This is a genomic window from Alkalibacillus salilacus (assembly GCF_030812915.1).
Taxonomy (GTDB): Bacteria; Bacillota; Bacilli; order Bacillales; family Alkalibacillaceae; genus Alkalibacillus; species Alkalibacillus salilacus.
This window is the reverse complement of sequence record NZ_JAUSTQ010000012.1, coordinates 1-57,671: the sequence shown is the minus strand read 5'-3', so window position 1 is coordinate 57,671 and position 57,671 is coordinate 1. Positions and strand designations below refer to the sequence as shown.

Below are 57,671 nucleotides of genomic sequence, written 5' to 3'. Positions count from 1 at the left end.
TACATGCGCACCTTTCCTTACGAGCAAATGTATAAAGGCTGTATCTTCTGTCACAAATGGTAATAGATTTAGTACGATCTGCATAACGCTACCACTTAAATCACTAGATTCAGTCCCTGGTTGATGGGAAAAATAAAAAATTAACGCCATCCACAAAATGACGAGTAACCACGATGTCCACTGGCGCATGGCTGAGCTCCTTTAATAATGTTTATATCTAATATAACATGATGTCTTACTTATTTAACGTGTGAATTTTGATTAAGATTATTTCAGCAAGGCGCCGTTATCTTATGAATTTCGGCGCGCGCCGTTATATATCAGCGAATGCCGATATATTTGAGATGGCGCCGTTATATTCCAAAAGTCGCCGTTATTTTTTCAAGCGCGTCGATAAAATCTGTGAGGCGCTGATATCTAGTTTTTATCGGCGACTTACCTGATCAAAATTAAAGTTTAACCATCATGGTCGCTGATATCGGAATTTTATCGGCGACCGAATCCAATTCAGTTTTACTGAACAACAATCTTTTCTATTATAAAATTTAAAATAATTATTATGAAGAGCACTACTCTCACATCATTAAATCAGCCCATAAAAAAGCCAACTCTATCATAAGTATAGAGCTGGCTAGTCAAAATTACATCATCATATTTACACCTGGGCCGAGTGGGATACCTGTTAATGCGAAAATAATTAACAGGACAATCCAGATACCTAGGAAGATCAAGCTGTATGGCAACATGAGGGATATGAGCGTCCCCATACCGGCTTTCTTATCATACTGTTGCATAAATGCTAACACGATCAAGATATACGGGTTCAGCGGTGTAATAATGTTCGTCGATGAATCAGCAATACGATAGGCTGCTTGAATAAAGGCTGGGTCGTAATCAAGTAACATAAACATCGGCACGAAAATCGGTGCCATCAGCGCCCACTGTGCAGAGCCACTGAATACGATTAAGTTTAACACAGCTGTTAAAAGCACAAAGCCAATAATAACCGGAAGTCCTGTCATATCAATGCTCGTCAAAAATTCTGCACTGTTAACTGCTAACCAAGTCCCTAAGTTACTCCAGTTAAAGTAGTTAATGAACTGAGCAGCTGCGAAAATTAACACAATATAGCTCGACATGTCCTTCATTGCTTCAGCCATATATTTCGGAATATCGCCTGATGTCGTGATCTTCTTCACTGTCACACCGTAAGTTACACCAAGTGTGATGAAGAATAATAAGAGAATCGGAACAATATTATCTAAAAATGGCGACGGAATCATGCTTCCATCTTCACCTCTAAGGGGTGAATTTGGCCAGAATAATGTTAAGGCAACTAATCCTAAGTAAATAAGACCTGCAATGACAGTATTGCGTAGACCACGAGATTCTTCAGCAGTCACTTCTTCAAATGAGTCCTCGAAATCACCGGTGTATTCTCCTAATTTCGGTTCGATAATCCGCTCAGTAATTTGCGCACCAACAAATGCCAAAATCACAACTGACGCAATCATGAAGTAATAGTTATCAACGGGGGTTACGTTAACTGAATCATTGACGGCTTTAGCCGCTTCAGTCGTAATTCCAGATAAAAGCGCGTCCGTTCCTGCGATAATCACGTTTGCCGTAAAACCAGCACCTGTACCTGCGAAACCGGCCGCTAAACCTGCAAGCGGGTGACGTCCAACCGTATAGAAGACCATCGCTGCCAATGGTGGAACGAGGACGAACGCCGCATCTGACGCTAGGTTACCGATAATACCTGTGAAAATAACCGCATAAGTCACTAAGGCTGGCGGTGCGTTTAAAATCGATTTTTTGATCGCTGTTTCTAATAAACCAACTCGTTGTGCTAGACCGATACCAAGCATCATCGCTAACACTAGACCGAGCGGTGCGAATCCGGTAAAGTTATCGAGCATCGACCCTAAAATATATTGCAGGCCTTCACCCGATATTAAACTTTTAATCTCTAAAACTTCCCCACTACCTGGGTGCTCAACTGTCGCTCCAACAAGGCTAAATACTAGTGATAATAGCATCACGAAGACGGCTAAATATATAAATATAAAGAACGGGTCTGGTAGTTTATTCCCCCACTTTTCAACCTTGTTCAGGAACCCTTTTTGCTCGTTTTCCATTCTTCACACTCCCTTACCTCTAAGATGGGTTTAATATTTGATAGACTTTCTTCGGGCGCCCGCGTTGTCCGGACTCTTCACCGACAATCTTAGCTAACCCGACCTCTTCTAAATCAACTAAAATTCGCCGCGCATTTCGTTCAGATCGCTGTAACCAATGGGCTAATTCTTGTGCTGTTAGTTCGTCTTTTTCATAATGATGAATTAAGGCATAAATGCGTGATAACTGTGTTGGATTAATTGATAATTCATTTAAACGCTCTAACCAATCCTCATCGGCAATGCGCTGTTGCGTTAACATCGGAAAATTTTGCTGACTAACCGATAATACTTCCTTTTCTTCGTTCACTAAGACAATCCGGTCGTACTCTGGCTCACCTGCGTAACCAAAAGCGACTTGCAAATGCTCATCTGCTTCTAAAACCGTATGACCATAGCCAATGCCAACTCGAATGTCTAATCCACTTTGAGCAGCCATTTGATCAATACGCTCTCTAATCGAATGTTCTTGCAAAAATATGTCCACATCCCCCCTTGTGGAATAAATAAAGTATTTACCGCCACCAATTTTCACCATTGACCCGTTCACTTGTTCAGACATTTTCAAAATCGCTCGGTGTAAATCAAGCTCTTGGTGCTGAGTTTGATAAGGGACGAAACCTTCAGCGACGGCCGATGGATAGATCACATCCACTCCTAAGATGACGAATTGCTTTTTCTGATAAGAGTGGGTATATGCCCGCTGTTTCAAATAATCAAGTGCTAATTGAATCGAAATTTCTGATGGAACAACTCGGTAGACAGGCACGCCACGTGCTTTTAATTTTCTGTAAACCGCATGAATACACGTAACAGCGACAGCCGTGTCTCCCTGGTCATATTTTTGCTGATGAAATTCGACTATCTTTTCGTGAGGCTCGTAGTATTGACCTTGACTCACTTGATGAAATTGAATCACTTGCAATTGCTCCGAATTTAAATGTTCTTCACCAATCGTATCGAGACTGATTTGGTCAACCATGTAACCAAAATCTATGAAAATATTAAGCAAAACCGACAATAAACTCGATCCGTGTAACGTCGCATATGCCCCTTCTTCACTCGTGATCACGCCTGTATCTATGGCATATGAGTAAGGGTAAGGGCCAGAAAACAACCATTGATCAACCTTATATCGATGCTGTTCTATGATTGATTTAACATCTTCAGTGTTTTCATATGAATAAGGATAAGCACGGATGCCTTCTAACTTATCAATAACTTCTAATGATCGTTCTACTGAATCTTCAGGTCCAAGAACACCAATAACCACTTCTTTCATATGCACCTACTCACTTTGACTCATATTCTTATAGTATGTTGCAAGCATCTGCACACCTTTTTCCAAATCGTCTAACGTGGCATATTCATCTGGATGATGACTCAAACCATCTCGACAAGGTATGAAAAGCAAACCGGATGGCCATTTCGTACTCATATTCATGACATCATGTCCTGCGCCACTATCCATGACAAGCGGTTGCAAATCTAGATCCTCTCCTAATTGAACGAGCAACTCCCTTAAGTCTTTATCCAATAAAATCGATGTGTTATTAACGAGTTCTTGAATCTCAAACTGAGTTGTCGATGTTTCTTCAAGTTTTGCCACATAACCTCGAATAGCATCAGCGACTCGTTTTTTCAAATCGTCGTCCACACTTCTAATATCGATTCCGATTTCAACTGTGTCCGGAATCACGTTCATCACATTAGGACTCAAATCAACCGTACTAACAGTGGCGACTACTGGGGTTTTCTGCTCTTCGTTTAATTGCTTCGTAAACGATTGAACATACGGCACAAGTGGTGCGATCGCAACAAAAGCATCGTTTCGTTTATCCATTGGCGTTGTTCCCGTATGTCCGGCCTTTCCTTGCGCTTTAACTTTGAGACGAATCGGTGTCGCGATTCCATTAACGACGCCAACATCATAGCCGTTATCTTCAATTTGAGTCCCCTGCTCAATATGCAGTTCAACGAATGACTTGAAATCATTTGGACCGCGTTCAGCTTTGGCAAATTCAGACCAATTGTAGCCACAAGCTTGAACCGCCTCCTTAACGGTAACGTTTTCAAGATCACGGACGTCACCAATCGACTCATCTAATAAGCCTGTCATCGCTTTACTGCCAACTGTTGAAACGCCGAATCGCGCTGATTCTTCTGACCGAAACACAATCACTTCTAAGGAATGCTCAGGGGTAAAACCATCATCTTTCAATTGTTTAATCGCACCGAGCGCTGTTAACACACCAGCTACCCCATCATAGCCACCGCCATTGACGACGGTATCTAAATGTGAACCAGATGCGACTGTGGGCAAGTCTGGTTTTGACCCTTCCCAACTAGCAATCACATTACCCGCTTCGTCTTCACGAATCGACAATCCTAATTCTTCCGCTTTTCTTTTAAAAACAGCAATCGAATCATCTTCTTCGGCCGTATAGCTCAATCGTGTAAAACCTTGAGCTGAAGCCATATCGTCAACTAAATTTAAATCGTCTAAAGTCTCCTTCAACCACTGCTTCATCTACATCGTCTCCTGATTGTTTAAATACTGAATCGTGTTTGCAAACGTTGATACAGCAGTCTTTAACGAATATTCATCAAAATCAAATCCTGGGTGATGATGACCATATGGAATCGAACTTGGGAAAATCATGAACGTCGCTTTACCGCCATTTTCCTGCACGCGATTCATCATGAATGTCACATCTTCAGACGCGCCTAATTCGATTGTGTCGAGAAAATTTGTGATAAATGGGTTATCTTTATTGGCTTCAGGTAAAATCGTCAACCATTCTTGATCGCACACGCCATTTAACGCTTCACCCATGAAATCAATCGTTGTTTCCACGTCATACATGTCGCCGCTGGCCTGTAAAATCCGTTTCGCTTGCTCCATCATATATTGATTAAGCTCCGTCGTTTCACCGCGAATTTCCATTTCCATACGTGCTTCTTCTGCAATCACATTTCGTCCGCTTCCTGCGTCCAAACGACCCACATTCACACGCGTTGCCCCGTCTTTATGACGTGGAATCGCATTTAAATTTACACTAGCTGATGCCGCTGCAAGTAACGCATTTTTACCTGCATTCGGCTCGACACCTGCATGCGCTGATTTGCCTTGATAGTGAACATCGAATTTAGCACTCGCTAAAAATCGAGTCGACGTCATCGCCACATGGCCGGCCGCTTGATCACCAATTCCTAAATGACCACTTAAAAAGTAATCAACATCATCAAGCCAACCTTTAGCAACCATTGATTTCGCACCGCGCCCACCTTCTTCAGCAGGCTGGAACAATAACGTATAGCGTCCATTTAATTCATTTTGATAATCATGTAAAAATCGTGCGACACCTAATCCGATTGTTGTGTGTCCATCATGACCACAGGCATGCATGCGACCTTCCTGCTTTGACCGAAAACCTTCACGCACTGGTAGATGATGTTGATCATCACTCTCAAGGATTGGTAAGGCATCAATATCAAAACGCATCGCTGTGTGAGGACCTGTGCGTCCTGTGTCTAAAACAGCGACCACACCTGTTAGACCACCTTTTACTTGTTTAAGAAAACTTTCCGGAACACCATATTCACGCGCACGCTCTTCCGCTTCATCTATTTCCACTTGAGACGGCACTCCATAACGCTCACCTGGTACAAGGGCATCTGTCCCAACATATGTCGTAAAACCTAGCGCTTCAAGTTCTTCCATCACTCGATAACTCGTGACATATTCCGTAAACCCAAGTTCGGGCGTTTGGTGAAATAAGCGCCTTTTTTCCTGCAAATAGGTCGAAAGCGATTCCGTAAATTGATTTACATCCATCTGTTACGCCTCCTTTAAGTCATTTAACACGTCAATCGCTACTTGTGTCATCATGTTCACACCATAGCTTAAACCATCTTCATTTAGACGGAAATTCGGATCGTGCAACGGCTTCTGACCTTCCCCTATTGATGTTCCTAACCAGTAATAAACGCCAGGATATTTTAATAGAAAGCGACCGAAATCTTCGCCACCTAAACTCGGCGTCACATGCGGTGCAGCTTCTTCTCCGTACTCGTTAATCACCGTTTCATGCACGCGTTCTGCCCATTTTGGCGTATTAATCGTTGCCGGATAGCCATCTAAATATTCGATGTCGGCTGAAGCACCCATCGATTCAGCAACGCCATTCACCACATCATGAAATCGTTGCTTCACTTTATCCTTCATATCATTCGACTGCGTACGAATCGTGCCTTCAAGCGTGACTTCATCAGCAATCACATTATAACGATAGCCACCTTCAATCTTGCCAAACGTAATCACAGCTGGATCAAACGGGTTCGCATTACGACTAACAATTGTTTGCACCGAATTTATCACTTGATTCGCCGCCACAATCGCATCAACCGTGTCGTGCGGCATTGACGCATGTCCGCCAGATCCACTAATCGTGATTTTAAACCGATCAGAATTCCCCATCATCGGTCCAGCCACAACACCGAACTGCCCGACTGGAAGACCTGGCCAAACATGTTGAGCGACCAAGACATCCGGTTCGATTTCATCAAATACACCATCATCCATCATCTGCTGCGAACCACCCGTCGGGGAATTCTCTTCAGCGGGTTGGAAAATTAATAATACAGTGCCCTCGATTTCATCTTTTCGAGCCTGCAAATTGCGTGCCGTCCCTAAAAGCATCGCCGTATGCGCATCATGCCCACACGCATGCATTTTGCCGTCTACTTCCGATTTAAAATCCTCATCCGCTTTTTCTTGAATCGGAAGCGCATCAATATCCGCGCGCAAACCCACTGTCTTACCAGGCTTCGAGCCTTCAATTATGCCGAGCACACCTGTTTCCGCATAGCCCGTTTTATAAGGAATCCCATATTCATCTAATTTCTGTTGAATCTTCTTTGAGGTGTTATACTCCTCACCACTCAACTCCGGCTCACGATGCAAGTCTCGCCGAAACTCAACCACTTCCGTCATGATGTCTTCAAACCGTGCCATATATTGATTCACACCTTCTTAGCTAATTTCGGAATCATTACGGACATTTTCCGTTAATCGTATTATAGATTAATAAGTTTTCTCTGTCTACAATTTGACAGAAAATTTGTTGAATTTTGTTTGTTTATGAATTTATATTGTTGATCTTTCTCTAATTGAGTCGCCGTTATTTGCTTGGTTTCGGCGGGCGCCGTTATATATCAGCGAGTGCCGATAAAATTGCAATCGCGCCGATATATTTTAGAAGTCGCCGTTATTTTTTCAATCTCGTCGATAAATTTTGTGAGGCGCTGATACTGAATTTTTATCGGCGACTCGCTCTCATCAAAGAGGATAACCGCTCACACTACCATAACTACATCCAAAAAATCATATTATTAATCAAACGTAATAATTCCAATCTAAATATTGAGAAAATTCCAAAACTATGATAAGTTATAGATTAATATTTTTCCTGCAACTGAACAAAAAATAAAGTTTTTCCTGCAAAACCTATAAAGGAGACTCATTAAAGTTATGATTGGACGTCTGAACACGCAATCATTATCGAAGAAACTGCAATATGTAGTGGACTATTACCAACGCCAACCGCAAGCTTTCGCGATGCATTCGGCTGAAAAATTAGGCAAACTAATCGACGTTAGCGAATCAACCATCATCAGATTCGCTCAAGAATTGGGGTTCAAAGGATTTAAGGACTTTCAGCAGGCTGTCCAAGAGGAAATTTTCGAAAATGAAAAAAGTTTATCCTCCTTCACTTATGGTAAGCCGACCGCGGAACAATCCAACAATCTCGTTCATGACACGATGTGGCGTGACCAAGAACATATTAATCTGATACGCAATCAATTACCAGCATCACTCGTCGAATCTTTTGTCAGTCAATTAGAACATGCCAATCAAATTTATGTTGCAGGAACGCGAACTTCGGCTAGTTTGGCTCATTGGTTTACTTTTGGCTTAAATTTGGTAACGGGGAAAGCACATTTGTATGATCAACAACATAGCGATTTTATCTCGATCGTGACTGATATGAAGCCCAACACTGTACTCGTTGTGTTTTCATTCCATCGTTATGCGAAGTCAACGCTTCACTTAGCTCAAGAAGCGAAGAAGCAGGGCATGCACGTCCTCGCAGTTACAGATAGTGAAGTGGCACCGATTAATCAACATGCGGATGTGTTAATTCCGATTCAACTCCCTGTCCGCTCAACATTAGACGCAGCGCCGGTGACGTTTTCGTTCCTAAATGGCGTATTAACTGATTTATCTCTTAAACAAGGCGAAACATTTCAAGAACGTACACAAAAATTCGAAAGTGTGCAGTTGAACGATTTCTTTTATAAATAGGAGGCATGCAAAATGACACAAACACTTAAAGAGATATGGACACATTTACACCACAACGCGGAAATTAGTTGGGAGGAATACAACACAACGCAATATATCGTCGAACAGCTCAAATCTTACAATCCCCAAAAAATCCAAACCTTCGATGATATGCCAGGTGCAGTCATTGAAATTGGTAGTGGAAAGCCTGTCGTCGGCATCCGCGCTGATATTGACGCGCTTTGGCAAGAGGTGAACGGTCAAGAACAAGCGAATCACTCATGTGGCCACGACGCACATATGACGACCGTCATCGGCGTTTTCCAAAAACTAGCGGAAACCGATTTGAACGGCACGGTCCGCTTCATTTTCCAACCTGCCGAAGAAAAAGGAAACGGTGCCCTCGCCATGGTCGATAAAGGGGTCGCGGATGATCTCGATTATTTATTCGGCATGCATTTACGGCCTGTTCAGGAGCTAAATAGTGGTGAATTTGCGCCAGCGATTAAGCATGGCTCAGCCAAATTTATTAAAGGAACGATCAAGTCAGCAGATACGCACGGTGCCCGCCCGCATCTTGGTGTTAACGCGATCGAAGTGGCTTCAGATATCATTCATCATATGCGCCATACGCATGTCGACCCGATGATTCCGCATTCGATGAAAATGACTGAGCTTCATGCGGGCGGCAAAAACACGAATATTATTCCAGGGAAAGCTCATTTTGCGATCGACCTGCGCGCACAAACGAATGAGATGATGGATCAACTTTCGCAACAAGTCGAGCGCATTGCTGAACATCTCGCTTCCTATCATGATATCAAAATCGATCTTGAAACGGGCGCCCATATGGCTGCTGCAGTCTACAATGAAGAAGCGACCGCCCTACTTGCAGAGGGTATCCAAACTATTGACCCTGATAGCAAACGCAATCCAATCACGACCACAGGCGGCGATGATTTTCACTTTTACACGCTCAAACGCCCAAACGTGAAAGCGACGATGCTTGCGATTGGTTGTGACCTCGCACCTGGCTTGCACCATCCCGATATGACGTTCAACTTTGACGCGATTCCGAAAGCAGTCGACATTTTAACAGCGACTATTAAACAGACTTTAGCTCAAGGAGATGATGCGTGATGAGCACGTACGAAATTAGAAGGTTGACTACCATCGATGACATGCCGCTCATGCAACAAGTCGAAGAAGCCGTTTGGCAAATGAGCCCGATTCCCGTTCATCAGCTTTATACGACAGTCAATCATGGCGGCTTGATTTTGGGTGCATTTGACGGTGACACGATTATCGCCTTCAGCTACGGATTTCCTGGATTTGACGGTAAAAAACTATACCTCTGCTCGCATATGCTCGGTATTTTACCTGACTATCAACAAGCAGGACTTGGCGAAGAAATGAAGTACGAACAAGCGCGCCACGCCTCAGACATGGGTTATGACATGATGACATGGACGTTCGACCCGCTTCAAAGCATGAACGCCTACTTAAACTTAACGAAGCTCGGTGCGCGCGGGGCGCATTACAAAGTTAATCATTACGGCGCGATGAATGATCGTCTTAACCAAGGCCTTGAAACAGACCGCATCGTGATTGAGTGGTACTTTAATCAAGACAAACCACTCCCACAGCCTGACATTAGCAATTTACCAGCGCTCGTTGACGTCCAAGACAATCAACCTGAAACCCGACTTGACCGTTTCGACGACAAGCATGACGCGTTCACCATTCCGATCCCGCGTGATTTTCACCAAATCAAAACCGATGATCTCGAACTCGCTAAACAATGGCGACAAGAAACGCGCCAAGCATTTGAAACGCTATTCAAAAACGGATACGAAGCCCGTGCAGCCATTCCAGACACAGCAAATCAACTCACTTATTATTATTTCACAAAGGAGTGATCCGCCCATGATCCCAATTAAAAAGATCCGCTTACGCAAATTAAACATGGCTCTCATCAACCCATTCACAACCAGTTTTGGGACTTTTAACGATAAACAATTTTATATCATCGAAGCAGAAGATGAACAAGGCCACGTCGGTTATGGGGAGTCTGTTGCCTTTACGAGTCCATGGTATAACGAAGAAACCGTGGAAACGAACCGGCACATTATCAAAGACTTCCTCATTCCAGCCTTACAAAATACAACGATTAAGCATCCAGCTGATGTCGGTGAACTTTTCAAACCGTTCAGACGAAACTTGATGGCAAAAGCGGCTGTAGAAGGTGCCATTTGGGATTTATTCGCCAAGCAACAAAATATCCCACTCTCGGCGGCACTCGGCGGCCAAATGCGTACGATTGACGTCGGCGTCAGTATTGGCATTAAACCATCCATCGAAGACCTCGTTAACACCGTCCGCAAAAGCGTCGAACAAGGCTATAAGCGCATTAAAATTAAAATCAAACCCGGTTGGGATATCACGCCTTTATCCCGTGTGCGCGAAGAATTTCCTGACATCGACATGATGGCGGATGCCAATTCAGCCTATACACTCGATCAAATCGACACGTTAAAACAATTGGACGACTTAAATTTAACCATGATCGAACAACCACTCGCGCACGACGATATTATCGATCACGCGACTCTGCAAAAAGCGATTAACACTCCCGTTTGTTTGGACGAAAGCATTCATTCGCTCGAAGACACACGAAAAGCGATCGAACTCGGTAGTTGCCGAATTATCAATATTAAAATCGGCCGCGTCGGCGGTTTAACTGAAGCTAAACGGATCCATGATTACTGCATGGAGCAAGGCATCGACGTGTGGTGCGGCGGTATGCTAGAAGCTGGCGTTGGACGCGCGCATAACATCGCCCTCACCACCTTGCCGAATTTCACATTGCCAGGTGACACAGCCGCCTCCAGTTTATATTGGCATCAAGACATTATTTCACCCGAAGTCACTGTTCAAAATGGCGTCATCCACGTGCCAACCAAACCTGGCATCGGCTTCGATATTGACGTCTTAGCACTTGAGAAATTCACCGTCGAACAAGAAGAATTTTCATTACAAACTTAGGAGGGTTACCGTGCAAAAGTTATTAGAAGGTAAGTTCGGTCGCTATATTTTACCTGGTATCATCTTGCAATCAGTCTTAATCGGCGGCGGCTTTGCGACCGGACGAGAAATCGTGGAATTCGGTGCCGCATTTGGTTCCATGGGGTGGATGGCAGGCATCGCCATTTTCCTTGGATTTACGATCGCGTCGATATTAACGTTCGAATTCGCCAGGAAGTTCAAAACGTACAATTACCGTCATTTTCTAAAAGAATTGATCGGCCCGCTATGGTTCTTATTTGATATCGTTTATATTTTCTTAGCCATTTTAATCATTTCGATTATGGCCTCAGCTACAGGTGAAATTTTACAAAGCACGCTTAACTTGAACTACTGGGTCGGCGTCGGACTCATCATTATCATCGTCGGTGCCCTAAACTTTTACGGGAAAGGGCTTATCGAACGATTTAAAACATTCGGTACCCTCTCTTTGATGCTAGGCTATTTATTGTTTGCGATTCTCGTCATTTCAACAACTTGGGATGAAGCAGTTGCGACCCTTCAAGCAGGCGACACAAGTTTTGCAGGAAATGACATCGCTCTCGGCACAGTCATCTGGACAGGTCTTTTATATGTCGGCTATAATCTTGCCGTTTATCCGGCGACCTTATTTTCAATTGAACGCCAAACATCACGCAAAGAATCAGTCGTCGCTGGCCTTGTTGCAGGTGTCCTCATGACTGTGCCATGGTTCTTGACTTATTTCAGTTTACTCGGTCATTATCCTGATTCAGCTGTGTTTGACGCATCAGTACCTTGGCTCGTCATGCTAGACGGATTCCCAGTGATCGTCATTATTTTATTCGGCGTTGTCGTTGGTTGGACATTAGTCGAAACATCATCAGGCATGATTCACGCCTTCGTCGACCGAGTCGACACGCAATTACAAGAAGTCTCGAATAAAGCTTTAAGCCAAGCTCAAAAAGGGATTATTGCAGTCGGAGCTCTTGTTTTAGCGCTCGTCTTAGCACAAGTCGGCATCATCGACTTAATCGCAACAGGCTACACTGCCATGGCCTACGCAATGATTGCGGTATTCATGCTGCCACTCTTAACAATAGGCGTCTACAAAATCTTCATCAAGAAATAATAAAAAGCCATCGCGTCTTAGCGCGATGGCTATTCATGTACCTATATTTCTGCAACTGAAGAAGGTTATTTCACAAAGTCCTCTGATTGTTAGACAATTACCTAAGATTGTTTAACAATCTTAGAGGAGTATTTAACAATCTAATGAGGTTATCTAACTATTAATAAGAATTGTCTAACAATCGAGTCAGATTATTAAACAATCTTGATTAAAGGCGTTCTAAGACACGATCCTTCAACTGCTTCAATCGCTCATCTGCAGCTTCACGCGTTTCACCTTTCACCGCAAAATAAAACTTCATCTTAGGTTCCGTGCCTGATGGACGCAGGCAGCACCAAGTATCATCATCGAGCCAAAACTTCACCACGTTCGACGCAGGCAAGTTCAAATCAACCGATTCGCCGGACTCTAAATAAGTCCGTTTGCCAGTTAAATAATCCTCAACTGCAATCGCACCTTCAACCGGATTAAAACGGAAATCTTCCATAATCGCATTAATTTGCTCAGGTCCGTCTGTTCCTTCCAATTTCAGCGAATGCAAGTCTTCAAAATAATAACCATGACGCTCAAAAAATTGCTCCAACGCGTCGAATAAGGTCATGCCCTGTTCACGGTAATAAGCAGCCATTTCACACGCCAATAACGTCGACTGAATCGCGTCTTTATCACGTGCGAAATCCTCAACTAAATAACCGTAGCTTTCTTCATAGCCAAAGACAAACTCATGCGCACCAGACTGATTATATTCTTCAATCTTCTCAGCGATAAACTTAAATCCTGTTAACGTATGCTCCGTCGTCACATTATAGTGATCCGCAACGGCCTTACCTAACTGAGACGTTACAATCGTGTTGATCATCACGCTATTTCTAGGCACGTCATCCATATTCGCCAATTTATAATCAAGCATGAGTGCTCCGAGCTGATTTCCCGTTAACACATGATACTCACCATCCGCTTTCTTCGCAGCCACGCCTAATCGGTCAGCATCGGGGTCTGTCGCGACCAACACATCCGCGTCAACATCCTGACCTTTCGCAATCGCATACTCAAACGCTTGATGCTCTTCAGGATTCGGTGATTTAACCGTTGAAAACTCAGGATCTTCCTCGACCTGTTCCGACACAGCAAAAACATGATCAAATCCGGCCTGAGCTAGACTTCTCGTCGCCAAATTATGCGCTGTACCATGTAATGACGTGAATACGATCGATAGATCCCGCTTCACGTCATCACGATAAGTAATAGATTTTAGCTCACGTAAATAAGCCTCGTCCACTGCTTCATCAATCCAATTTATCAACCCTTCTGCTTCGATCTCTGATTGATCTTTCACTGCGATCGCTAGTTCATCGGCCACAGTATTCACTTGTTCAATCATTTGATCTGCCTGAGCTGGCGGCAACTGCGCGCCTTGTTCGTTATACACTTTATATCCGTTATATTCAGGTGGATTGTGACTCGCCGTGATCATGACACCCGCGCCTGCTTCCAGATGCCGAACCGCAAACGATAGCGTCGGCGTCGGACGCACACCCGTAAAGACATACGTTTTAATGCCGTGCACGCCAAGAACCTTCGCCGTTTCAACCGCAAACTCTCGTGACTGATAGCGCGAATCATACGCGACCGCCACGCCACGATCAGCCATGCCTTGTTCTTCTAAATAAAGCGCCAGTCCTTTCGCCGCCTTGCGCACCGTATAGACATTCATCCGATTCGTCCCAGGCCCAAGCACACCACGCATGCCACCCGTTCCGAATTCAAGCGTGCCACTAAAGGCCGCTTCTATCTCGTTTTCATTCATATTATGTAACGCTTCTTTTAATTGAGGTTCTAAATCTTGATCGTTTTTCCATCGCTGATATTGATCTTGCCAATTCACTCGAATCGCTCCTTTATTACAACTCCTAAAAATAATTATAACGGATTTAGTCGTTAAATGGTAATTTGATTCATGCCAAATTTATTAAGAATAATATGATTTCTATTTATAGCCTACCTGCTATACAGAGAATTTCCAAACATTATCCAAAAACTTATCACCGAACAATTTCATTATGGATCCATACAACTTCGAGATTTCCATTTAGACCACATAAAATGACCTGGGTCGCTCCACTTCACCTAATTGGCTAAACCAAGCCACTCGACACTCTAACCGCGCGAGTCCAATTTCCACATTCGACTCAGCGCCACCAATTTTTTTCGGAAATTGGTGCACATAATCTAATGGAGCATACTGATCAGGTTGAAAAACTACCATCGTTTCACCTAACGTAAACACATCATGCTGTGTCATGTTAACAAAACCTCCCGATCATAAACATTCATTGATAGATTCGAATTAATTTATTAATTACACTAAAACATATAGCAATACCGAAATCGTAACCACGCTTAGCACCGTAGTGACTAGTGTGACGCTTGAGACTAAATCTGGCCTTGCTTTGAACTCAAGTGCAAACATAGTCGTTGTGGCTGCTGCTGGCATAGCTGCTTGTAAGATTATAACTTTTCCTAATAAATCTGAAACAGGGAGCAACATCACTAAGCCCCAAGCCATGATCGGCATGACTAGAAGTTTTATGACGGTACCTGTCATGACCTTACCTATTTCAAACTTATCAAATGTAATATTCGCCAATTGCATCCCTAAAACAATCATCATAAGCGGTAAAGCAACAGCGGACATGAATTCGACCATATCGAGCACACTAGTATGTAAATTAATATCCAGTAAATTTAAACCAATCCCGAGCAATATAGCATAAGTTGCTGGCATTTTAAACACGGCAGAAATCGCGTAACGAATCTCATAACCACCTCGAGAGGCATAATAAACGCCAAACACATTCATAATAATCGTTTGAATCGACATAAAAATAATCGCGTAATTAAACGCTTCTTCATTAAGCGCAAACATAATAATCGGCGTGCCATAATTTCCTGCATTCATGAAGGCTGTCGATAAAATCATGCCACTTTCTTCAGCCTGATCCCATTTCAACACCCATTTTAATAGCTTAATAAGGGTGATTGTGGCAAATAACAACGCAAAACAACTAACGACAACGATTCCAAAATCGCTACTGAATTCTTCATAATAAAATGCATCGAAGACGAGAAACGGGATGAAAACATAAATTGTAACTGCGGATACTGGTTTGACATCAAGGTGGCGCCATTTCTGTAATACATAACCAATGATGAACACGCTAATAATTGGTAGCACAACTTCTAAAAATACTCCCATAAACTCACCTTCCTCATACCCTCTTGTTGTTTAACTTAGTTGATTTACTTATCTTTAATCAAATAGCTTACGCTTCCCGCAAACATTTAGCGGGAAGCGACTTACACCTTTTTACCCAGCTTTAAGAAATGATTCAATCGCTTCAAGTGCTGTTTCTGCATCAGGTCCTTCGCAGATTACCTTCACTTGGTCTTCGCCTTGGAGCTGTAAATTAATTAGCCCTAAGATACTTTTCAAATTGGCTTCCACCATACTGCCGAGGACATTTTTTTGGAGAAAAATTTCGGCGTTATATTTCTGGATTAGCTGACTGAGTTCCATAATCGTTTGAGCATCGTTTAATTGAATCCGAATCGTTTTTTCGACTTGATTAGCCATGAGTTAGCCTCCTCTATCATTTAAATTACCATTCAGCAAACGTGCCACCTTCGTGACGCCAAATCGGATTACGCCAGCGATGACCTTGTTCTGCTTTTTCCTTCACGTATTCTTCATTAATCGAAATACCCAAACCAGGTTGTTTAGGTAAAGCGATGTGACCGTTTTGATAACCAAAGACTGAACGATCGTGAATATAATCTAATATATCACTCCCTTTATTATAAATGATACCCAGCGATTGCTCCTAGATAAACACGCTATGACTCGTTGCATCGACTTGCAGGCAAGCAGCTAATGCAATTGGACCGAGTGGACAATGTGGGGCAACTGCTACATCATAAGCCTCTGCCATACTCGCAATATTCTTCACTTCGTTAATACCACACGCGTGGGATAAATAATGTTGAATAATATCAACATAGCCGTCTTCAAATAACGATTTAAAATCCCAACGACTGTACATTCTCTCACCTGTCGCGATAGGTGTAGCTGTATGAGTTGCGATATCACGTAACGCTTCGTTATGTTCTGGTAAAACTGGCTCCTCAATAAACATTAATCGATATCGTTCTAGCTATTTTGCTAACACTTTTGCCATTGGTTTGTGGTCACGGCCTTGAAAGTCAATGCCGATGCCAATATCTGGACCCACTGCTTCACGAACCACAGCTACACATTCTGCAACTTGATCAATCTTGGCATAGGTATCGATGTACTGCAACTCTTCAGTTTCGTTCATTTTGACAGCACGAAATTCTTTATCGACGACATCTTTCGCCGCTTGACCAACGTCTGACGGTTGGTCGCCGCTGGTCCAAGAGTACACTTTAATCGAATCGTAACAAGCACCACCCATGAGTTCATAAACTGGGGCATCATAGTATTTCCCTTTAATATCCCATAATGCTTGGTCAATACCAGCAATCGCACTCATACGGATTGGTCCACCGTGATAAAAACCACCACGGTACATCACGTTCCAATGATCTTCAATATGAAGCGGATTTTTGCCGATTAAGTAATCTTCCAACTCATGAACAGCCGCTTTAACCGTTTCTGCACGACCTTCAACAACAGGCTCACCCCAGCCAATCAACCCGTCATCTGTTTTGATTTTTAAAAATAACCACCTTGGTGGCACGACATAGGTGATTAATGACGTGATTTTCATGACTGCTCACCTCTCCCTTGCTCCTATTATGCGCCCGAAAATTATCGAATCTCTTGAATGAAAATCATTTGGTTATCCCCCACTTGCTGATAAGAAGTAGGGGATTTATATTTGAATATCGCTTTATTTAGCAAGTCTTTAAGCAAATGCCCTTGCAATTTTTAAATTCATCACATATACTTATATACATAACTATATAACCATAACTCAATCCACACAAAACTAAAGGTGGTGACAGCCAAATGACGGGATCCTTTCGAGATGATCGTCCGATTTTTCAACAGATACGCGAAATCATCGAAGACCAAATATTAAACGATCAATTACCTGAAGGCGAGCAAGCTCCTTCAACGAATCAATTAGTTAATTTTTATAAAGTCAATCATTTAACCGTCTCAAAAGGGATTAATCAGCTAGTCGAAGAAGGCATTTTATACAAAAAGCGAGGTGTTGGAATGTTTGTTGCAGAGGGTGCCAAAGCCAAATTAATCGAACAGCGCAAGGCATCATTCGTCGAGCGCTACGTCCGCGATTTATTGGCAGAAGCTGAGAAATTAAACATGTCAGAAGAAGAACTGACGCAAATCATTCAAGACACAAAAAGGAGGGGACAATAATGTCTAACCACGTACAATTCAATGATGTGTCACTCACGATTAAGGGTGATTCGATTTTAAAAAATATAGATCTCAATTTGGAAGATAGCAAAATATATGGACTTTTAGGCCGAAATGGCGCTGGGAAAACGTCATTATTATCGTTATTAGCTGCTTTCCGCCCTGTTACAAGTGGCCAAATCGAATTAAATGAGGAAACTATTTTTGAAAATCCAAATGCCATGCAACAAATTTGTTTTTCTTATGATAAGGACTACAGTGACGAAACAGAGAAAGTTGAGAGCCTATTAAAAGACCTGCCTTTTTTCCGACCGAATTTTGATTATGATTACGCGATGGAACTAGTTAATCGGTTTAACTTACCACTGAAAAAACCGCTTCAAAAACTATCAACAGGGATGCAATCCGCTTTTAACGTCACGGTTGGTTTAGCAAGCCGTTGTCCAATCACTATTTTTGATGAGTCTTATTTAGGGATGGACGCCCCGACGCGCGATTTATTTTACCGCGAAATTTTAAACGAACAAACAGAGCATCCAAGAATTTTCATTTTATCCACGCATCTCGTCTCAGAAATGGATCATTTATTCGATGAAGTCGTGATGATTCAAAACGGCGAAATGTTACTGGCAGATGACTATGAATCGTTAATGTCCAGAGCTGTACAGATTACTGGAGCAACGGATGAGGTTGATGATCTTACGGCGAATGATCAGGTTCTAAATGAAGAAAAGCTCGGCCGAACAAAATCAGCTCTAATCTTAACGGAACAAGCCGAATCATTAGGACAAAAGGCACGCGAAATTGGCCTTGAAACGCAACAACCAGCATTACAAGATCTATTTATACATTTAACGAAAGAGGTGGACAGTCATGCAAACAACCGATAGAAAATGGACGGTCGCAGGCGGTCAATATGTCGAACAAATGAAATGGGCGCTGTGGTTTATCATCATTGGTGGCGTGCTCGTGCGCGGGACTTTACTTGTAGTCGCAGATCGAGTGGATGATCAACTAAATGAAGTTGCTGAAATGACATTATTGGAATTCATGTCGGAAGCATCAACGGTATTTATGCTCGTGATCGGGCTGATGTCCGTTTACGTCTTCCTCACCTATTTCGGTCAAAACGGTATTACCAGATGGGAGTACTTTTTCGGAACATTGATCTCGAGTATTGGCCTAGCCTTGACGTTGCCTATCGCTTTCATTCTATTAAATCTAGTGGAAATGCTCGTCATTCCGTGGGTGCCTCTAACCATTGATGTCGCTACTTTATCACTTGGAAGCGCCGCCATGCTAAGCTTAGAATACATCTTAACACTCATGATCCACTTTATGCTCGGCTGGTTTATCACGATTGGCTTTTATCGTTACAATTGGATGATTGGCCTCATCTTTATCGGAGTCGTCATTTACGCAGGCATGATGACAGAAGCTTTATGGGATGACGAAAAATATATCCTGTTCGGTTTAGCCACTGAAAGCAGCGAACTCTCCCTCCCAATCGTAACAGCTATTGCAGTCGGATTAATTCTGATCCTAGCTTTAGTTAACCGACGTCTGACGAAAGATATTGTGATTAAAATGTAAAAAGAAGGAAGCACTTGTTATGAGTGCTTCCTTTTCTGTATGTAGGGGCATATTAAGTTGATCGATAAATGGGCGAGGATTGAGATTGATCAGTACGATTAGATTATGAGCGTGCATCTCGACTGAGTTCGCCGATATTTCCATTATATCAGCGGCTTGCTTCACTTTGTTGCCGTTATTTATGCGATATCAGCAACCTGCTCATTTTATCGGCGACTCAACAAATATATCAGCGCCATTTTAAATTTATCGGCGCCATTTCAATTTTATCAGCGACTTGCTATAATTTATCAGCGACCCTCAATTACGGAGGTGCGTCTCGACTGAGTTCGCCGATATTTCCATTATATCAGCGGACTGCTTCACTTTTTTGCCGTTATTTATGCGATATCAGCGACCTGTTCATTTTATCGGCGACTCAACAAATATATCAGCGCCATTTTAAATTTATCGGCGCCATTTCAATTTTATCAGCGACTCGCTATAATTTATCAGCGACCTTCAATTACTGTGCTTGATCAATATACGCTTCCTCTTCCTCCGGTGTGAGCACATCTCTCGCATAACCGACTGTGCCATCTTGAAGCTCCCACACTGTATTATGATGATCATCAGCTTGAGAAAAGTCACCTTCAGCCCAGGCATTCAAAATAGATTGGTACGTGTCTGCATGATCGAGATTCTCGCTCGAGACCTCCACACCACTTTGCAACCATTCAATCCGCTCATCCGTAATCAGGTAGAATCCCCACTTCTCACTCGCTTCAACTTTCTGGTGCGACATCTTATGAATATAAACTTGAACATCGTGATCCGTTAATTGCGCCTGATCAATTTCGTCACCAAAGGGATTCAGTTCAGACGGATTCTCGCTGTTCTCAAATTTTTCTTCCGATAATTCACCGACTTGCTTCTCATTATTAACTTGGCCTTCTGAATCGCCTCCGCCAAAATACTGATCAATAAAACGGTCCGTCCCGAGAAAAATTCCAACACCTATTCCTAATACAATCCCAATACCAATCAGCCATTTATATAATGGTTTCAATGTCACCCTCCTCAAACGCGTCAGTTACTGATCCACTTCAACCACTTTCTGACTGTTCATCGATTCATAACAAGCATCAATTACTGCCATCGTATGCTTCGATCGCTCATACGTATTACGCGGTGTTTCACCTTTAATCACAGCCTCTACAAAATGCTCAACCTCTTCTTTATATTGATCAGTCATGATTCGCTCGTCACGCGTCACACCACCTTTTTCAACGATGACATGCCCTTCATGACCAAACGCATCGGGACGATAAGCGCTCGGTACTTTGATCGAACCATGTGTACCAACCACTTCATATTCGTGGCGCATTTCCGTCTCAAAACCACAATCAAACATAGCTGGCACACCATTTGCCATGTTCACCAAACCTCGAGCTGACATATCCACATCAAATGTTGAGCTCACATCACCTTGCACAAATACATTCGCAATTTTGTCATCTAAAATATTTTGAAACGTATGTAAACAATAACTGCCGACATCATATAGACTGCCGCCACCTTTTGAAGCATCCACGCGAATATTACCTTCTGGATTACGCAGCGGGAACGAAAAGCTCGCACGCATTAATGTTACATAGCCAATTTCTCCGCTTTGAATCAATTCTTTCACGCGGTCGTGCTGCTTATGAAACTGATACATAAAAGCTTCCATAAACGTCACACCATGCTTTTGGCAGACCCCTTCCATTTCAATCATCTCTTGCGCTTTTAATCCAGCTGGCTTTTCACACAAAATATGCTTCCCAGATTCAGCTGCTTTAAAAACCCATTCCTTATGTAAATGATTTGGAAGTGGAATATAAACTGCCTCAACTTCTGAGTCAGCGAGTACATCTTCATAACGTGTGTACGCTGTTGGGATATCGAGCTCTGCCGCGACTTCTTCTGCTTGACCTGACCCACTCGCAATCGCGACAACCTCAGCATTTTCTGCCCGCTTCATTGCTGGAATCAAAGCCTTTTGCGCAATATTGGCTGTACTGATAATACCGAATTTCATCATTTATCATCACCTCATTGGTAAAATTCGTTTCTTAAAATGATTATCCTTCTTTTATGGTAACATTTTCCTAAGAGAAGTGGTAAACGAAAGGAATTTTATATTTAAAATATAGTAAAAGCTGGCTTCAGCCAGCTTTTTTCATGATAGTATTTGATAATTTAGATCATTTCGTACGTGCGACATCGAAATAAATAAAGCTGCTTCAATTATGCCTATGCGCTTCGATCAATGTCGCCGATATTTTCAATATATCAGCGCCTACACTCACCTAAGTGAACGTTATTTTTCCGATATCAGCGTCATACAAATTATTTCGGCGACTCAGCAATTTTATCAGCGCCATCTGAAATATATCGGCGCGATCTCAATTTTATCGGCGCTCGCTGATATATTACGGCGGGCGACGTTATATCAATTATATCGGCGACCCACTCCAATATCGGCGACCCGTGCCACCACGGCGCCATACGTAACCAATTCCTACAACAAGCTCTCGGGCTGGCCTTCTTTATAACCGCGCTTAAATATTTCTTGCACATTGCTTGTCGTCACGTATGCTTCTTCGTCGATTTGTTCGATAATCCGACGCAGTTGAACGATTTCTCGTTTGTTGATCACGACATATAGAATATCACGGTCATCGCGGACGAAGCCGCCTTTTCCGTTCAGAATCGTCACGCCGCGTCCTAGTCGGCCCATTAAATCATCAAGCAACTCATCTGAATTTTTCGAGATAATCATGACGGCGGTGCGTTCATCTGCGCCTTCGACAATTTTATCGATAATCTTCGCTCCGACATACACCGCAATCAGTGTGTACATCGCTTTTTCCATTCCGATCACAAAAGACGATAACGTTACAACGGTAATATCAATAACGAGCATGGCTTTACCTACGCTCCAACCGAGTAGCTGATTAAGCAATCGCGCCAAAGTCGTCGCACCACCTGAAGTTCCACCTGCACGGAAAATAATACCTAAACCAACGCCGACAAGCAAACCCGAAAATAGCGCTGCTAATAACGTATCCCCTAACACGCGACCAAATGGATACGTCACTTCAAGCGCGACGGACATAAATACGATCGTGAGCAACGTATAAATCGTCGTTTTCAACGAGAAAAATTTATAACCAATCGCGACCAAACTCATGTTCAGAATGAAGTTCATCACACCAGGCGACCAATCGAATAGATAGTAAAGAACAACGGTGATGCCGATGACGCCACCTTCTGACAATGTGTTTGGAATCGCGAAATAGTTAATACCTAATGAAAAAATAACCGACCCAATCAATAATATGCCGATATCTAAACTAATTCTTTTCAAAGCACCGCCCCTTTCCCACGCTGATCATTAAAATAAACCTCTTTTAATTGCAACATGATGTGAAAGGATTTGCAATGCTAAGTGCTGTCGAATAAGGTCACGAATGCTTATCCAACACATCAGCTCCATCATCACGCCCAACGATCACCAAATCCGTCATATCCAAAAATAAACCTGTTTCAACAACACCGACTAATGATTTCAACTGATTGTGCAACCACTCAGGACGATCAATTTTCCCAAAATGACAATCCAATATATAAAGCCCATTATCCGTCACAAAAGGCTTACCACCCGAATCTCGTAACACCGCTTCACAGCCAAACGCTTCAATCCTAGCCTGCGTCTGTTCCCAACCAAACGGCACGACTTCCACTGGCAACGGGAAAGCTCCTAATTGTTCCACTTGTTTTGACTCGTCAGCTACCACGATAAACTGATCAGCAGCGACATCCACAATCTTTTCCCGCAATAAAGAACCGCCACCACCTTTCAACAGCTGAAAATTAGGATCCACTTCATCTGCCCCATCAATGGCTAAATCTAACCTAGAAACCTGCGAAAAATCCGTTACCTCAATCCCATGCCCTCGCGCCAGTTTCTCCGTTTTGACTGACGATGATACACCTTTAATGTTCAGTCCTTCTTGAACTCGGTCTCCCAACTTCTCAAGTAGAATATTAATCGTTGATCCAGAGCCTAATCCCAAGACCATCCCATCTTCAACATACTCCACTGCTTTACGAGCTGCCTCCATTTTCGCGTTCATCACGATCGCCTCCTTCAGATAATACTATTTTATCATAGAAAAACACTTAGGCATCACGCGCCTAAGTGCTTTCACTTCCACTCTCAAGATAAACTCTTTTCGACAACCGACACAACATCTCGACTAATCCGTCGATACTTATGATAAAGCTCATGATCATTATTTTCTATCATACCTATAAACTGTTCTAATTCATAACTCATATTCGGACGTTTTTCCTCTTCGGCCAGTTGCAGTCGATCCTGCCCTTTATGAGGCAACCATTCAATGTCACTAATGGGAGCGACATTATCGATTCGAATCGTTCCGTTTTCACCATGGATTTCACTTGCATTATAGGACGTAGCAACTTTAGAACACATAATCACGCAGTTAAATTTGTCGTATTGAAGTGTCAAAATACCAGTCGCATCGACACCTGTTTCCAATTGATTAGGTTCATATCTAGATGTGATTGGCTCTCCAAAAAGTGCGATGGCTAAGCTAAGGGGATAAACGCCTAAGTCTAGTAAAGCGCCGCCCGCCATTTCTTTCTTAAATACATTATGAACATAACCCTGTAAATAATCTTCATACTTAGACGAGTAACGCATCCGATGAAAATAGGCACTTTGTATATAATCAACACGTTCAAGCGAAGTCACCAATCGCTCAAAATTCGGCGTATGCAGATTTCGCATGGCTTCAAATAAGAACAACCCTTTTTCATCAGCTTTAGCATAAGCCGCTTCAAATTGTTCAACCGATGTTAACAATGGCTTCTCACAAATGACATGCACACCATAATCTAAAGCCTTCATGATATGGTCAAAATGCAACACATTAGGCGATGCAATATAGACAACATCAAGGGAAGTCAAAAGCATCTCATCCAAATCCGAAAACACCTGACTAACCCCATGTTGCTCGGCAAATGCACGACCACGTTCCTCATCACGCGAAAACACCGATGTCACCGTCGCCTGGTCAACATATAGTGAAGCCTCAATGAACTTACGGGTGATATCACTCGTACCAATAGTCCCGATTTTCATCATGAGACCAACTTTTCCTTAAACCTTTTCGCCACTTCAGCTGGATTGTCAGCTTTCGTAATCGCGCTACCGACAATAATAATATCTGGGTGATGGCTAACAACGTCGTCAATTGTCTGCTCATTAATTCCACCAGCGACAGCTACTTCAAATGAATAGCCTTCGAGTAAATCAAACAAGTTCGAGCTAAATCCGTTCTCCGTCTGTTTATCTTTACCAATATGCAGACTAACTAAATCAACATCCAAATCTGCCAACTTCTGAATCGTCGAGCGTTCATTAACCTCAAGTAAATCAATCATCATACGTCCATCATACTCACGGGCTACTTCTAAGCAATCTTGAATCGTTAGATGGGAGGAGAAAGCCATCACTGTCGTCACATCTGAGCCTGAACTGAAAGCTTGTTTCGCTTCATGGCCGCCAGCATCACATATTTTCATATCTGATAAAATCGTATGATCAGGATACTGTTTACGCATCTCTCTCACAATCGGCATACCGTATTCCTTAATCACACCAGTTCCAATCTCAATAATATCAATCGAATCCTGTGTTTGACCGACTACGTTAAAACATTCATCCCACGTCAATCGATCTAAAGCTAGTTGTAACTTCATCCAATTCCTCCTATCGCTCAATTCGCTCGATTTCACCTAGTTTCATTTGGACATCTTCCAATTCAGGTAACCCTTCATTGTCGCCCTTCACACTCACGACCATCGACCCGATCGTATTGGCAAAATCAAGCGACTTCTCTAGCGACCATCCGTGTAAATAACTATAAAGGAAACCAGCGTCAAAACCATCACCAGCTCCGACCGTATCCACGACTTTACTCGGTTTTACTGGATCAGCTTCAACGTATTCACCGTTCGCATAACCAACGGATCCGTCAGCGCCTTTTTTCAACACGATATAGTCAATTCCATATGGTTCGCATAACTCAAGTACTTTCTTCGGATCACGTTCACCCAACACAATTTCCATTTCTTCATCACCAGCTAACAACAAATCAACATCAGGTAAAATGGATTTGATTATGTCGCTTGCTTGTTGCTTCGTCCAAAGTTTCAAGCGAATGTTTGGATCGAAAGCGACTTTTACATCATGTTTTTTAGCTAATCGAATAGCTTCCCGCGTAATCTCTAAGTTTTGATCATGAATCGCTGGAAAAATGCCCGTAATATGAAGAATTTTCGCTTGTTTAATATACTCTTCGTTTAAGTCACTCTGAGTCATACTAAGTGTCGGCGACTGATTGCGATAATAAAACGTGCGAACACTACCATCTTCGGATATCTCTTTAAAATTTAAAGACGTAGGATAGCCGTCAACGAGTTCCGTTTCACTCACATCAATACCTTCACCACGCGCAAAATTTAAGATATACTTGCCAAATTCATCATGCCCTAATCGACTGATATAACCCGTGTCTAACCCTAAACGAGCACAGCCAATCATGACATTTAATTCAGCGCCACCTATATTTCGTTCAAACGAATTCACAAATTTCATCGGACCTGTTCTTTCAGGGTTAAAAGCGATCATAGCTTCGCCTAGTGTAATGACATCTTTCATGCTGTTACCTCCTCATCTAAAATAAGCTCGGGTTAATTAATTTAGGGATATGCATCGCTACATCAGGAAAGAACGCAATAAAGACTAGTACCGCAATGATAATAGCCATGAACGGTAACACTGCTCTAAACGAACGTTCAACCGGTAATTCACCAATCTTAGCTGCTAATAATAAACACAAGCCATAAGGAGGTGTAATCAGACCAATCGCTAATGTCATAACCACAATCAGACCTAATTGCACTGGATCAACACCAAATTCTGCAGCAGTTGGCATAATCACAGGCACAAACAAGATCATGGCTGGAATGGCATCCATAAATGTACCAATAAATAAGAAGAACGCAATCGTAATTAGGATAAACACCCATTTTGCATCTACATAATTAGTAAAGAACTCTTGTGCTTGAACACCTAATTGATAATAACTCATTAACTCGCCCAAACCACTAGCTGCCGCTAAAGCAAATAGGGATAAAGAACTTAAAGCTAATGTATCAAATAAAATTTTCGGCAATTCCTTAATCTTCAGCGTTCTATAATAGAACATGCTGATCAACAACGTATAAACCGACGCAATGGCTGCCGATTCCGTCGCTGTAAATACACCAGTTACGATACCACCAACGATAATAATTGGCGTTAATAAAGCTGGAATAGAATCAGCTAGTAATTTAAAAAATGTCTTTGCTGAAACCCGCTCATAGCTTCGGAAGTCTTTCTTTTTCGCAATAATATAAACGAAAATCATCATCGCGACTGCGACAAGAATACCTGGGATGATCCCAGCTAAGAATAAAGCACCGACCGAAGCGTTCGTAATTCCAGCGAAGATGACCATTGGAATACTCGGTGGAATAATGACACCAACTGTTGATGAAGCGGCTGTTACCCCAACTGATGTTTCAGTGTCATAACCATTTTCCTTCATGCTTGGAATAAGAATTTTACCAACACCTGCTGTATCTGCTTGGGATGCACCAGATACACCAGCGAACATCATGGAAACTAAGACGTTGGCCTGAGCCAATCCACCTTTGATCGAGCCGACGATCGCTAAGGCAAACTGAACAAGTCGCTCAGAAATTTTACCCGAGTTCATCAAATTAGCTGCTAGAATAAACAACGGAACAGCTAATAACACAAAGGAATCCAAGCCATTTACCATTTTCATCGGTACTGTAACCTCAGGGATGTATTCAATATTCGTAATACCCAGGAGTGCAACAATGCCGATCACAAAAGCAATCGGGATTCCGATTAACAATAAGAGAATAAAGGTAGCTACTAAGAAAATACCCATTATGACTGCACTCCTTTCCCTAAGAATTCTTTCACATGCCTAATCAAATGGTTAGTAGAATATAGAATCATTGTCGCTGCCATAATTGGAACAGCAATCCAGATATATCCCATTTTCATATCCGGAAGTGATGTCCACGTATAATCCCAAAACTGGTTCACAACATCGATCCCGTATGATAACAATGCTATATTAAATACAATCAATACCGCATCATTAAATAAATTTAATCCTAATTTCATCTTGCCTTTTAATTTCTTCTGAATCACGTCGAAATTAAAATGTTCTCGTCTATTCACCATAATGGCTGCCCCCATTAAAACAGACCATATAAATGAATAGGTGGCGACTTCTTCCGTCCAAATAATCGAAATACCCAAATGTCTCGTAGCAATTTGGAATAATATGACGACGAAAAAGACAGTTAAAAAGAAGAGGCCTAATGCGATCTGGATGCGTTCGACAAATTTAACTGCTTTATCCATGGTTTTCCTCCTAAAAAATTAAGGGACACCTTAATGTGTGCCCCTTATAAGTTTAGTTTCTATTTTGCTTCACGAACTTTCTCTAATAAGTCTGTCACACCATATTCTTCTGCATATTCATCTTGAAGAGGCTTAGCAAGATCGATGAATGGTTGACGATCGATTTGATTGATTTCTGCTCCATCTTCTTGAGCGATTTCTTTATATTCATCTTCTTGGCTATATAATGATTCCCACTCAGCTTCAACTGAAGCCTCAGCTGCTTGATTGATAATTTCTTGTTGTTCCTCTGTATACTCATCAAACTTATTGCCGTTAGTTAATAAGAAACGTGTTGTATAATCGTGACCTGTTTCTGTAATATATTGACCATTATCTGTATTATGATGGTCTTGCTGAACGAAATAAGGATAAGCGTTTTCAGCAGAGTCTACTGTATCTTGTTGTAAGGCTTGATATAATTCACCCCATGCTACAGATGTTGGTACTGCACCTGTCTGCTCCCAGAAATCAGAGATTACACCTGATGTCTGTGTACGAAGTGTTTTACCTTCTAAATCATCCATAGAATTGATTGGTTCCTTACCATAATAATGGCGTACACCTGCTGTCCAATATCCTAGTAATTTGAAATCATTATTAGATTCTTCGTTAATGATTTGACCCATTTCATCGCCAACTTCACCTTGAACGACGCTCTCCCAATGATCATAACTATCAAATAAATAAGGGAATGCGAAAAGATTGACTTCATCAATACCTGTTGATGTCATGAAACCAGGTGATACTAAGACTACATCTGCCGCACCTGTCTTAAGTTTCTCAACAAGCTCTGATTCAGATGTACCAATTGTTCCCGCGTGAACTTCAACTTCAATATTGCCATCTGATTCAGATTCAGCAACTTCTTTAAACTTTAATAAACCATCTTGATAAGGATTTTCCTCATTAGTCTGGTTGTGTGCCGCTACAATCTTGATAGAATCAGATGATCCTTCCCCTTCAGAACCAGAATCACCAGAGCCTTCATCGCTTCCGCCACATGCTGCTAGAATTCCTAAAACTAGAATCGCCACTGCTAAAAGTAAAACCTTCCTCATGATTAATAACTCCTTTTTAATAAATTTATTATAACTAACCGTTAATTTGGTTAGTAAATAACCTTGCTTGTTCAGTCAGTTTCTCGTAATCTTGCTCACTATTTAACTTCCTTGGATCCACTAAAGCGCTACCAATTCCAACAGCTATACTTCCCTTAGCCAAATAATCATTCATATTATCTTGGGAAATACCACCTGTTACCATTAATGGAATCTGTGGCAATGGACCTTGTACATTTTTAATAAAGCTTGGCCCCACCGAACTTGCAGGAAATACTTTTACAATATCAGCCCCATGTTCATAGGCTTGTAGAATTTCAGTCGGTGTAAAAGCACCTGGAATCGCTAATTTTCCGTAGCGTTTCGTCATTTTGATCGTATCTACATTCAACGTTGGTGATACCACAAAATCGGCCCCCGCCTGAATAACGGATTGAGCTGTTTCAGGATCAAGCACTGTTCCAGCTCCGATGAGTATTCGATCATCAAATTCGGCATCAACCTTTTCGATCATTTGAGTAACCCCTTTTGTCTCAGCGGTTAATTCAATCGATCGAATGCCACCTGCTTCTAATGCACCAACGATTGAGACTATACTTTCCGGCGTCGCATGTCTGATCACAGCGACAATTGGATTTTCTTTAATATCATTAATGGTCACCAATGTCATCACCTACTCCAAGTTCGCATGTTTTTTCGACAAGTCTTCGTGATTCTGATCTACGTAATGCTCCATGAAATAAACAATCAAACCATCTAATAAAAGATGAGCAGATTGATCAAATTGACTACCTAATGGCTGAATCGTTGTTCGTTCCCCCATCGTTGCCTTCGTGACTGCTGGAATTTCAACCACTGTATCACTTAGCTCGGCAATGCTCGATTCACCATTTGTTGTTAGAAGCGCAATGGTAGCGCTTACTTCTTTAGCCTTAGTAGCATAGTGAACTAACGTTTTCGTGTTGCCTGAACCAGAGATGATCAATAACGTATCATCTTCAGTAATGCTTGGCGTGATCGTTTCACCAACGACATAAGCTTCATAACCTATATGCATCAAGCGCATCGCAAACATTTTCCCAGCTAAACCTGAACGGCCATTTCCAGCGATGAAAATTCTTCTTGCATGATGGAGATTTTTGGCTAATGCTTCAGTTTGATGATCAGTTACGCCTTCTAAGACGGTATCTAATTCTTGAATAATTGATTTAAAATGTTCCTTCATATTCTTTACCTCCTTGCTCAGTGCAAGATAAGCGTTTAATTAAAGTCGGTTCAAATCGATGAATTTGTGGAGAAGATTCAGCGCGATTCATAATTTGATCTAATAAGAGCTTAGCTGCTTTTTCACCCATCTCCTCAGTTGGCTGAGCAATTGTCGTAATTTCAGGATTATAGAAAGACGCGAATGACACATCATCAATTCCAATAACACCTAAATCCTCTGGAATACTGATTTGATTGTTTTTGGCATATTTTAATACTTCTATTAATGCTAAATCATTACCCGCTAACAAAGCATCTGGACGGTCCCTTGAGGTCATCATGTTTTCTAGTTCTCTAGGAAAATCCTCAATATTTACACCTTTAATATAAGATTCATAGATTTCTAATTGATTCTCAGCTAGCGCTTCAGAAAAACCATCAATTCTTTCAATTCTTGGCGTCACATTATTCACGGTTGAATTTGTGACAATGCCTAAACGCTCGTACCCCAAGCGTGTGAATTCTTCAACAGCCAGTGATGATGCCTTAGCATTATCTAACATAATCGCACTGACATTGACATCTGGCACATAACGGTCAATAAAGACCATCGGATAATTCTCGAGGTTCAAACTTTGATAAAGCTCTTTGTTCGTGCTTGTCGGAAAAACAATAATCCCGTCCACTTGTTTCGCCCGCAACATTTCAATGTACTTTTTTTCTTTCTCAGGATCATCCTCCGCATTACAGACAATGATATGGAAATTAGATTCATTGCAATACTTTTCAACGGACCGAACAATTTCAGTGGAAAACTCGTGTGAAATATTCGCGACAATCACACCAATCGTCGTCGATGTCTTTTGTTTTAACGACCTCGCGACAATGTTTGGTTGATACCCTAATTCCTCAACCGCTTCCGCTACACGAAGCTTCGTTTGTTCCCCCATATACTCAAAACGATTGTTCAAGTATTGAGAAACCGTGCTTTTAGAAACACCTGCTTTATCAGCAACGTCTGAAATCGTTACAACTTTATTGGAATTCATTAAGCTTCAACCTTTTCGATGATTACTAAACCGATTTACTAAAACGATTTAGTTGTATCTTAAAATATATGAAAGCGTTTTACAAGAGATTTTTGAAAATTTTTATACTAAATTTTTGACTATTTAAATATCAAACAACACACAACAGCGAAATGTTCAATTCTGAGTGACTGCAAGATGGATTATTTAAGATAGGCGCCGATATTTTCATCATATCAGCGACTCCCGAGATTTATCGCCGCCATCTGAAATATAACGGCGCTCGCTGATATATATCGGCGACCTTGAACATTTTATCGGCGACTTAGGTTTAGGCTCAAAAACAAAACGCCTGCCCTATTAATAAAAGAGCAGACGTTCATCATTATCTTGATCTGATCACTAGAGTTCTCGCGATCATATCATGCAGCGCTTGTTTTTTCGAAGTCAAGCCAGCCATGATAAAGCCAATATATAGAATAAAAGCTGATAAATTGACCGCTAATCCACGACCAAAACCGCGCGCAAATGAAATTCGATTTCCATTCATGTCGGTGACTTTAATTCCAATCATTTTCTTACCTGGAGTCGCTTGCCACTTAGACGCGTGGAAAATGCCTGTATATAATGCATTAAACACAAAGCCTATCAAAAATGCTCCCATTTCAAAAGCAGCAGCACTTCCCTCAGTTTGAAAAGCATAAGGGTCACTTGCGATAAAGATAGTAGCCATAAAAGTTCCTATAAAAGTTAACGGAATCGCTAAAATAATACCATCTAATAAATACGCGACAGCTCTTAACCAAAAACCTGCATAATACTGACTTCCTGACCCCACCTGTTGTAAGCGCACGCCACACTGAACACACATTTCCTGTTTTTCAGAAGTCTCTGATCCACAACTTTGACAATAATGATGACTATTTAACGGACGCACACCACAATTCGGGCAAATCTCTGTCTTTTCCGATACGTGATGTCCACATTCTCGACAATGCATAAACCTATCTCCTTATTAGAAAAATTCCCATTCATCAATACTCCTACCATCAGCTACTTTCTTCGACACTAAATACGCATCAATAACTGCAAACGGCGTCGTAATAATAGCTGATGCTCCAAACGTCATAAAACCTAATACCATGCTAATAGCTAAAATAGCAAAACCTTTTTTAAGTTGACCAATCACCATTTGGCCTAGGCCAGAGACAAAAAAAGACACCAAAGCCATTAACCATGGTGGCTTACTATCGTCACCAGTTGAAACAGATGTAGACACTTTTTTATGTACTCGAACCCCACAGCTGATACACATTTCCTGATTAGCATTGATCGATTCACTACAATTAAAGCAATAATTCACTTCACGAAACGGGCGCACACCACAATTCGGACATAATTCTGCTTTATCCGAAATCGAGGCAGCGCAATTCGGGCAATACATGTTGACACCTCCTTTTTTACTAGTTTATACAAAAAATTGTTATGTTGGAAGGCTATTGTATAAGAATTTGTTGAATATTGTAGAAATCTATTTCAGCTCTCCTAATTATTTCAAGAATTCTGTATCTACTAGATAATTACTCAAAACGTAGTCTTCAATTTCGCCTGCTAGAGTAACTAATTGATAAACAGTTTTATTTGTACATTTGCAATGACTATCCATAGAATTTATAGTTTGGATAATCTATTAAAACAATAAGTTGAAAAGCTTGATGATTCCAGTAACAGAAGAATAAATGGTGGCGCAATTGTTTATATCGCATTATTTAACTCTGAAGTTCCTATGTATATTGGTTCTGCTTATGCATCTGTGCAAAAGCTTATGTTGATGGTGCTTGAAACACGATCAGTTATCCTATTTTTTCCAAGTTTATTTGATTCCATATTTAAAACAATACTTTCTCTTAACTTATATCTATTAAACTATATTTCAATATAAAAAGCTTATGGTTTACTTCAATAAACCATAAGCCTTTCCTTTCTATGATCAACTTATCTTGTTAAATGCCTCTTGAGGGCGAACTCCCCAAAGACTTTATATATTTATAGTTATTAGACGACTATCTTTCTTTCTATTTCTTCCATACTTTCTTCACTTGTTGCAATTCATTTCGAACCGTTTGTAATTCTGGTTGTTCTGTTAGCTTACTCACAACATATATAACAACTGACGATAGGACAACCGCTGGAACAGCTTCTGTCATGATAAATGAAAATTCAGGCATGAAATTATCCCATAAAACAACAGTCATGAAACCTGTTAACATTCCTGCTACAGCACCTGCGTTAGTTAGCTTATCCCAATATAATGAGAAGACGAGTACGGGTGCGAACGTCGCTGCAAGTCCAGCAGAAGCATATACCGTAATCCAGAAGATTGATTCAGAACTAGTAACAGCTACAACTGTTGATAGAATACCTACAATTGCAATGAACAAGCGTGTTACAATCAAGATTTGTCGATCCGAAGCATGCATATTAATGTACTTACGGTAAACGTCTTCACCAAATGTTGAACCCGAAGACAGAAGTTGCGAGTCAGATGTGGACATTAACAAACCTAAGAATACCGCAATCATGAATCCACCGAAAATTGGATGTGTTAGATCTACTAGTGCAAATGGAAAAATATATTCCGGATTATCAATGTTTGGATAGATCACTCTTCCAGCATAGCCAACAAGAAACGCACCCCAGTAAGTGATGGTTAGAGCTGTTAGCGTAATGGCGAATGACTTCCGAACTTCTGAAGAACTACTAATTGCAAAGAAACGAATCGTATCATGAGGACGACCAATTATAGCTACACCAAGTGTCAAATAACCAAAAATTAATCCTAGTAGTGCCGAGCCACTTGCTCCTAGGCCTCCCGTAACTAATGCTGGATCTTGGTTGCGTACTTCTTCTACAACAGCTGACCAACCCCCAGCATAATTAATCATGAAAACACCCAAAATAGCTGTACCAATAACTACTATAATCCCTTGGAAATAGTCTGTGATGGACACACCAGCAAAGCCACCGAATAAACAATAAGCGGTAACAACTATTCCAGCAATGATGACAGAAGTTGTCGGATTAATATCAAATACCGTTTCAATCGTCATACCACCTGCTGCTAATTGAGATCCTACATATACAGACATAAAGACTAGAATAGATATTGCAGAAATCGCGCGAATCATGTGAGGATTACCTCTTACACGTTTAACGAAATAATCCGTATATGTATACGCATCTAATATTTCAGAGTAGTTTCTCAAACGCTTGGCAATCACAATATATGAAAAGGCGAACCCAATATTATAACCAATTAAGGTATAAAATGATGACGGACCTAATGTATATACCATCCCAACAAAACCGATTAATACGAATGCGCTCATTCCAGAGAAGGCATAACTAATCGCTGTTACCCAACTACCGATTTTACGCCCACCTAAGTGGAACCCTTCCCTTGTTCCTGTAAACTTATAAGAATAAGCACCAATACCTACCAGAATGAAAATATAAACAATAATCGGTAGAATAATCATCCAATCCATTAAGCTTCATCCTCCTCTCCTTGCTTTTTTTCTCCCATCATATAATAAATGATAGAAAAACCAGTAATCATCGCTGGAATAATTACAACAACTAACCAAGCTGTAAACGTCCAACCTAACATTGAAGCCTCATCCTCTCGTTTAATAGACTATATAAGAATTGTTTTTCATTATAATCAGAAAATTCAGCCATGTAAACTACTTATTTTAAATTTTATAAAAAATCTAATAATTTTATTCAAAATCATTAATCATATGCAGTTTTTATGATAGAATACTGAAAAATAGTTAGTTTTTATTTTGTTTTTTAAAGAAAGGGTGAGGATCTATGCTAGCTTCTGACTGGGTATCATGTGTCAGCGAAGAAAATTTAATGGAGCATACACGACAGATTGCTCAATACGAACGTCTATCAGGAACAGATGAGGAACGAAAAGCTTTTCAATATATAAATGAAACTCTTATTTCATTTGGACTAAGTCCTCAATTAATCGAACATGAAGCTTTAATTAGTTTACCTTTAGATGCCAAATTATCTGTAGATGGTGAGGATCTATCATGTATTACCCATTCCATGGCACCAAGTGAGCCTGGGATGCAGGCTCCGCTCTATTTTGTTGATAAAGATTATTTGAATTTTTTAGACTCAACAGACACTTCGGGACATCTCGCATTAATCCATGGCCTTGCAACACCTGGAACAATAAGAACTCTACAAGAACTTGGATTCCTTGGAGCGATCTTCATCAATACTTCACTCACTTATGAAATGATCGTCTCACCTGTTTGGGGCAATCCAACACCTGATAAATTAAAAGACTTCCCTGAAATTCCGGCAGTTTCAGTGACCAAAGACACAGGAGATTACTTAATTTCTTTAGCTAAGAACCACGACTCTGTTTATATGGAAACACATGTCGACACAAGTATTCGCCATATTCCCTTACTTACTGTGGAGATTGAAGCCAATCAACATACTAAAGATTTCGTTTTATATAGTGGCCATGTAGATTCTTGGCATTACGGTGCGATGGATAACGGAACAGCAAATGCGACAATGCTTGAAGTCGCACGTATTGTGAATAATCATAGAAACCAATTAAATCGCAACTTGAGATTAGCATTTTGGTCTGGTCATTCTCATGGTCGATATGCCGGCAGTGCTTACTATGCTGACCAATATTGGTTCGACCTGTATGACAACTGCATAGCTCACGTTAATATTGACTCAGTTGGTGGTCAAAACGCGACAGTCCTCACTCAAGCCAATTGCATGGCTGAGACCAAACAAATCGCAACTCAATCAGTCGGGGAACTTACAGGACAGGCCTTCGAGGGGAAACGTTACGGTAAAGCAGGTGATCAATCATTTTGGGGCGTTGGAATACCTTCATTATATATGGGACTGTCTGAACAGCCACCAGCTGATCATTCGAAAATGGATGCTCACCAAGAAATGTTCGGTCAATCTGGGAAATCGACCGGTTTTGGTTGGTGGTGGCATACCACTGAAGATCTAGTGGATAAGATTGAGCCTAAAAACTTAACACGTGATTGCCAAGTATACGTTCGTTCAATCCACCAACTATTAGTTAATAAGTATATTCCAATTGATCAAGTAGCAGCGATCCAAGATATTAAAGATGGACTCATGCAATGGCACAACAAGGCTAAAGGTTTAATTGACTTGAAACCATTACTTACACAAATCGAGCGGATCGAAAGTCAATTACTAGACGAATCAAGATTTAATCATCTAACAATCGACCGATCGAATGAAATAACTAAGTCATTATCAAGATACCTTGTCCCATTTAACTATGTTAGGTCTTCTACTTTCGATTTCGATACATTGTTCTCATTACCGAAAGTGCCAGCACTCCTAGACATTAACCAACTTATAACATTAGAACCTCGGTCAAATGACGCGTTCTTCTTACAGACAAAAATCAAGCGAACGATCAATGAGTTAGCTTTTCAATTACATAAAGTCGAAAATTTACTAGAAATAGATTAAAGGAGATGATTTCATGACACATTTATTTGAACCAATTGAATTAAAAGGCGTTACCATTCCTAACCGAATTATGTTATCACCCATGTGCCAATACCAAGTCCAAACCAATGACGGCACACCTGCAGAATGGCATTATATTCATCTCGTAAGCCGGGCAATTGGCGGTGTTGGACTCGTCTGCTATGAAATGACCAATATTGAATCAAACGGTCGCATATCAGAAAATTGTTTAGGCTTGTGGAACGCACAACACGTCGAAGCCTATAAACATATTAACCAATCCATTCAAACTTATGGGGCTAAAGCTGGTATTCAAATTGCTCATGCTGGCCGAAAATCCAAAATAGAAGATGAAGACATTGTCGGCCCTAGTCCGATCCCCTTTTCACCAGAAAGCCCTGTACCTAGAGAATTAAGTACAGATGAAGTCAAATCACTCGTCAAACAATTCGGTCAAAGTACACAATTAGCGGTAGAAGCTGGGTTTGATGTGATTGAATTACACGGAGCTCATGGCTATTTGTTACACCAGTTCCTATCACCTCGAAGTAACCAACGTCATGATGAATATGGAGAATACGATCGCTTCCCATTAGAAGTTATACGAGAAGTGAAGGCGAATATGCCTGAATCCATGCCGCTAGTATTCAGACTATCAGCAGTAGAGTACGGTGAAGACGGGTATGACTTTGGTCACATCAAACAAATGATTCCACAGTTTATCGAAGCAGGTGTTGATGCTTTTGACGTTAGTACAGGCGGTAATTCACCTAATCGCCCTGAGACATCTCCTGGTTTCCAAGTGCCATACGCAGAAACGATCCGTCACGAATTCGATATTCCCGTGATCAGTGTAGGGGAGTTAGATGATGCCCAATTAGCTGCGAAGGTCATTCAAGAACATCAAGCTGATATGATTGCGATTGGAAGAGGCTTATTACGTCATCCATATTGGCCAAAAGAAGCCGCAACAAAATTAGGATTTAACCTCGATCTACCAGGTGTCTATAACCTTGGCTATTAATATAAAGGAGTGTTGATGATGAATTTTACAATTATAGGTGCAGGTGCTATAGGAGGCGTCGTTGGAGCTTATTTAGCTAAAGCAGGCGAAGACGTCACATTTGTTGATGTCAACGAAGAGCATGTGAGGGCAATGGATGAACAAGGATTAACAATCGAAACGGTCGAAAGTGAATTCAACGTACCTGTTAAAGCTTATACAGTCGATGAATTACTTCAACGAGAAAAATGTTTGGACGTAGTCATTCTTGCAGTCAAAGCACAGCATACAGAACAGGCTGTACAAAATTTTAAACCTCTGATGACCGAAGATACAGTCATCATTTCGATGCAAAATGGTTTGACTGAAGAAGTCATTGCTGAACAAGTCGGTTCACACAGAACTATTGGTAGTTTTGTTAATCTATTTGCTGATTATCAAGAACCTGGCCTTATTCAGTACGGGGGTGTCGGTAGCATGTATATCGGCGAGCTAAATGGAGAGAAAACCTTCAGAATTACTGAAATTCAAAACCGATTAAAAAGCTGGGGTAATGCTCAAATCACCGATCATATCAGAGGCTATCTTTGGAGCAAGCTAGCTTACGGGGCCATTCTCACAGCTACAGCAACTGTTGACGAGAAAATGGCAGACATCATCGACCCTCATGACCACCGAGTCATGTTCGTCGAATTAGCATCAGAAGTTCTACGTGTCGCTCAACAACTTAACATTGAACCGAAGCCATTCGATAATTGGGAACCTAAAACCGTCTATCCAGGTCATGAACAACGAGACTGGTCAGCGATTCACGAACAATTCGACCAACTTGTAGCTCGACTAAGAACCTACAAAAAAGTCAAAAGTGGCATTTGGCGCGACATAGCAGTACGTAAACGAAAAACTGAAGTCCCCTTCCACTTAACACCAGTGATTGAAGAAGGTAAACGCCATAACTTAGACATGTCCCTAACCGAAACTGTACTCGAAATGATCATGGAATTAGAAAACAACCAAAGAGAAATGAGTTGGAAGAACATTGAAACCCTCATAGCTATCTCTCAGAAAAAATAACTATCGTTTTTAACTGTTAAATATTGTAGAATACCATTAGAGTCATAGGTGATTACTAATAGAAGGAGTTTTTCAATGTTTGGAGAAATTAGCGAAGATCTAACCTTGGATGAACTAGATAATCAAATAGTTAAAGCCTTACAACGAGATGGTCGCGTATCCTATACTGACTTAGCTGAACAATTAGAAACTACTGCTAGTACTGTTCGAAACCGTATTCAGCGCTTAACAGACCAGAATCTCATCAAAGTTGTTGGAGTCGTCAATCCATTTATGACTGGCATGGGTACTGTAGCTTTCGTTGGTCTATCAATTGACTTCAATCAATATGATGCCATCGTTGAAAAACTCAAAGGCATCCCAGAAGCAAGATTCATAGCAGGTTCATCTGGTCAATACGACCTATTCATCCAAGTCATCACCCCTTCGAACACAGAATTCTACGACATCATCCGACAACAAATCGGCGTGATCGATGGCGTTAAATCATTAGATACACATATGTTATTCGAAATTCATAAACAAACGTACGACTGGGGTACAGGGGTTAATGTAAGTGAATAATTACACCCATAGTTTTTAAAATGTATAGACCACATCTTGATGACTAAGGCCTAGTATCCCATACTAGGCCTTTTTGTTTTTCTAACACAGACTAGATATCATCAGAGTTTCCAGTTGTTAAAGTCAACCTAACCAACTTGTCAAACTATGTGTAATTACTGGAGTAGGTGAGCACCCATACATATGATATGATGATTTGACGTTTACTTTAAAAGTTTAAGTAGAAATTTCCAGCTCATAGAATAACCTATTCAACCAATCAACCACCCGATTATGTGATATTTCTAACGTTCGAGATATCGTGCTCTCAGAAAATACTTATCGATATAAACAGTGAGTCTTCATATAATCCATTAAACGACTCACTCCTAACCGCTTCACTTTCTATAAAACTTATTTACTAACTACACATCACCATTTACACCGAGAAAGATTTATTGCTTTTCTAGCTTTCTTTTTAGTTCATCTAATTCATCTAATGCCTGATTTGACGTTTCTTTCAATAACTTTCGAGAACTATCTGTTTGCATCTCTGATAAATCAGTTTTTGAAACGGAGTAATAATTTTCACCTATTTCAGTAATCGTTTCATTAATTAGTACTGCTTCTTCGCTTGTGATACCTTCTTCTAGTTTTTCATTTAAATCATCTAAATGCTCCGCAAATTCACTAGTTGGAATTGGACGCTCTGCATAGACATTATTAATTCTATCCATCTTGGTGTATGGATAGGATGATTCATAATATTCATTCGATAATTCATTAGATTCTTCATAAGACAAATATAATTCCGCTAAATAATCAAACTTTACTGCTACTTCATAAATTTCAAAAGCATGATTTTCCCTTGATTTTTCTAATTGTTGGTTATACAAACCCCAATAGTGATATGTCGTCCATGATAAGAATATTAATATTGATATTGATATTATAAAAACGATTATAAATTTTTTATTCTTAAAAACGATTATTCCTCCTCTAAACCATTCCATATTTCAATTCTTTTAGGTTTTATCAGAATTAACTTTTGTTGATTTCTCCTACAATTACATCTAGTATTTTGACAATTTTTCTAATATTTTCGTCTTCATTAGCTTCAGGTGCATTAATGGAATTATCCGAATAAAACAAGTCACTAAATTGATTTTGTTGTTCGTCGATGATTTTAGCTATATGTTGAATCTTTGTTTCATCTGTCACTTCGCCTTCAGATACTTTACTTATGAAGTCTTCGATAATCCAAATGTGTTCTTCATATATTGTATGTTTATCCTGATTTCTCGAATTAAATATATAGCTTAGATTCATTCCTAATTCATTTAAACGACTCTCTTCTTTCTCCAATGAAGAAAGATACAAGTCCATTTCTTCTTCGTTCATAGAAGCATCATACTGGGCTAATTCTTCCGATACTTTATGTAAACTAGCAAGTAAATTATTAAATTCATTCCATACTGTACTATCTATAACTTGATTTGATTGTTCAAGTTCTTTATTTAATTCAAAACCTCTATATGCAACTATAATATTCGATATGATTAATATTAATATAATACTCAATAATACCTTTTGGTTCCCCATGATTTACTCCCTGTTAATACTAGTACTTATTAACAAACCTGACCTATTATCGAATAACGATCATCGCTAATATTATCACAAAGGTTTAATTATGGATATATATGACATTTTACCACTCCAAAACTGAACGACTTATTTTTAGCTGAAATTACTTAACTATATATAAATGACACCACAATACTTTAAGTAATTCTATTGAACACCTTTGTTACACACAAATTTAGTTTAGCTAATTAATGGTAAACTCAGCTGACAAATAATACTTATCATAGTCTCCAGGCTCCCTGAAATCCAATATGTCTTTCACTATACGATAGTCACCTGTATCCAAACTTCCATATAACCATTCCCAATCAACTGTCCATTCACTAATAGCTGACGAATCTAAATCATAACCTATATCATTAAATCCGTAGTTACCGTCAATGGCCACAGGGACTTGATACCACTTACCGTTCACCTTCTTCTCTAACGAAAAGTATTCACCATAGACACATTGCTTCTCTGAGTTATTCTTCAATATGACAGTCAGCCCCGCAGGAGAAGCTGTACCTTCTTTTACACTCATTGATACTCCATCAAGATTATTCACGGTTTCATATGTTGTTGATTCCCAATCTGCTTCTTTTGAGCTATTATTAGAACCACCACATCCTGATAAAAGTATTAAAACCATTCCGATACAAAAAACCAACCAAAATTGTCTCTTCATAAAATATCCCTCTCTCAACATGAGACTTATGGTGCCAAATGGTTTTGACGTTTCAAATCTATTATTTAGTTGAACTAAAACATCCACTGACAGAACAACAATAACCCATATGTTAGCTAACATCTTCTCAATGAATGTGACGTTATTTTTCAATCGAGTGGTCAAATAGAGAGCTTATTCCTTATCAGAATTTGCTTATCCTTCTATCAACCCTAAATACCTCACTTCCTTATCATTCGTTTTGACGATATAAATGTTACTTTTTTCTTCAGGTTCGTATACCTTAGTTCCAACCGGCAATTTATTTGCTGTGTAATCTTCAAACTCATCAATATTGTTAGTCTGCTTTTTGATTTCGCCAACTTCTTCACCTATCGTTAATTCTTCCTCATTAACCCATTCAATTTCCTCAGCATTTTTATATACAACGCCATTTACAACAAGTATATCTGCATCCATATTTTCTTCTAATATTTCTTCAGGAGTTGGATTATCAATAACATTTTCTGTTGTTTGATTACTACAAGCTACCATCATGATTGATAAAAATAAAACAACTGATAACGTGTTTTTCCTCATTCAATCATCCTCCTTTAGATATTAGACGTCGAAATAAACTAAAGGTTTCAATTTTATCTCTTGAATCAAATTCACCACCATTATCATCAAAAAAAGCACTGGTTCTCCAAATGTTTAGTTATTAAACATTTGGTTCTCTATATTCAAAAAAAATAATAAAATAACGCGACATATATCTAATTAATAAAAATTGGAACAGAACCGGGAAAATAATAAACTTTGGAAAACAGACTATTTTGGAGGTCAAGTAATAGTAGGGTTAAATACCTTGATAAAATATTTATTGAGAAGGAACGTAGAACGAAATTGGACGAAAAGAAGGTGATGAAACTTTTTGTCTCCAATTTTATTCATCGATAATATCACAAATAACCTGCATCGTTTAACTGTCATCACTTAATATATAACACTTAACTAAGAATAAAAACGGCGAAGGAAATGTTTGGTTTTTACCAATTCTCCAGTTAGCACAATAAGTCTTGGCAGCTACTATTAGTATTAACAGGATTAAAGGTGGCTTGTTATCGTCACTTGTTGAAACAGATGTTGACACCTCTTTTTTACTAGTTTATACAAAATATTGTTATATTGGAAGATAGACTATTTAAGAATTTGTTGAATTTTGCAGAAATCCATATCAGCCCTCCCTAATCAATATTTCAGGTTTATCAAACCCCCGCCACAACAAGAAATCGCTTACATTAATTTTTTTCGAAAAAGTTATTGTTTTCAGTCAATTCAAATGCTATGATACTTTTTAAATCGATTAAGAGTTATCAAAAAATTCGAATAAAAGAGGAGGTTTATTATTTTTTTAGTCAAAACCTAACTAATATTCGTTAGGTAACCATTCATTTTAATCATGGAGGTCTTATGTCTACTACTAAAGAACAAATTAAAGTCGCTGCAACATCCCTATTTGCTGAGGAAGGATTTCGTGGGATGACCATAAAACAAATTGCTAAGGAAGTTGGCATTAAGCCACCTTCTGTCTATGCGTTTTTCGAGGGTAAAGAAGATCTTTTTTTAACAATCTATCACGACTTATTGGATGGCCATCGCACCACTGTTAAATCGCAATTAAATCAAGATATTTCATCAAAACAACAACTATTCAACATTCTCAAATCTGTCATCGAATTTCAGAACCAAGAACGTTTGAAGTCTAAATTTCTTATTCAATTAATGATCTCTCCTCCTGCGTTTTTAGAAGAAGACATTAAAGCTCGTTTTAAACAAATGGAAGATGATGAATACGAAGTGCTCCAAGAAATTTTCCAACGTGCCATTGATTCACAAGAAATTGATGAACATGACTCTACTGAACTAGCAATTGTTTTCCAAGGTATGATGGATGGTTTGTTTTGGCAAATGCAGCGTTATGACGTCGAGATCATGACGCAAAGAATGGATTTACTGTTTCAACAGTTTTGGAAGAGTTTAAATTTGAATAGATAAAAGGAGGTCTGACAATGTCAGATATAGCTGAGAAGAACTTAGTTAAAGATTATGAACGGGAGCCCGTACCAGAACACAAACGAAAAGGTTGGTTTAAATTATCGATCGTCTGGCTTGGTGGTATTGTCGCATTATCTGCAATAGTACTTGGTGGCACACTTGCGGGCGGCTTATCCATGTCACAAGCCATTATTGCCACATTAATCGGCACTTTTCTATTAGCTTGTTTAAGTGCACTTTGTAGTGTTGTGGGTGCGAAAACGAACCTTTCAACAGCTATGGTGTCCACCTTCGCCTTAGGTCAATACGGAGCATATGCTGTTTCTGTTGTCATCGCACTATCATTATTTGGTTGGTTTGGTGTTCAATTAGACCTGTTTGGAACAAGCTTAGCTCATGTTATTGACAACACGTTTGGTGTTTCCATTCCGCCTAAAGTACTTGTAATCGTTGGCGGTATATTAATGACAACAACTGCAGTCATCGGTTATAAAGCCATTGAAAAATTAAGCTTAATAGCTGTTCCGCTACTTGCGATTCTGATTATCGCGTCTTTAATCCGCGTTGGAATGAGTTCAGACGCCAACCAAATATCTGATAATGTGTTTGGCGATCCATTATCAACAGGTGTGGCTGTCTCCTTGATTATTGGTTCATTAGCAGTTGGTGCGATTATTGGTCCGGATATTTCACGTTATGCTAGATCAACTAAAGATGCTGTGATTTCTTCCTTCGTTGGTTACTTTGCTGGCTTTAGTTTAGTCCTAATCGCATCAGCGATTTTAGCAAAATTTACGACTGAAACAGATATTGTTGCCATTATGCTTAGTCTAGGTTGGGGAACTGCTGCCTTACTCGTCTTAATTCTAGCGCAGTGGACAACAAATGATAACAATCTATACTCATCAGCTCTTGGCTTTTCAGCGATCTTCAAGAATACACCTAAGTTCGTGCTAACTATTTTTGCAGGTGTGATCGGGACTTCACTCGCTGTTGGTGGTATTTATGACAATTTCATTCCATTCTTAAATTTCCTAAGTGCCCTAATTCCACCTATTGGCGGTGTCTATGTAGCTGATTATTTATTGAACAAAGAAAAATATACTTTTGAAAACTTTGATTATATGCCAAAAGTGAATCTACCGAATGTAAGCGTCTGGGCTGTAGCTGCATTCTTTGCATTTTTAACAACCCCTCAGCCGAACGGTTTTGGCTTATTTACCTTAACAGGAGCATCTGGCTTCGACGCCTTTTTAGTCGCGTTTATACTTCAGTTAGCAGTTACAAAGTTCACATCAATTAAAACAACAAGAGTTGCAACAAACTAAAGGAGGTTAATCATGCGTTATTTAGGTAAGCAAGAAATAGAAGATATAGCTATTGGCGCTGCATTATTAGGAACAGGCGGTGGTGGCGATCCGTATATTGGAAAGTTAATGGCTCTTCAAGCGATTGAAGAGCATGGCCCAATTAAATTATTAGATCCTGAAGAGGTTCCCGATGAAGCTGTCATCGTCCCTTCAGCTATGATGGGGGCACCTACAGTCATGGTTGAAAAAATCCCTAGCGGTGAAGAAGCAATTACTGCTTTCGAATCTTTAAAATCGAATCTATCCACTGAAATTTATGCAACGATGCCCATAGAGGCAGGAGGTGTTAATTCCCTCCTCCCCTTTGCATTAGCTGCCCGCCAAGGCTTACCAGTTATCGACAGTGATGGTATGGGCCGAGCTTTTCCGGAATTACAAATGGTGACGTTCTATTTAGACGGTTTAAGCGCAACGCCAATGGTTTTATCTGATGAGAAAGGCAATGGCATGGTCTTAAACACAATTAATAGTGTTTGGGCGGAGCGACTCGCGCGTGGGGCCACGATTGAAATGGGCGGATCAGTCATGCTAGCGATCTATCCAATGACAGGTGAACAAATGAAATCATCATCTATTCGCAACTCACTATCATTAGAAGAAAACATCGGTCGCAGCATTCGTGAAGCCAAAGAGAAAAACTATAATCCAGTCGATTCTGTTTTAGAACTTACGAATGGTTATGAGCTATTCCAAGGCAAAGTAAAAGATATTAATCGTAAAACAGAATCTGGCTTTGCTCGAGGTACTGCAACCATAGAGGGAATTCATCATGATAAAGGTAAAGAGCTTGAATTAAATTTCCAAAACGAACATTTAATGGCGACTGCTGATGGTGAATTGCTTTGTGTGACACCAGACCTCATTGCTGTCCTAGATGCCGAAACAGGCATGCCCATAACGACTGAAGGACTACGATATGGAGCTCGTTGCATTGTCATCGGGATGCCGTGCGATGAAAAATGGCGAACTGAACAAGGAATTGCAACCGCTGGACCAGGTTATTTTGGATACGATGTGAATTATACACCCGTTGAACAACTTAACGAACAGGAGGGAAACCATGATGCATAATTACCGTATTGGTATAGATGTTGGTGGTACTCACACAGACGCTGTCATACTAGACCAAGAATTCAACGTGATATCTGAAACCAAACAACAAACGACCACTGATGTAAGCACCGGGATTTATCATGCCGTCAAAGAAGTGCTCGATTCATCTAACGTTCCAAAAGATCAGATTAACTATGCCATGCTTGGAACAACCCACTGTACGAATGCCATTGTAGAGCGTAAACGGCTCAATAATGTTGGCGTTATTCGTATTGGTGCTCCTGCGACATTAGGCATTAAACCATTAGTCGGAGTGCCAGATGATCTAAGAAATATACTAGGACAGCACGTGCATATCGTCCGAGGTGGACACGAATTTGATGGTCGAACCATTGCTGAATTAGATACTGAGAAAATATACGAAATCGCTCATGACCTCAAAGGAAAGGTCGATTCAGTTGCCATCACCTCTGTTTTCTCACCTGTTTCAACTGAACATGAATATGAAGCATATAACATTTTACAGGAAGTATTAGGTGATGATGTGTCCCTATCAGTTTCAAGCGAAATCGGAAGTGTTGGCTTACTCGAACGTGAGAATGCCACCATTCTTAACGCTGCAGTAGTCAATGTCGCAAGAAGTACAGCAGATGGTTTCATTAATGCACTCAAAAAAGAAGGTGTCGATGCCAAAGTCTTCTTTGGTCAAAATGATGGTACCTTAATGTCCGTAGAATACACTGTAAAATACCCAATTCTAACCATTGCCTGCGGACCGACCAACAGCATTCGTGGTGCATCGTATTTAACCAATCAATCAGACGCGCTAGTAATCGATGTTGGTGGCACAACAACAGATATCGGCGTTCTAACGGGCTCTTTCCCACGTCAATCATCTCTCGCCGTTGAAATCGGCGGTGTTAGAACGAACTTCAGAATGCCTGATATCACATCAGTTGGAATCGGCGGTGGAACGATCGTCCGCGAAAATAGCGACGGTACTATAAAGCTTGGGCCTGATAGTGTTGGCTACCAACTTCAAGAAAAGGCCCTAGTATTTGGTGGTGATACCGTCACAACAACTGATATCGTTGTAGCAAAAGGGCTTGCACAAGTAGGGGAACCTTCACATCTATCTAATTTAAGTGAAGATTTTGTTGATCAAGCTTATCGAACACTCGTTGAAAATGTCGAGGTAGCCATCGAGAAAATGAAAACAAGCGCCGAACCCATTCCGGTAATATTAGTTGGCGGTGGAAGTATTTTATTACCAGATGAGTTAGAAGGCGCTTCTGTTGTTCATCGTCCAAATAATTTCGGCGTAGCCAACGCAATCGGTTCAGCCATTGCACAAGTAAGTGGTCAAATTGAACGCGTATTCGCCTTAGACGAATTAGGCCGGGAAGCAACCATAGAACATGCTAAACAACTTGCGATGAACGAAGCGATTAATGCTGGTGCATCTGAAAATGATTTAGAAATCGTCGACTTTGAAGACGTCCCTCTCGCCTATTTACCTGGTAATGCAACCAAGATTAAGGCGAAAGCAGCTGGGACTTTGGCGGAGTAAAAGATGGAAATGTCTATTCAATAATTTTAATTCAATAAGGCGCCATTCCTAATGGAGGAATGGCGCCTTATTTTAGGTTGATTTCTAATCTTATCTAAATGAAATCGCGATGCTCTCGCAACTCTACCTTCAACATGACTTATCAATCGAAACAGAACAGCGAATGCTCAAAACAGAGTTGCTACAAGTTGAATTATTGCAGATAGTCGCCGATATTTTCATCGTTTCAGCGCCTCAGAAATTTTATCAACGCCTCAATAAATATATCAGCGCCATATGAAATTTATCGACGCCTCAGCATATATAACGGCGCTCGCTAATATATATCGGCGACCTTGTGTATTTTATCGGCGACTGAGTCCGAAGCGCAATATATACTAATTCAAACTATATATAGTGGTGATATTTCCGATACCATTTGAATCTAATTAAGCTTTAACAATTATCTTCGATGGTTTCCATCTATAGCAAGTCTTCTTTCGAGTTATTGATATATTTTATATACTTAGAAGAGTGTCCCTTATGGGTAAAATGTCATGATTCAAATGTTTTATCGACAATATTCGTATAAAATGAACATTTGATAAGTTTCAATGAAGGATAAATACTGGTATGATCAGGTTCATCAAACTATCTTTCTCGCCAAACTAACCCCAAATGAAACAATTGCAATTCTATGTCGATTTAATTTATAATCATAGAGATAACAATTTTACCTCATTATGCTTTAGTTGTTAAAGATTAGCATCTTTTCTGTTTATCAAAAATAACGTAGCTTTATAACCACTTAAATATCCGCTATTTCTTAACCAATTCAATCTTTATCAATAATACTATTAAACTTACGGAGGTCCATATATGGAAGAAACAATATCATTACAAGAAATATGGCAGACTTTAAAAAAGCGGCTGAAATTGATCATTCTAATTACAGTACTAGCTATTTTAGCCAGCATCATTGCAACTATGTTCTTTATGACGCCACAATATGAAGCAGATTCCCAGTTTATCGTTGCTCAATCTGAAAATAATCAAAATCAACAAATTACCCAAGGTGACATTCAAACTAATGTAGAGTTAATAAATACATATAATGTAATCATTCAAAGCCCCGCTGTTTTAACTGATGTCATAGACGAGCTTGGATTAGACTTATCAGCAGGAGCATTATCAAATCGTATTAGTGTAAATAATGCTAACAGTTCACAAGTAGTAAACGTTGCAGTGACAGGATCTGATCATGAGGAAGCTGTTAATATAGCAAATACTACAGTTTCAGTTTTCATGGATAAAGTTCCTGAATATATGAACGTCGATAATGTTAGTGTCTTGTCAGAAGCTGTACACGAAACAAATCCTTCTCCAATCAGTCCTAACTTAACTCTTAATCTAGCAATAGCAATGGTTTTAGGTGTCATGATTGGAGTTGGAGTTGCATTTATACTTGAGTACTTAGATACGACTATTAAAACCGAAGATGATATCGAAAATACTTTAGGGTTACCAACAATGGGGTTAATCTCAACATTTGAATTCGACGAAGGAAATGAACCAAGCAATCAAAATCGTTCAAGAAAGGGTGGTCCATTTGGCGCGTAAATCAACCGTGAAACGAGCCCAGCAACATCGAAGCCTTATTACTCACGAACAACCAAAGTCACCAATATCGGAGCAATTTAGAACACTTAGAACGAATTTACAGTTTTCGGCAGTTGACCAGGATTTAAAATCGATCGTCGTCACATCTTCTCACCCAGCTGAAGGAAAGAGCTTAACTGCTTCAAACTTAGCTGTTACTTTTGCCCAGCAGGGGAAGAAAGTATTACTTGTTGATTCTGATATGCGTAAACCAACAGCTCATTACACGTTTCGTATGAGTAATACAATGGGGCTAAGCAATGTACTTGTTGGTGACTTTTCATTAGAAAATGTGGTTCAAAAAACGAAAGTAGAAAATTTAGAAATATTAACTTGTGGTCCTGTACCACCTAATCCAGCTGAGTTAATTGGATCAAAGTCCTTTTCACAACTAGCTGAGCACGCTAATAAGTTGTATGATTTAGTGATTTTCGACACACCACCTGTATTAGCTGTAACCGATTCACAAGTCTTATCTCAATATGTAGATGGTGTTTTATTAGTCGTTCGAAGTAAAGTAACTGACAAAAACACTTCAGCTCGTGCTAAAAACTTATTAGAACAAACACACGCTAATATATTGGGTGTTGTGTTAAATGATCGTGAAACCAAAAGCAGTAATTTATATTACTACTATTAATATTAGGTCTAAAGTCTTGTTCATGGTATGAGCAAGACTTTTTATTTATATCCTGTTGCTAAATTTGTCGAAGAGTTATAAACTGAGTAAAAAGTGCTTATTATAGTAGAAAGGAGTGAGTGGATGATTGATATTCATAGCCATATTCTACCTGGTGTCGATGATGGCGCCCAAAATATAAATGATAGTATAGAAATGGCCAAAATGGCAGTTTCTCAAGGAATCACTACTATTTATGCAACACCCCATCACTTAAATGGACGTTATGAAACACTTCCGCAAACGATTAATGAGCAAGTACATATATTGAATCAAGAGCTTCATAAACATCAAATCGATTTGACTATTAAATCAGGACAAGAAATCAGAATTAATGGTGAGGTTAATGAATACTTAACTAAAAAATCAGCTATTGCATTGGGTGATAACACAAACTATGTTTTAATTGAGTTCCCTACAAGCCATGTCCCTAAATATTCAAAATACACATTTTATGATTTACAACGAGATGGTTATCTACCAATTGTTGTTCACCCCGAACGAAATGCAGCTATATTCAAACACCCAAGCATTCTATATCGAATGATTAAACGAGGAGCCTTTAGTCAACTCACGGCTGGAAGCGTGGCTGGACATTTTGGCAAGAAGATTCAAAGTCTCTGTTTCAGGTTAATTGAAGCTAATTTAGTCCATTTCATCGCATCTGATGCACATAATATTGATTCACGCGGCTTCTTCATGAAGGAAGCTTTCGAAGTCATTGAAAAACGTTATGGATACGGTTTAGTGGAACAATTCCAAGAGAACGCTAGAGCTGTTTCATCCAATGAAATGGTGATTGCAGATCCTCCAATTGAAGTGAAGAAGAAAAAGTTATTAGGTGTATTTTAATAAAGCTTATAATATAATAAAGAGCCTAATAGCACTACCGAATCATATTAATTATTTAGTCATCAACAAAATAAGCACTTAACCACTTTAATTTAAAAGTGGTTAAGTGCTTTATTTATCCTTCTCCTATTATCTCTGATAAGCTTCCTCAGCTAGCATCAAACCAATAGAATCATTTTGATTCCAGATTCGGTTATAGTTACTTAATGGCACTGGTCGATCACCTACATATGGTGACACTTCAGGAGTGTAGCCAGGATATCCAAGTGAGTCTAGTACCCAGTCTTTATATCCTCCACCATTCAAATTATATGGTACATATAATGAATAGCCAGTCTTACCACTAATCATTTCTGCAATGCGACGCGTATCATCGTATAACTGTCCACTTGTGTTATAGTCCCAGTATAATATCTCACCTGCTGAGTGATAAGCGACAGCAGTTTTGAAATCGTGACTAAGCGTAAAGTCAGCTAATGCTCTTGTCTCTGGTTCAGATAATGGTTCAGTTCCTTTATAACGCTCTGGACCCGGGAATGGCTCCGTATTACTGAGTGTGCCCCAATCAGCAGGGTATTGTCTGTTCAAGTCTACCCCATTAGCATTCGCCTTCCAAGCTGAGAAATCTCTACTACCATCATTTAATGCAACGACATAATCTGAATTATCGACAGCACTAGCTCCTTTTTGAACCAATGAAACACCATCTGGATTGACCATTGGCACATAATAAATAGAAGCTTTATTTAATACTTCTCTAACATCATAGCCATCAATTGTTTCACCTTTAACAAAGGCTTGGCTATAAGTATCAATTTGATCCATCACTAAATTAGTTGTAATCCATTCACGTGCGTGGTGAGCAGCATTAATGGTGACTTTTGCATCGCCATTACCTACCCTTATTGCATAAAGGTTTCGCCCATCAACTGATTGACCAATCACTTCATAATCCACTAAGCCAGGATATTGGTCAGCCAATTGATAAATATCACTTTCCATTTGGTTATACGTATATTCAGTATGGGGGTTTACAATTGGATCTACACTTAAACCATCTAAGCTAACATCATTTTTATGAATATACCCTGTGTGACGCTCTCCATCAACAAAAAAGACCGCTTCATACCAGTTTTCCGTAAAGGATTTAAACATTAATTGTGATCCAAAGTTATATCCTTTTAACTCATTGGAATGACGACTAGCCTCTGAATATACATGAACACGGTCACGAATAGCTACACCTTCCAAGGTTTCTTGCTCAGCATTCGAATCAATCACTTCATTTTTCGGAATATAACCTGTGCGACGCTCTCCATCAACGAAAACTACAGCTTCATACCAATCTTCTAAATAAGTTTTATAGTATAATAGTTTCCCTTCTGAATAGTCTTTTAGTTCTTTAGAATGTTTACTAGGTGAAGCATATACATGTGCCTCAATATCATATGCATACCCTGTCAAACTAGTTTGGTTTTGTACAGGTTGTTCGACATCACTCTGATGAATATAGCCAGTTTGACGTTCTCCACCTACGTATACAATCGCTTCATACCAACCATCAATAAAAGTTTCATAATACAATTGATGTCCTTGGTCATAAGACTTTAACTTCTTGCTGTCTCGATTAGGTGTATCATAAACGTGAGTATGATGTTTCATTCCAATTCCCGTTAAGCTTTGGGGATCATTAGTAGGTTCTTCAACATCGTTGTTATTAATATACCCTGTATGTTTTTCGCCATTTAAATAAACAATCGCTTTATACCAACCGTCGATAAATGTTTGATAGTACAAAATAGATCCTGCTTTATAGTCCTTCAAAACAGATGCATTGTCATTTGGTTTATCATAAATATTAGTCTGACTTTCTAATGCAACACCTGATAGATCTTCAGGATTCTCAACTGGTTGTTCTACATCATTACTATTGATATAACCCGTTCTTTTTTCTCCATTTACATAAACTATCGCTTTGTACCAACCATCGATAAATGTCTTGTAATACAAAGTTGAACCAGCAGCATAGTCTTTCAACACATCTGAACTACTATTAGCACTTTCGTATACATTGGTGCGTTCTTTCGTAGCAATCCCTGATAACTCTTCAGGGTTTTCTACAGGCTGTTGTACATCACTTTTGGCAATATAACCCGTTAGGCGCTCACCACCTACATAGACAATTGCTTGATACCAATCGTCTAAAAATGTCTCATAATAAAGTACCGACCCTTTAGCATAATCCTTTAAGACGTCTGAATTATCATTTGCACTCGCATAAACTTTTGTACGATCCTTTGTCGCAACTCCAGATAAACTCTCTGGATTCTCCACAGGTTCTTGTACATCACTTTTAGCTATATAACCTGTCTCACGTTCTCCATCAACAAAAACAATTGCTTGATACCAATCATCTAAAAAAGTTTCATAATAAAGAACCGAACCTGCATCATAATCTTTCAAAATAGATGAACCTCTTTTCGGATCTGTGTATACATTAGTCGGGTTTAAAGTCGCTACGCCTGATAAATTAACAGATTCATCAACAGGATATTCAATATGATCCTTGTGAATATACCCCGTTTTACGTTCTCCGTTTACATAGACGATCGCTTCATACCAATTGGATAAGTAAGTTTTATAGTAAAGATAATGTCCTTTTTCATAGGACTTAATCGCCTTACTATCTAAACTTGGCTTTGCAAAGATAGGTGTTGGTTCCTTCGAAGCATATCCCGTTAAAGATTCTTGGTCTTGAATAGGTTCCTCTATTTGAGATTTCGAAATATAACCCGTTTTTTGTTCACCATCAATAATGACAACTGCTTCATACCAAGACTCGGAAAATGTTTTATAGTATAATAGATTCCCTTTAGCATAACTCTTCCACACATCAGCATTTGTCGTTGGACTTTGATAAACTTGAGTTGCTTCTGTTGCATAACCAGACGAATTACTTTGATCTTCTTCAATTCGTTCTACTTGATCTTTATGTATAAATCCTTGCTCATTCTCACCATCTACCTTAACGGTTGCATTAAACCATTGATCATCATTTTTATCGGTTAAAGTTAAGATAGTTCCATCTTGATATGTTTTTAATACTGACGATTCTGTATTTTTTTCTTGATAAACCGTTGTATCATTCTCTATTGCTATCCCTTCAAATTCGTGCTCATCTGCATTGATTACATTCTCAACCATAACAGACGACATTACTAATAATAGTAATATAATAGAAACTGTCCTAATCGTTACTCCCCTTGTGAAATTCAACGTTAAATCATCCCCCATTTAATGTAGCTTTAACAATATTATAACAAAAATAGAACACCAGTATATAAGAACCCAGGAATTTCATCTTTACTTTGACGTTTATTATAAAACACCCGGCTCACATGAGAGCCAGGTGTTTAAGGGGAGGAACTATTACTCATTATTTTGAAACTCGTCAAAGCTGTCTATTAAATTAATCCAACCATTAATATATTTTTCTTCACTAAATCTACTGTGAACTTCTTTTGCATTTTCAGAAAACAATTCACGTTTGCTACTATCTGTCATCAGTTCAATGATTCCTTGAGCTAGAGCATCCTTATCTCCTTGTTCAACAACCATCCCATCTACTTCGTCTCTAATAATATCATCTGGACCATACTTAGTATTATAAGAGACTACCGGTGTGCCAACAGACAAGCTTTCTAGTACAACTAAGCCAAATCCTTCAAAATCCGAAGTCAGAATTGAACAGGCAGCCTTTTGATATTCCTTCAATGGTTTATTTGTATATCCGCACAATGATACGTTTTCATCTAAACCTAATTCGTTAATCAATGACTTCAATTCGCCTTCTAGTTCACCTTTTCCATATATCATAAACTTGGCATCAGGAATTTCATCTACAACTTTTCGAAAAGCTCTTAAGGCTTCGTCCATTCTTTTTACTGGATGTAGTCGTGCTATAGCAACTACGCTATGAGGATCATACTCCACTTTTTCATCTAAATAATTCATATTGGAATGATTAACTGGATGCGGTATGACATGAAAATTATTATTCTCTCCATAAATTTGCTCGGCATCATTTTTTTGCTTTTCAGTTAAGAAAACAACTTGATCTTGTTTATTGAGATTTTCAAATAAATCATGATAAACCTTTTTTACTTTATTTATATTTGTATATGGTTTCCGTAAATGACTATTATGGATAACAAATATCCGTTTACAATTATCAATCTTTAAAGCTTTCTGGAAATGTTTTTTATTATCTAGTATAAGAATTGGGTTGTTAATTTGTTTGGTCTTCTTTTTTAACCAATTCTTCTTTAGTCCACCAGGTGTTTTAAATTCTTTAGGTTTACCATTCATCAAGACAGTACGTTGTCCTTCTTGAGTAACTGGATTTACCCATATAGTAAGATAAGCTTTACCATTGTCATCAAAATATCGATCTAAACGCGGTTTATTAGAATGAAGATCTACATGTCTTTTCCTAACCAATTGCCCATAAGAATTATATTCTTCTCGTGAGACTCGATGTCTGGATTCATTCATATTATCGATAAAATTAAGTATGTTTTGATCATCATATCGCTCGTATTTAACATAAATACCATTTCTATAATACCTATAAGTGGGTTTGCTCTTTTCTTTATCTTTTATCCTTAATAACCCTTTATCGTGCTTATTACTTATTTTATTAAATAATTTAAATTTCTTTTTAGGTTTTAAATCCTCAAACATGTTTAAAACTTTAACTCTAGGGTCTAGTTCATTATTATTATACAGTTCATTAATAATTTGGTGATAACGTTGCTGATACGTGAAGGTCAAGATATAGACTTGATCATAATGATCGGCCAATTTATTCGCCCTTAATAACACAGCTTTAGTCATACCACCTCTATTAACATCTAATGAGTTAGTCACTAATACTGGCGTCCCTTGCATACTAACCCTGCTTTCTATAATAAAATTGAATGATTGAACATCTTAACAATCATTCTATTCAACCTTTTATTTTTTGATTTATCCACATTAAATAATCTACCCTTAATCTAAAAGGCATAAACTGCATCCCACTTAAAATAATATTACTTCTCTATGTTAATTAGAAGATTCACTTGGATAGATTCAATACATAAAGCTTAATAATCATATGTGACTACGTTAATGTCAACTAAGGGTTCATTAAGAATATATTATGATGTGTACCATTACAAGACACAGAGCCAAATATAAGGATTAGGCTTCATACCGACGTACACTTAACCGTTTCGATATGACTATATATGTCTGTAAAAGGATATGATTATTTTCCCTGATATTTAAGAGTTAATTATCAGCATTTATCAATTAACTTTTAGCTTAATTACTATCTGATCTTCACTATATTTAAGACAATGCACGAGAATTATCATAATCATACCGTGCTATCAATCCAATCGATTAAATGTTAAAATTTTTTCAAAAAGTATTAACATTAATAACTTAAAAAATACGGGTGATCACATGGCATTAAATTATATAAATTCTATCCCTTTACATTATCAACTATTCAAGGAAATTGAAGAGAAAATCTATAATGGGAAATATAACGAGAAAATCCCTAGTGAACGTGAATTAATGGATGAATATTATGTTAGTCGAAGCACGGTTAGACAAGCCATTTCGCAGTTAGTAAAAGCGGGCGTCCTTGAACGCAGAAGAGGAATGGGAACCTTTGTTAAAATTAAGCCTATTAACGACTGGTTAGGTAATTTGCGAAGCACAAATGAAACAATTGAAATGATGGGCATGGTTCCTGGAGCTAAACTAATTGAATCTAGAATTGTAAAACTAGATTCAGAATTAAGACGAAAAACAGGTTTAGAAGAAGCTTATTATTTCAAACGGTTACGCTATGCTAATCATTTACCACTAGGGATTGAATCTCATTATTATCCTGTAGAGTTAGGTAAGAAATTAGTTAAATTTGATTTAAATAAAGAATCATTTTATCACTTAATGGAAGAACAATTAGGTGTGAAATCATTTGATGCTGATCAGAGCATTACTGCCAGCATTATCAATCCCGAAGATGCTCAGCTTATGAACCTTTCCAATAAATTATGTGTTCTCCATACACAAAGGAAAATCATTGATGTTAACGAACAATTTGTTGAGTATGAAGACGCTATCTATCGGTCAGACATGTATGCTTTTAACATAAATCTGTCTAGAGGGTTTAACATTGATTAAAAAAAGGTCGTCTCAAGTACTTGTGAACTATACCCCAGTTAGTGGACTTAATAAAAAAAGTCCCTAGCTGGGGTTTGTTATGTTATGGACATCCCCCCCTGTTATAATGGAATGAATC

The 57,671-nt window shown here is 39.5% G+C and carries 54 protein-coding genes and 1 pseudogene (1 of these 55 running past the window's edge); 20 read left to right on the top strand and 35 right to left on the bottom strand.

The window, feature by feature from the left end:
* The 6 genes from J2S77_RS12315 to J2S77_RS12290 all read right to left on the bottom strand — a co-directional run.
* Window positions 1–189 carry the start of a VanZ family protein gene (locus J2S77_RS12315; protein WP_306977770.1) on the bottom strand. The gene continues 237 nt to the left of window position 1, outside the view, so only the first 189 of its 426 coding nucleotides appear in the window; the start codon lies at window positions 187–189; the stop codon falls past the left edge of the window.
* Between the two features lie 452 nt (window positions 190–641).
* Entirely contained in the window at window positions 642–2,141 is a 1,500-nt protein-coding gene (locus J2S77_RS12310) for an AbgT family transporter (protein ID WP_306977768.1), read from the bottom strand.
* Window positions 2,142–2,160: 19 nt separating this feature from the next.
* The gene (locus J2S77_RS12305) at window positions 2,161–3,462 is read right to left on the bottom strand and encodes a helix-turn-helix domain-containing protein (protein WP_306977766.1); all 1,302 of its coding nucleotides are present in this window, start codon (window positions 3,460–3,462) and stop codon (window positions 2,161–2,163) included.
* A gap of 6 nt (window positions 3,463–3,468) precedes the next feature.
* Window positions 3,469–4,710, bottom strand: coding sequence for a M20 family metallo-hydrolase (locus J2S77_RS12300; protein WP_306977764.1), 1,242 nt, complete (start codon window positions 4,708–4,710; stop codon window positions 3,469–3,471).
* On the bottom strand, window positions 4,711–6,018 hold the full coding sequence (locus J2S77_RS12295; protein WP_306977763.1) for an amidohydrolase: 1,308 nt from the start codon (window positions 6,016–6,018) through the stop codon (window positions 4,711–4,713).
* Window positions 6,019–6,021: 3 nt separating this feature from the next.
* On the bottom strand, window positions 6,022–7,197 hold the full coding sequence (locus tag J2S77_RS12290) for a M20 metallopeptidase family protein (RefSeq protein ID WP_306977761.1): 1,176 nt from the start codon (window positions 7,195–7,197) through the stop codon (window positions 6,022–6,024).
* Window positions 7,198–7,713: 516 nt separating this feature from the next.
* On the opposite strand from J2S77_RS12290, the gene J2S77_RS12285 reads away from it, so the two are divergent.
* The 5 genes from J2S77_RS12285 to J2S77_RS12265 are packed head-to-tail and all read left to right on the top strand — an operon-like array spanning window position 7,714 to window position 12,700.
* A complete protein-coding gene (locus J2S77_RS12285; protein ID WP_306977759.1) occupies window positions 7,714–8,547 on the top strand; it encodes a MurR/RpiR family transcriptional regulator in 834 nt (277 codons plus the stop codon).
* A gap of 12 nt (window positions 8,548–8,559) precedes the next feature.
* Window positions 8,560–9,666 carry an amidohydrolase gene (locus tag J2S77_RS12280; protein WP_306977757.1) on the top strand — a complete coding sequence of 369 codons (1,107 nt, stop codon included), beginning with the start codon at window positions 8,560–8,562 and terminating at the stop codon, window positions 9,664–9,666.
* On the top strand, window positions 9,666–10,445 hold the full coding sequence (locus J2S77_RS12275; RefSeq protein ID WP_306977755.1) for a GNAT family N-acetyltransferase: 780 nt from the start codon (window positions 9,666–9,668) through the stop codon (window positions 10,443–10,445). The genes J2S77_RS12280 and J2S77_RS12275 overlap by 1 nt, the downstream gene beginning before the upstream one ends.
* 7 nt (window positions 10,446–10,452) lie before the next feature.
* Complete coding sequence (menC, locus tag J2S77_RS12270) at window positions 10,453–11,571, top strand: o-succinylbenzoate synthase (protein ID WP_306977753.1); 1,119 nt, start codon at window positions 10,453–10,455, stop codon at window positions 11,569–11,571.
* Between the two features lie 10 nt (window positions 11,572–11,581).
* Window positions 11,582–12,700, top strand: coding sequence for a YkvI family membrane protein (locus tag J2S77_RS12265; protein ID WP_306977751.1), 1,119 nt, complete (start codon window positions 11,582–11,584; stop codon window positions 12,698–12,700).
* Between the two features lie 208 nt (window positions 12,701–12,908).
* Here J2S77_RS12265 and J2S77_RS12260 read toward each other — a convergent pair whose 3' ends face one another.
* The 5 genes and pseudogenes from J2S77_RS12260 to dgoD all read right to left on the bottom strand — a co-directional run bounded on the left by J2S77_RS12260 (window position 12,909) and on the right by dgoD (window position 17,508).
* Window positions 12,909–14,585, bottom strand: coding sequence for a phospho-sugar mutase (locus J2S77_RS12260; protein ID WP_306977750.1), 1,677 nt, complete (start codon window positions 14,583–14,585; stop codon window positions 12,909–12,911).
* Window positions 14,586–14,789: 204 nt separating this feature from the next.
* Entirely contained in the window at window positions 14,790–15,002 is a 213-nt protein-coding gene (locus J2S77_RS12255; RefSeq protein WP_306977748.1) for a PfkB family carbohydrate kinase, read from the bottom strand.
* Between the two features lie 57 nt (window positions 15,003–15,059).
* Window positions 15,060–15,956, bottom strand: coding sequence for an AEC family transporter (locus tag J2S77_RS12250; protein ID WP_306977746.1), 897 nt, complete (start codon window positions 15,954–15,956; stop codon window positions 15,060–15,062).
* Between the two features lie 111 nt (window positions 15,957–16,067).
* Window positions 16,068–16,334 carry an HPr family phosphocarrier protein gene (locus J2S77_RS12245; RefSeq protein WP_306977744.1) on the bottom strand — a complete coding sequence of 89 codons (267 nt, stop codon included), beginning with the start codon at window positions 16,332–16,334 and terminating at the stop codon, window positions 16,068–16,070.
* Window positions 16,335–16,359: 25 nt separating this feature from the next.
* A pseudogene (gene dgoD / locus J2S77_RS12240) lies at window positions 16,360–17,508 on the bottom strand (galactonate dehydratase).
* Window positions 17,509–17,750: 242 nt separating this feature from the next.
* On the opposite strand from dgoD, the gene J2S77_RS12235 reads away from it, so the two are divergent.
* From J2S77_RS12235 to J2S77_RS12225, 3 genes are read left to right on the top strand one after another with little or no spacing between them, the layout of a single operon-like run.
* Complete coding sequence (locus tag J2S77_RS12235; protein WP_167264037.1) at window positions 17,751–18,125, top strand: GntR family transcriptional regulator; 375 nt, start codon at window positions 17,751–17,753, stop codon at window positions 18,123–18,125.
* Complete coding sequence (locus J2S77_RS12230) at window positions 18,125–19,015, top strand: ATP-binding cassette domain-containing protein (RefSeq protein ID WP_306977742.1); 891 nt, start codon at window positions 18,125–18,127, stop codon at window positions 19,013–19,015. The genes J2S77_RS12235 and J2S77_RS12230 overlap by 1 nt, the downstream gene beginning before the upstream one ends.
* A complete protein-coding gene (locus J2S77_RS12225; protein WP_306977740.1) occupies window positions 18,999–19,718 on the top strand; it encodes a hypothetical protein in 720 nt (239 codons plus the stop codon). Before J2S77_RS12230 ends, J2S77_RS12225 begins: the two co-directional genes overlap by 17 nt.
* A gap of 300 nt (window positions 19,719–20,018) precedes the next feature.
* Here J2S77_RS12225 and J2S77_RS14455 read toward each other — a convergent pair whose 3' ends face one another.
* The 18 genes from J2S77_RS14455 to J2S77_RS12140 form a co-directional block, all read right to left on the bottom strand.
* Window positions 20,019–20,102 (bottom strand): LuxR C-terminal-related transcriptional regulator, encoded by an 84-nt coding sequence (locus tag J2S77_RS14455; RefSeq protein ID WP_370871843.1) that lies wholly within the window; start codon window positions 20,100–20,102, stop codon window positions 20,019–20,021.
* 121 nt (window positions 20,103–20,223) lie between these two features.
* The gene (locus J2S77_RS12220) at window positions 20,224–20,766 is read right to left on the bottom strand and encodes a DUF6241 domain-containing protein (RefSeq protein ID WP_306977739.1); all 543 of its coding nucleotides are present in this window, start codon (window positions 20,764–20,766) and stop codon (window positions 20,224–20,226) included.
* Window positions 20,767–20,790: 24 nt separating this feature from the next.
* Complete coding sequence (locus J2S77_RS12215; protein ID WP_306977737.1) at window positions 20,791–21,780, bottom strand: Gfo/Idh/MocA family protein; 990 nt, start codon at window positions 21,778–21,780, stop codon at window positions 20,791–20,793.
* 480 nt (window positions 21,781–22,260) lie between these two features.
* Window positions 22,261–23,109, bottom strand: a complete 849-nt coding sequence (locus tag J2S77_RS12210) for a YitT family protein (protein ID WP_306977734.1) — start codon at window positions 23,107–23,109, stop codon at window positions 22,261–22,263.
* Window positions 23,110–23,206: 97 nt separating this feature from the next.
* On the bottom strand, window positions 23,207–23,878 hold the full coding sequence (gene rpiA / locus J2S77_RS12205) for a ribose-5-phosphate isomerase RpiA (RefSeq protein WP_306977732.1): 672 nt from the start codon (window positions 23,876–23,878) through the stop codon (window positions 23,207–23,209).
* A gap of 83 nt (window positions 23,879–23,961) precedes the next feature.
* Entirely contained in the window at window positions 23,962–24,912 is a 951-nt protein-coding gene (locus J2S77_RS12200) for a Gfo/Idh/MocA family protein (protein ID WP_306977730.1), read from the bottom strand.
* Window positions 24,912–25,532: a 3-hexulose-6-phosphate synthase gene (gene hxlA, locus J2S77_RS12195; RefSeq protein WP_306977728.1), complete on the bottom strand. Its 621-nt coding sequence runs from the start codon at window positions 25,530–25,532 to the stop codon at window positions 24,912–24,914. Before hxlA ends, J2S77_RS12200 begins: the two co-directional genes overlap by 1 nt.
* Before the next feature lie 10 nt (window positions 25,533–25,542).
* Window positions 25,543–26,493, bottom strand: coding sequence for a sugar kinase (locus J2S77_RS12190; protein ID WP_306977727.1), 951 nt, complete (start codon window positions 26,491–26,493; stop codon window positions 25,543–25,545).
* A gap of 16 nt (window positions 26,494–26,509) precedes the next feature.
* Window positions 26,510–27,796 carry a TRAP transporter large permease gene (locus J2S77_RS12185; RefSeq protein WP_306977725.1) on the bottom strand — a complete coding sequence of 429 codons (1,287 nt, stop codon included), beginning with the start codon at window positions 27,794–27,796 and terminating at the stop codon, window positions 26,510–26,512.
* Window positions 27,796–28,281, bottom strand: coding sequence for a TRAP transporter small permease (locus J2S77_RS12180; protein ID WP_306977723.1), 486 nt, complete (start codon window positions 28,279–28,281; stop codon window positions 27,796–27,798). The genes J2S77_RS12185 and J2S77_RS12180 overlap by 1 nt, the downstream gene beginning before the upstream one ends.
* 59 nt (window positions 28,282–28,340) lie before the next feature.
* Window positions 28,341–29,381 (bottom strand): TRAP transporter substrate-binding protein, encoded by a 1,041-nt coding sequence (locus tag J2S77_RS12175; RefSeq protein WP_306977721.1) that lies wholly within the window; start codon window positions 29,379–29,381, stop codon window positions 28,341–28,343.
* Window positions 29,382–29,415: 34 nt separating this feature from the next.
* The gene (locus J2S77_RS12170) at window positions 29,416–30,051 is read right to left on the bottom strand and encodes a bifunctional 4-hydroxy-2-oxoglutarate aldolase/2-dehydro-3-deoxy-phosphogluconate aldolase (protein WP_306977720.1); all 636 of its coding nucleotides are present in this window, start codon (window positions 30,049–30,051) and stop codon (window positions 29,416–29,418) included.
* A 3-nt stretch (window positions 30,052–30,054) separates the two neighbouring features.
* Window positions 30,055–30,606 (bottom strand): 6-phospho-3-hexuloisomerase, encoded by a 552-nt coding sequence (gene hxlB / locus J2S77_RS12165; RefSeq protein WP_306977718.1) that lies wholly within the window; start codon window positions 30,604–30,606, stop codon window positions 30,055–30,057.
* Complete coding sequence (locus J2S77_RS12160; RefSeq protein ID WP_306977716.1) at window positions 30,590–31,636, bottom strand: LacI family DNA-binding transcriptional regulator; 1,047 nt, start codon at window positions 31,634–31,636, stop codon at window positions 30,590–30,592. The genes hxlB and J2S77_RS12160 overlap by 17 nt, the downstream gene beginning before the upstream one ends.
* Window positions 31,637–32,000: 364 nt before the next feature.
* The gene (locus J2S77_RS12155) at window positions 32,001–32,615 is read right to left on the bottom strand and encodes an RDD family protein (RefSeq protein ID WP_306977714.1); all 615 of its coding nucleotides are present in this window, start codon (window positions 32,613–32,615) and stop codon (window positions 32,001–32,003) included.
* Window positions 32,616–32,630: 15 nt separating this feature from the next.
* Window positions 32,631–33,059 (bottom strand): zinc ribbon domain-containing protein, encoded by a 429-nt coding sequence (locus tag J2S77_RS12150; RefSeq protein ID WP_306977712.1) that lies wholly within the window; start codon window positions 33,057–33,059, stop codon window positions 32,631–32,633.
* 631 nt (window positions 33,060–33,690) lie between these two features.
* A complete protein-coding gene (locus J2S77_RS12145) occupies window positions 33,691–35,163 on the bottom strand; it encodes a sodium/proline symporter (protein WP_306977710.1) in 1,473 nt (490 codons plus the stop codon).
* Window positions 35,163–35,285, bottom strand: coding sequence for a hypothetical protein (locus J2S77_RS12140; RefSeq protein ID WP_306977708.1), 123 nt, complete (start codon window positions 35,283–35,285; stop codon window positions 35,163–35,165). Before J2S77_RS12140 ends, J2S77_RS12145 begins: the two co-directional genes overlap by 1 nt.
* A gap of 206 nt (window positions 35,286–35,491) precedes the next feature.
* Between J2S77_RS12140 and J2S77_RS12135 the strand changes: the two genes are divergently transcribed.
* From J2S77_RS12135 to J2S77_RS12120, 4 genes are all read left to right on the top strand, one after another.
* Window positions 35,492–37,180 carry a M28 family metallopeptidase gene (locus J2S77_RS12135; protein ID WP_306977706.1) on the top strand — a complete coding sequence of 563 codons (1,689 nt, stop codon included), beginning with the start codon at window positions 35,492–35,494 and terminating at the stop codon, window positions 37,178–37,180.
* Between the two features lie 13 nt (window positions 37,181–37,193).
* Window positions 37,194–38,204, top strand: a complete 1,011-nt coding sequence (locus J2S77_RS12130) for an NADH:flavin oxidoreductase/NADH oxidase (RefSeq protein ID WP_306977704.1) — start codon at window positions 37,194–37,196, stop codon at window positions 38,202–38,204.
* Window positions 38,205–38,222: 18 nt separating this feature from the next.
* Window positions 38,223–39,257 carry a ketopantoate reductase family protein gene (locus J2S77_RS12125; protein WP_306977703.1) on the top strand — a complete coding sequence of 345 codons (1,035 nt, stop codon included), beginning with the start codon at window positions 38,223–38,225 and terminating at the stop codon, window positions 39,255–39,257.
* 75 nt (window positions 39,258–39,332) lie between these two features.
* Window positions 39,333–39,821 (top strand): Lrp/AsnC family transcriptional regulator, encoded by a 489-nt coding sequence (locus tag J2S77_RS12120; RefSeq protein ID WP_306977701.1) that lies wholly within the window; start codon window positions 39,333–39,335, stop codon window positions 39,819–39,821.
* 434 nt (window positions 39,822–40,255) lie between these two features.
* Here the strand turns inward: J2S77_RS12120 and J2S77_RS12115 are convergent, their stop codons facing one another.
* From J2S77_RS12115 to J2S77_RS12100, 4 genes are all read right to left on the bottom strand, one after another.
* Entirely contained in the window at window positions 40,256–40,696 is a 441-nt protein-coding gene (locus tag J2S77_RS12115; RefSeq protein ID WP_306977699.1) for a hypothetical protein, read from the bottom strand.
* Between the two features lie 145 nt (window positions 40,697–40,841).
* Window positions 40,842–41,402 carry a hypothetical protein gene (locus J2S77_RS12110; protein ID WP_306977698.1) on the bottom strand — a complete coding sequence of 187 codons (561 nt, stop codon included), beginning with the start codon at window positions 41,400–41,402 and terminating at the stop codon, window positions 40,842–40,844.
* Window positions 41,403–41,631: 229 nt separating this feature from the next.
* Window positions 41,632–42,114: an immunoglobulin-like domain-containing protein gene (locus J2S77_RS12105; protein WP_306977696.1), complete on the bottom strand. Its 483-nt coding sequence runs from the start codon at window positions 42,112–42,114 to the stop codon at window positions 41,632–41,634.
* A gap of 195 nt (window positions 42,115–42,309) precedes the next feature.
* Window positions 42,310–42,693: a hypothetical protein gene (locus J2S77_RS12100; RefSeq protein WP_306977694.1), complete on the bottom strand. Its 384-nt coding sequence runs from the start codon at window positions 42,691–42,693 to the stop codon at window positions 42,310–42,312.
* Window positions 42,694–43,566: 873 nt separating this feature from the next.
* Between J2S77_RS12100 and J2S77_RS12095 the strand changes: the two genes are divergently transcribed.
* The 7 genes from J2S77_RS12095 to J2S77_RS12065 all read left to right on the top strand — a co-directional run bounded on the left by J2S77_RS12095 (window position 43,567) and on the right by J2S77_RS12065 (window position 51,313).
* The gene (locus tag J2S77_RS12095; protein ID WP_306977692.1) at window positions 43,567–44,151 is read left to right on the top strand and encodes a TetR/AcrR family transcriptional regulator; all 585 of its coding nucleotides are present in this window, start codon (window positions 43,567–43,569) and stop codon (window positions 44,149–44,151) included.
* A 14-nt stretch (window positions 44,152–44,165) separates the two neighbouring features.
* Window positions 44,166–45,479, top strand: a complete 1,314-nt coding sequence (locus tag J2S77_RS12090; protein ID WP_306977690.1) for a cytosine permease — start codon at window positions 44,166–44,168, stop codon at window positions 45,477–45,479.
* A gap of 12 nt (window positions 45,480–45,491) precedes the next feature.
* Entirely contained in the window at window positions 45,492–46,592 is a 1,101-nt protein-coding gene (locus tag J2S77_RS12085; protein ID WP_306977687.1) for an S-methyl thiohydantoin desulfurase family protein, read from the top strand.
* Window positions 46,585–48,144, top strand: a complete 1,560-nt coding sequence (locus J2S77_RS12080) for a hydantoinase/oxoprolinase family protein (RefSeq protein WP_306977803.1) — start codon at window positions 46,585–46,587, stop codon at window positions 48,142–48,144. Before J2S77_RS12085 ends, J2S77_RS12080 begins: the two co-directional genes overlap by 8 nt.
* Before the next feature lie 858 nt (window positions 48,145–49,002).
* Window positions 49,003–49,743 (top strand): YveK family protein, encoded by a 741-nt coding sequence (locus tag J2S77_RS12075; protein ID WP_306977685.1) that lies wholly within the window; start codon window positions 49,003–49,005, stop codon window positions 49,741–49,743.
* Entirely contained in the window at window positions 49,733–50,422 is a 690-nt protein-coding gene (locus J2S77_RS12070) for a CpsD/CapB family tyrosine-protein kinase (RefSeq protein ID WP_306977683.1), read from the top strand. Before J2S77_RS12075 ends, J2S77_RS12070 begins: the two co-directional genes overlap by 11 nt.
* A 123-nt stretch (window positions 50,423–50,545) precedes the next feature.
* Window positions 50,546–51,313, top strand: coding sequence for a tyrosine-protein phosphatase (locus tag J2S77_RS12065; RefSeq protein ID WP_306977681.1), 768 nt, complete (start codon window positions 50,546–50,548; stop codon window positions 51,311–51,313).
* Between the two features lie 129 nt (window positions 51,314–51,442).
* On the opposite strand, the gene J2S77_RS12060 is transcribed toward J2S77_RS12065, so the two are convergent.
* Together J2S77_RS12060 and J2S77_RS12055 are read right to left on the bottom strand one after the other, a co-directional pair.
* Window positions 51,443–54,589 (bottom strand): M14 family metallopeptidase, encoded by a 3,147-nt coding sequence (locus J2S77_RS12060; RefSeq protein ID WP_306977679.1) that lies wholly within the window; start codon window positions 54,587–54,589, stop codon window positions 51,443–51,445.
* A 153-nt stretch (window positions 54,590–54,742) separates the two neighbouring features.
* Complete coding sequence (locus tag J2S77_RS12055; protein ID WP_306977678.1) at window positions 54,743–56,263, bottom strand: glycosyltransferase; 1,521 nt, start codon at window positions 56,261–56,263, stop codon at window positions 54,743–54,745.
* A 561-nt stretch (window positions 56,264–56,824) separates the two neighbouring features.
* Here J2S77_RS12055 and J2S77_RS12050 point away from each other — a divergent pair.
* Window positions 56,825–57,553, top strand: coding sequence for a GntR family transcriptional regulator (locus J2S77_RS12050; RefSeq protein ID WP_306977675.1), 729 nt, complete (start codon window positions 56,825–56,827; stop codon window positions 57,551–57,553).
* Window positions 57,554–57,671 lie beyond the last annotated feature (118 nt).

Coding starts and splice junctions, on each gene's coding strand:
- rpiA (WP_306977732.1), bottom strand. CDS start 23,878: ATGAACGCGAAAATGGAGGCAGCTCGTAAAGCAGTGGAGTATGTTGAA.
- J2S77_RS12245 (WP_306977744.1), bottom strand. CDS start 16,334: ATGGCTAATCAAGTCGAAAAAACGATTCGGATTCAATTAAACGATGCT.
- J2S77_RS12190 (WP_306977727.1), bottom strand. CDS start 26,493: ATGAAAGATGTCATTACACTAGGCGAAGCTATGATCGCTTTTAACCCT.
- J2S77_RS12075 (WP_306977685.1), top strand. CDS start 49,003: ATGGAAGAAACAATATCATTACAAGAAATATGGCAGACTTTAAAAAAG.
- J2S77_RS12125 (WP_306977703.1), top strand. CDS start 38,223: ATGAATTTTACAATTATAGGTGCAGGTGCTATAGGAGGCGTCGTTGGA.
- hxlA (WP_306977728.1), bottom strand. CDS start 25,532: ATGAAGTTACAACTAGCTTTAGATCGATTGACGTGGGATGAATGTTTT.
- J2S77_RS12285 (WP_306977759.1), top strand. CDS start 7,714: ATGATTGGACGTCTGAACACGCAATCATTATCGAAGAAACTGCAATAT.
- J2S77_RS12160 (WP_306977716.1), bottom strand. CDS start 31,636: ATGAATTCCAATAAAGTTGTAACGATTTCAGACGTTGCTGATAAAGCA.
- J2S77_RS12175 (WP_306977721.1), bottom strand. CDS start 29,381: ATGAGGAAGGTTTTACTTTTAGCAGTGGCGATTCTAGTTTTAGGAATT.
- J2S77_RS12185 (WP_306977725.1), bottom strand. CDS start 27,796: ATGGGTATTTTCTTAGTAGCTACCTTTATTCTCTTATTGTTAATCGGA.
- J2S77_RS12050 (WP_306977675.1), top strand. CDS start 56,825: ATGGCATTAAATTATATAAATTCTATCCCTTTACATTATCAACTATTC.
- J2S77_RS12290 (WP_306977761.1), bottom strand. CDS start 7,197: ATGGCACGGTTTGAAGACATCATGACGGAAGTGGTTGAGTTTCGGCGA.
- J2S77_RS12080 (WP_306977803.1), top strand. CDS start 46,585: ATGCATAATTACCGTATTGGTATAGATGTTGGTGGTACTCACACAGAC.
- J2S77_RS12085 (WP_306977687.1), top strand. CDS start 45,492: ATGCGTTATTTAGGTAAGCAAGAAATAGAAGATATAGCTATTGGCGCT.
- J2S77_RS12275 (WP_306977755.1), top strand. CDS start 9,666: ATGAGCACGTACGAAATTAGAAGGTTGACTACCATCGATGACATGCCG.
- J2S77_RS12180 (WP_306977723.1), bottom strand. CDS start 28,281: ATGGATAAAGCAGTTAAATTTGTCGAACGCATCCAGATCGCATTAGGC.
- J2S77_RS12300 (WP_306977764.1), bottom strand. CDS start 4,710: ATGAAGCAGTGGTTGAAGGAGACTTTAGACGATTTAAATTTAGTTGAC.
- J2S77_RS12150 (WP_306977712.1), bottom strand. CDS start 33,059: ATGTATTGCCCGAATTGCGCTGCCTCGATTTCGGATAAAGCAGAATTA.
- J2S77_RS12250 (WP_306977746.1), bottom strand. CDS start 15,956: ATGGGAGTATTTTTAGAAGTTGTGCTACCAATTATTAGCGTGTTCATC.
- J2S77_RS12065 (WP_306977681.1), top strand. CDS start 50,546: ATGATTGATATTCATAGCCATATTCTACCTGGTGTCGATGATGGCGCC.
- J2S77_RS12280 (WP_306977757.1), top strand. CDS start 8,560: ATGACACAAACACTTAAAGAGATATGGACACATTTACACCACAACGCG.
- J2S77_RS12170 (WP_306977720.1), bottom strand. CDS start 30,051: ATGACATTGGTGACCATTAATGATATTAAAGAAAATCCAATTGTCGCT.
- J2S77_RS12225 (WP_306977740.1), top strand. CDS start 18,999: ATGCAAACAACCGATAGAAAATGGACGGTCGCAGGCGGTCAATATGTC.
- J2S77_RS12105 (WP_306977696.1), bottom strand. CDS start 42,114: ATGAAGAGACAATTTTGGTTGGTTTTTTGTATCGGAATGGTTTTAATA.
- J2S77_RS12130 (WP_306977704.1), top strand. CDS start 37,194: ATGACACATTTATTTGAACCAATTGAATTAAAAGGCGTTACCATTCCT.
- J2S77_RS12145 (WP_306977710.1), bottom strand. CDS start 35,163: ATGGATTGGATGATTATTCTACCGATTATTGTTTATATTTTCATTCTG.
- J2S77_RS12255 (WP_306977748.1), bottom strand. CDS start 15,002: ATGACACAGCATGATGTGTTTACGTTAGGTGAAACGATGGTAGTTTTT.
- J2S77_RS12100 (WP_306977694.1), bottom strand. CDS start 42,693: ATGAGGAAAAACACGTTATCAGTTGTTTTATTTTTATCAATCATGATG.
- hxlB (WP_306977718.1), bottom strand. CDS start 30,606: ATGAAGGAACATTTTAAATCAATTATTCAAGAATTAGATACCGTCTTA.
- J2S77_RS12135 (WP_306977706.1), top strand. CDS start 35,492: ATGCTAGCTTCTGACTGGGTATCATGTGTCAGCGAAGAAAATTTAATG.
- J2S77_RS12090 (WP_306977690.1), top strand. CDS start 44,166: ATGTCAGATATAGCTGAGAAGAACTTAGTTAAAGATTATGAACGGGAG.
- J2S77_RS12305 (WP_306977766.1), bottom strand. CDS start 3,462: ATGAAAGAAGTGGTTATTGGTGTTCTTGGACCTGAAGATTCAGTAGAA.
- J2S77_RS12230 (WP_306977742.1), top strand. CDS start 18,125: ATGTCTAACCACGTACAATTCAATGATGTGTCACTCACGATTAAGGGT.
- J2S77_RS12215 (WP_306977737.1), bottom strand. CDS start 21,780: ATGATGAAATTCGGTATTATCAGTACAGCCAATATTGCGCAAAAGGCT.
- J2S77_RS12235 (WP_167264037.1), top strand. CDS start 17,751: ATGACGGGATCCTTTCGAGATGATCGTCCGATTTTTCAACAGATACGC.
- J2S77_RS12310 (WP_306977768.1), bottom strand. CDS start 2,141: ATGGAAAACGAGCAAAAAGGGTTCCTGAACAAGGTTGAAAAGTGGGGG.
- J2S77_RS12140 (WP_306977708.1), bottom strand. CDS start 35,285: ATGTTAGGTTGGACGTTTACAGCTTGGTTAGTTGTTGTAATTATTCCA.
- J2S77_RS12110 (WP_306977698.1), bottom strand. CDS start 41,402: ATGGGGAACCAAAAGGTATTATTGAGTATTATATTAATATTAATCATA.
- menC (WP_306977753.1), top strand. CDS start 10,453: ATGATCCCAATTAAAAAGATCCGCTTACGCAAATTAAACATGGCTCTC.
- J2S77_RS12200 (WP_306977730.1), bottom strand. CDS start 24,912: ATGAAAATCGGGACTATTGGTACGAGTGATATCACCCGTAAGTTCATT.
- J2S77_RS12295 (WP_306977763.1), bottom strand. CDS start 6,018: ATGGATGTAAATCAATTTACGGAATCGCTTTCGACCTATTTGCAGGAA.
- J2S77_RS12095 (WP_306977692.1), top strand. CDS start 43,567: ATGTCTACTACTAAAGAACAAATTAAAGTCGCTGCAACATCCCTATTT.
- J2S77_RS12155 (WP_306977714.1), bottom strand. CDS start 32,615: ATGCATTGTCGAGAATGTGGACATCACGTATCGGAAAAGACAGAGATT.
- J2S77_RS12120 (WP_306977701.1), top strand. CDS start 39,333: ATGTTTGGAGAAATTAGCGAAGATCTAACCTTGGATGAACTAGATAAT.
- J2S77_RS12055 (WP_306977678.1), bottom strand. CDS start 56,263: ATGCAAGGGACGCCAGTATTAGTGACTAACTCATTAGATGTTAATAGA.